The following is a 57,395-nucleotide window of genomic DNA, read 5'->3' as shown; positions in this document are numbered from 1 at the left end:
TGATCACGGCCGCAGAGGCGCCGATCGCGCCGGCCTCACCGCAGCCCTTGATGCCCAGGGGATTGCCCGGGCACAGCGTCGTGGTGTGGGAGAGGTTGAACGAGGGCAGGTCGTCGGCGCGCGGCATGGAGTAGTCCATGAACGAGGCCGTTACGGGCTGACCGTTGGCATCGTAGATGGCGTGCTCGAGCAGCGCCTGCCCGATGCCCTGGGCAAGGCCGCCATGGACCTGTCCCTCGACGATCATCGGGTTGATCAGCCGGCCGAAATCGTCGGCCGCGACGAAGTTGACGAAAGAGGTCTTGCCGGTGCCGGGATCGACCTCAAGCTCGCAGATATAGGCGCCGGCCGGGAAGGTGAAGTTGGTCGGATCGTAGAAGGCGCTTTCCTTCAGGCCCGGCTCCATCCCGTCAGGCAGATTGTGCGCGGTGTAGGCCGCGAGCGCGACCATCGGGAAGGCGATCGCCTTGTCGGTACCGGCCACCTTGAACTCGCCGTTCTCGATGACGATGTCGCCCTCGGACGCTTCGAGCGCATGCGCTGCGATCTTCTTGGCCTTGGACTCCATCTTCTCCATGGCCTTCAGGATCGCGGTGAGACCGACGGCCGCGGAGCGCGAGCCGTAGGTGCCCATGCCGAACTGCACCTTGTCGGTGTCGCCATGGACGATCGAGACCTGGCTGATGGGAACGCCCAGGCGCTCCGCGACGAGCTGGCAGAACGTGGTCTCGTGACCCTGGCCGTGGCTGTGCGAGCCCGTCAGGATCTCGATGGTGCCGACCGGGTTGACCCGCACTTCGGCGGATTCCCATAAGCCGACGCCGGCGCCGAGGCTGCCGACCGCCTTCGAGGGCGCGATGCCGCAGGCCTCGATGTAGCAGGACACGCCGATGCCGCGCAGCTTGCCGTCCGCCTTCGCCTTGGCCTTGCGGGCTGCGAAGCCGGCATAGTCGATCGCCTTCATCGCGGCGTCGAGCGAGGCGTTAAAGTCGCCGGTGTCATAGGCCATGATCACGGGCGTCTGGTGCGGGAACTGGGTGATGAAGTTGCTCCGGCGCAGCTGGGCCGGATCGACCTTCAACTGCCGCGCGGCCGTCTCCATCAGCCGCTCGATCAGGTAGCTCGCCTCGGGGCGGCCCGCGCCGCGATAGGCGTCGACCGGCGTGGTGTTGGTGTAGACCCCGACCACCTCGGCATGGATCGCCGGGATGTTGTACTGGCCCGACAGCAGCGTCGCGTAGAGATAGGTCGGGACCGACGAGGAGAACAGCGACATGTAGGCGCCGAAATTGGCGTAGGTCTTCACCTTCAAGCCGGTGATCTTGTTGTTGGCGTCGAACGCCATTTCGGCATGGGTGACGTGGTCACGGCCATGCGCATCGGTGAGGAAGGCCTCGGTGCGGTCGCCGGTCCATTTTACCGGGCGGCCGACCTTCTTCGAGGCCCRCAGCGCCACCATCTCCTCGGGATAGATGAAGATTTTTGAGCCGAAGCCGCCGCCGACGTCGGGGGCGATCACGCGCAGCTTGTGCTCGGGGGCGATGTTGTAGAACGCCGAGAGCACGAGGCGGGCGACGTGCGGGTTCTGCGACGTCGTATAGAGAGTGAAGTGCTCTTCCGCCGCGTCATAGTCTGCGATCGCCGCGCGCGGCTCCATCGCGTTCGGGGCGAGGCGGTTGTTGGTGACGTCGAGCTTCACGACATTGGCCGCCTTGGCGAAGGCGGCATCTGTCGCGCCCTCATCGCCGATCACCCAGTCATAGACCTGGTTGCCGGGCGCTTCGGGGTGAAGCTGAGGCGCGCCGGCCTTGATCGCGGCGTGGACGTCGGCGACTGCCGGCAGTTCCTCGTACTCCACGACCACAGCTTCGGCCGCGTCGCGCGCGAGGTTCTTGCTGTCGGCGATCACGACTGCGACGGCCTGGCCGACGAAGCGCACCGTTTCCGGCGCCATCGCGGGCCATGCGCCCATCTTCATCGGGCTGCCGTCCTTGGAGGTGATGGCCCAGCCGCAGATGAGATTGCCGACCTTGTCGTCGACGATCTCCTGTCCGGTGAGCACTGCGACCACACCCGGCATCTTCAGCGCGGCGGACGAATCGATCTTCTTCACCTTGGCGTGCGCATGCGGGCTTCTGATGAAATGGGCATGGGTCATGCCCTGCAATTTGATGTCGTCGACGTAACGGCCCTTGCCGGTAATGAAACGCTTGTCTTCCTTGCGCACGACTCGCGCGCCGATGCCTTCAACACCCATGTCTGGTCCTCCCGACCGGAATTGTCTTGACTGCGCTTTCCCTCGAAAGCAGCAGCGGTGGTTCTTTATTCGAGGCGCGCCGCTTTACTCGGCCGCCTGCGAGACCTTCATGCGCCCGGCTGCATCCAGCACGGCCTTGACGATGTTGTGGTAGCCGGTGCAGCGGCAGATATTGCCTTCGAGCTCGTGGCGGACCGTGGGCTCGTCGAGCTCACCACCATGGCGGTGCACGATGTCGATCGCCGACATGATCATGCCCGGCGTGCAATAGCCGCATTGCAGGCCGTGATTGTCGCGGAAGGCGGCCTGCATCGGGTGCAGCTCATCGCCCTTGGCGATGCCTTCGATGGTGGTGACGCTGGCGCCGTCGGCCTGGCCGGCCAGCATGGTGCAGGATTTCACCGCCTTGCCGTCCACGTGTACGACGCAGGCGCCGCACTGGCTGGTATCGCAGCCGACATGGGTCCCGGTGAGGTTGAGGTGATCCCGCAGGAGCTGGACCAGCAGCGTGCGGTCCTCGACGTCGACGGCAACGGCCTTGCCGTTCACCGTCAGTTTGACTGTAGACACGGAACATACCTCCCCGGATTGATTTTGATTGTCTCTAATTAGAGACCGCCGCCCCCGGACATTGCAACTAGGATTTTGGTCACGCCGGTCATGGAAAAGTCATCGATCCCGACGAGCGGGCAATGACTTGGGCGGGCGAAGCGGGTCAATCGCCGCAAAATGGTCGGCCCATGTGGGATGCCAGCCGTCATCCCATCCGGTCGGCCTTTGGCCGATAAAGCCCCGGATTGCACGCGCCTGCCGAATTTACCGCCCTTTATCCATTGTGCCCTAGTTTTGCGCATCCGGGTCCGGGGGCGGGGCGCCTCCGGATCACGGCTGAATAGAAAATGGGGGTTGGAATGTCCGGGCGTATCGCGTCGCCGTCGAAGCGTACAATATTTCCGACCCTCCGGTTCCGCGCCAAGATCATCCTCGGCTTCGCCGCGGTGCTGGTGATCTCCGCCGGCAGCATGGCTTTCTCTTATTTCGGCTTCGAGCGGGTCTCGGCCGGGGTCGGGTCCTACCGCAGCAGCGTCACCGAGGCCGATCTCGCCCGCAACATCGACCGCGAGCTGCTCGCCTACCGCTCGGCAGTCCGTTATTTCGTCGTCACCGGCAAGGAGGACGATGCCAAGGCAGCGCTGGACGCCGAGACCGGCCTGAAGAGCGCCATCGATCAGGCGGTCAGGAGTGCCCAGAAGCCGGCGCGGCAGGAGAGCCTCAACAAGCTCGCCAAGGAATTCTCCAACTTCTCCGCAACCTTCGCAAAGGTCCTCCAGGCCAAGCGCGACAGTGCGCTGCTGGTGCAGAACCAGCTGACGCGCCAAGCCAATCTCCTGAAATACAAGCTTGACGATATCGGCAACAACGCCTCCGATTCCGAGGCGCAGTCGATCGAGTTCGGCACCAAGCAGGTCAACGCCCAGTTCCAGACCGCGAGCGCCGCAGCCACCAATTTCGTGCTGACCTCCGACCAGGCGATCGCGACCAGCGCGCTGGCGCGGCTGAAATTCGTCGAGAATTCGCTCGGCGCGGTCTATTCCATGGACGACAAGATCGTCGCCGGCCTGAAGGACGCCAAGACCATCCTCGTGGCCTATCGCGAAGCGCTGGAGAAGCTGATCGCCAACGCCAAGATGGTGGATGAGCTCGTCACCGAGATGAGCGGTTCTGCCGGTGCGATCCTGCAAGGCGCCACCGCGATGAAGGCGGACCTCGTCGCCGAACAGCAGCGGCTGGATTCGGAGTCGGAAGCGACCATCGGACGGACCGAGCAACTGGTGCTGATGCTGGCCGTCGGCGGCACGCTGCTCGGCGCGATCCTCGCCTTTCTGCTCGGCACCGGCATCTCGCGTCCGATGATCGCGATGTGCAAGGCGATGCGCGAGCTCGCGTCGGGCAATTTCGACGTCGTGCTGCCGGGCCTCGGCCGCAAGGACGAGATCGGCGAGATGGCCGGCGCGGTCGAGGAATTCAAGGTTCAGGCCGTGGCCAAGGCCGAGCGCGACGCCGCCGCCAGCGACGCCCAGAACAAGGAACTGGCCACCGCACGCCGTTCCGAGCTGATTCGCTTCGCCGATGACTTTGAAAGCGCGGTCGGTGCCATCGTGTCGAACGTGTCGGCTTCCGCCGTGCAGCTCGAATCGGCGGCTTCCACGCTGACCCGAACCGCCGAAACCACGCAGACCCTGTCGAGCCAGGTTGCCGGCGTGTCCGAGCAGGCCTCCAGCAACATGCAGTCGGTCGCAACCGCGACCGAAGAGCTTTCGGCCTCCGTCGAGGAGATCGGCCGCCAGGTCCGCGATTCCAGCCGCATCGCGGAAGCTGCGGTGGTCCAGGCCAAGGAAACCGACGGCCGGATCGGCAAGCTGTCGCACGCCGCGCAGCAGATCGGCGAGGTGGTCAAACTGATCACGGCGATCGCCGAGCAGACCAACCTTCTGGCGCTCAACGCCACCATCGAGGCGGCGCGCGCGGGCGAGGCCGGCCGCGGCTTTGCCGTGGTCGCCAGCGAAGTGAAGTCGCTGGCCAGCCAGACCGCGAAGGCCACCGACGAGATTTCCTCGCACATCGCGGGCATGCAGGGTGCGACGGCCGAGTCGGTCGCCGCGATCAAGGAGATCGGCGCCACCATCGGCAAGATTTCGTCGATCTCGACCTCGATCGCGAGCGCAGTGGAGGAGCAGGGCGCAGCGACGCAGGAGATTGCCCGCAGCGTCCAGACCGTCGCGCAGGGCACCCAGACCGCCGCCACCGACATCGGCCAGGTCAACCGTGGCGCCGCCGAAACCGGTTCAGCCTCGGAAGAGGTGCTGAACTCGGCCAAAACCCTGTCCAGCGAAAGCACCCGCCTGCGCGCCGAGCTCGACCGGTTCATGGGGAATATCCGGGCGGCGTAGGTTTGCGACGCCTGAAGCCCTCGTTGTCGCTCCACTCTCGGCTGTCGTCCCCGCGTTCGCGGGGACGACAGGCTCGGCCGCGTCACCTAACCGCAAGTTCCGGCGCCATAAATTTACCGCCGCTTATCCTTTGCACTCTACCGTGCTCACGAGTCAGGAAGCGGGCTGCTTCCGGGCTGCGCCTGGTTTTCCGCGAATGGAATGGGGTGGGGAATGCCCGTCAAGTCGACGCCGAACACATCGAAGCTCTTCACCCTGCGTTTTCGTGCAAAAATCATCCTCGGCTTCGTGGCGGTGCTGGCCATCCTCGCCGTCAGCATGGCTTTCGCCTATTTCGGCTTCGAGCGGATCCAGGCCGCCGTGGCCTCCTACCGGGCCAGCGTGTCGGAAGCGGACCTCGCGCGGACCGTGGACCGCGAGCTGATCGCCTATCAGGGACTGGCGCGGGCCTATACGCTGACGGGCGCGACCGATGACGAGACAGCGGCCAAGGCCGCCGAAGAGAATCTGAAGGGCGCGATCGCCAAGTCGGTGGCGGCCACGACCGGCGCGGCGCGCCGCGAGCAGGTTGGCAAGCTCGAGACCGAATTCCAGCGCTTCACCAAGGTGTTCGGTGAGATCATCACGCTGACGCGCGAGAACAACAAGATCGCCGCCGACGAGCTCAACAGCGTCGGCAACAAGATCCGCTTCAAGTTCGACGATCTCGCCGATACGGCCGCGCTGGCAGGGCTGAACTCGGTTCAGACCACGGCCAAGGACGTCACCTCGCAATATCTCGCGGTCTCGACCTCGGTCAGTGCCTTCGTCGCCAAGCCGGAGCCGAAGACCGCCGACGGCGTGATCGCCCGCATCAAATTCCTGGAGACGCTGCTGGTCTCGATCTATGCCAACGACCAGAAGATCACCGACCGCGTCACCGAAATCGGCAATCTGCTGAAGCAGTACCGCACCTCTTTCTCGAAGCTGACCGAGAACGTGAAGATCATCGTCAAGTTGAACGGCGAGATGACCAAGACGGCGGCAGGCATTCTCAAGCTCTCGGCCGAGTTGCGGTCCGATCTGACCTCGGATCAGCAGCGCATCGAAGCGAGCGCGAATGCCACCATCACCGAGACCGAACGGCTGATGCTGATGATGGCGCTCGGCGGCCTCGCCATTGGCGCCGTGCTGGCCCTGATGCTCGGCAACGGCATCTCGCGTCCGATGATCGCGATGTGCAAGGCGATGCGCGAGCTTGCGTCCGGCAATTTCGACGTCGTGCTGCCGGGCCTGGGCCGCAAGGACGAGATCGGCGAGATGGCCGGTGCAGTCGAGGAATTCAAGGTTCAGGCTGTCGCGAAAGCCGAGCGCGACGCCGCCGCCAGCGAAGCCCAGAACCGGGAGCAGGCCGCAAGCCGCCGCTCCGAGCTGATTCGCTTTGCCGACGATTTCGAGAGCGCCGTCGGCGCCATCGTCTCCAACGTCTCGGCCTCGGCCGTGCAGCTCGAATCGGCGGCCTCCACGCTGACCCGCACCGCCGAGACCACGCAGAGCCTCTCAAGCCAGGTTGCCGGTGTCTCCGAGCAGGCCTCCAGCAACATGCAGTCGGTCGCAACCGCGACGGAAGAGCTCTCTGCCTCGGTCGAGGAGATTGGCCGCCAAGTCCGCGATTCCAGCCGAATCGCAGAAAATGCCGTGGTGCAGGCGAAGGAAACCGACGGCCGCATCGGAAAACTCTCCCATGCCGCGCAGCAGATCGGCGAAGTCGTCAAGCTGATCACGGCGATTGCCGAGCAGACCAATCTTCTTGCGCTCAACGCCACCATCGAGGCGGCGCGCGCGGGTGAGGCCGGCCGCGGCTTCGCAGTGGTCGCCAGCGAAGTGAAGTCGCTGGCCAGCCAGACCGCGAAGGCGACCGACGAAATCTCCTCCCACATTACGGGGATGCAGGGCGCGACCGCCGAGTCGGTCGCCGCGATCAAGGAGATCGGCGCGACCATCGGCCAGATCTCGTCGATCTCGACGTCGATTGCGAGCGCCGTCGAGCAGCAGGGCGCCGCAACGCAGGAAATCGCGCGCAGCGTCCAGACCGTCGCGCAGGGCACCCAGACTGCCGCCACCGACATCGGCCAGGTCAACCGCGGCGCCGCCGAAACCGGTTCGGCCTCGGAGGAGGTGTTGAACTCGGCCAAGACGTTGTCATCCGAAAGCACGCGCCTGCGCGCCGAGCTCGATCGTTTCATGGGCAATATCAGGGCCGCGTAAGGCTCGCCGCGCGTCAGGCGCTTGGCGCTTGAAGACCTCGCTATCGCCTCATACTCCGCTGTCGTCCCGGACAAGCGCGCCCTTAGGCGCGCGCCGATCCGGGATCCATACTCCCAGCGGATAGACGGACGGTGGTAGCTCCAAGTCTTCGACAAACCACTCCCTGTGGTTATGGTCCCGGATCTGCGCTTCGCTTGTCCGGGACGACAGCGGGGTAAAGAGCGCGAGTCTCATTCCCTCCCGCACGTCCGCTTAAGCTCCACCTTCGTGCGCTCCAGGTTTTGCGCGAATGTGTCGTCTTTCTGACGCGAGCCATGCGTCAACTCCCAGCGGCTCCATCGGAAACGAACGATCCCAAGCGCTGTTCCCGCGGGAACCCGCCTTTGCCGCAGGCGTTGTCGCAGGTGGCAGGCGGAATGCCGCACCTCCATGATCGGAACGCCCCCGTCCACACCATGTGAACCGGGGCCGCTTCCATTGGTTAGACCCAGCAACGCGATGGAATTGCAGCAAAGCCCAGCGCTGAATTATGGACCTGCAGTCTCTGGGGCGGTCGCGGCTGACCGCATCATCGAGACCAGCATTCCCGCGCGGCTCGATGCGCTGCCGTGGAGCGGCTTTCATACCCGCGTCGTGCTGGCGCTCGGGATCACCTGGATCCTCGACGGGCTCGAGGTGACGCTGGCCGGCGCGCTCTCCGGCGCGTTGAAGCAGAGTCCGTCGCTGCAATTCTCCAATCTCGATCTCGGTATCGCCAATTCCGCGTATCTTGCCGGTGCGGTGCTCGGCGCGCTCGGCTTCGGCTGGCTCACCGATCGCATCGGCCGCAAGAAGCTGTTCTTCATCACGCTGGCGCTTTATCTCTCCGCGACCGCCGCGACCGCCTTGTCGTGGAATGTCGCGAGCTACGCGCTGTTTCGTTTTCTCACCGGCGCCGGCATCGGCGGCGAATACACTGCGATCAACTCGACGATCCAGGAACTGGTGCCGGCGCGCTACCGCGGCTGGACCGATCTCGTCATCAACGGCAGCTTCTGGATCGGCGCGGCGATGGGCGCGGTGGCAGCCATCGTGCTGCTCGATCCCGCATTGATCGGTCCCGATCTCGGCTGGCGCCTCGCCTATCTCATCGGCGCGGCCCTCGGCCTCGTCGTGCTGTTGATGCGGATGTGGATTCCGGAGAGCCCGCGCTGGCTGATGATCCACGGCCGGCCCGACCAGGCCCACGCCATCGTGGACGAGATCGAGCGCTCGGTGATCGGGCATGACCAGCACGCGAGCGACGGCCGCTTCACGAAAATCCGACTGAAGATGCGCGACCACACGCCGATCAGGGAGGTCGTGCACACGCTGTTCTTCGTCTATCGCCAGCGCTCCCTGGTCGGCCTCGTGCTGATGAGCGCGCAGGCGTTCTTCTACAACGCGATCTTCTTCACCTTCGCGCTGGTGCTGACCGACTTCTACGGCATCAGCGCCGAGCATGTCGGCTGGTATCTCCTGCCGTTCGCCGCCGGCAACTTCCTCGGGCCGCTGCTGCTCGGCCGCCTGTTCGACACGCTCGGCCGCCGCGTCATGATCACGTTTACCTACGGCGTATCGGGCGTGCTGCTGGCGCTCTCGGGCTATCTGTTCTCGATCGGCGCGCTGAGCGCGCAGGGGCAGACCATTGCCTGGATGGTGATCTTCTTCTTTGCCTCGCCCGCCGCGAGCGCGGCTTACCTGACCGTCAGCGAGACGTTCCCTCTGGAAGTGCGCGCGCTGGCGATTGCGGTGTTCTACGCAATCGGCACCGGCATCGGCGGCGTGATCGGGCCCGCGCTGTTCGGCGCGCTGATCGACACGGGATCACGCACCAGCGTGTTCGCGGGCTATTTGCTGGGGGCCTTCCTGATGATCGTGGCTGCGATCGTGGCGTGGCGCTACGCCGTCGCCGCGGAACGCAAATCGCTCGAACAAATCGCGCGGCCGCTTGCCTTTATGGAGTAGACTATGAAATCGGAGCTCGCGGAATTGGATCAGAAGCGCCCCATGGTTGACGAAGAAGCGCCCGACGCGGTGCCGGTGCCGCATGCGCTCGTGCCGCATCTCGGCGAGACCGCGATCCTGCTCGACATCGACGGCACGCTGCTCGACCTGATGCCGACGCCGCGCGAGGTGTGGGTGCCGCCGGGCCTGTCGGAAACGCTGAACCTGTTGACCGAGCGCACGTCCGGCGCGCTGGCGATGGTCAGCGGCCGTTCGCTCAACGACATCGACCTGATCTTCGCACCCGACGTGTTTCGCGCGGTCGCCGGTCACGGCGCGGAAATGCGCCTGTCGGTGGGCAATGAGGCCGACGACGTGCATGCGCCGCCGATGGACAAGGAGCTGAAGCGTCGCCTGGCTGCGATTGCAAAGCTCAGCCCCGGCATTCTACTCGAGGACAAGGGCTATTCGCTGGCGCTGCATTATCGTCTCGCGCCGCATGCGGAGAAGGCGATCTTCGAAGCCGTCTCGCTGATCCGCGCCGATCTGCCCAATGCGCCGATCGAGGTGCTGCCCGGCAAGTTCGTTTGCGAGATCAAGCATTCCGGCTTCACCAAGGCCACCGGCGTGCGCGAATTGATGAAGCATGAGCCCTTCAAAGGGCGCCGTCCGATCTTCATTGGCGACGACGTTACCGATGAGACCGTGTTCGCGATCATGCCCGACATGAACGGGCTGTCCTTCTCGGTCGGTCGCCGCGCCATCGGCGTCAACGGCCATTTCGATGAGCCGAAGGATGTGCGCGCGTTCCTCGCGCGTCTGCTCGACGACACAAGGTTGGAATAAGGCACCGACACCTCGGGGCCACATTGTCGCTCGCGTCGTTCGCTTGCGCGCGCAATTCATGCTGGGCAACACAGTCACGAAAACTGACTTTGTTGAGCGAAACCGCCGGGTTCCCAGCAGAAAAACTGGTTCCAACGCATGTGCCTGATTTTGGTTTCATTTCGTACAAATGATGGACAGGAACCATATTGATGAACAGCAGTTAAACGGGTTGGAATGAAGGAGGGGACGACCTGTGAATTTAGTCGTCGTTTCAAATCGAGTTGCGCGCGGTAAACCCAACGAGCCGATGACGGGCGGCTTGGCTGCGGCATTGCTTCCCGTGGTGGAACATTCGGGTGCTATCTGGGTGGGTTCGTCGGGCCGTGTGCGCGACGGCCATCAGAAGGAACCGTTCGCCGAGATCGAAGCGCTTGGGTCGGGTGCGATAGCGACGCTGGATCTGCCGGCGGCGCATTACGGCGGCTATTACGAAGGTTTTGCCAATTCGGCGCTGTGGCCGGCGCTGCATTCGCGCAGCGATCTGATTCGCGTCTCGCGCGACGACTATGTCAGCTATCGCGAGGTCAACGCCTTCATGGCGCGCGCCTTGATGCGCTTCCGGAAAGCGAAAACGGCGTTCTGGGTGCAGGATTATCATTTCCTCGCACTCGGCGCGGAGCTGCGCGATCTCGGCGTCGATGATCCAATCGGCTTCTTCCTGCACACGCCGTGGCCGGTCGTCGCGGTGATGCAGGGCGTGCCCAATCATCGCGAACTGATCACGGCGATGCTGGCCTACGATCTGCTCGGCTTCCAGACCAACGAGGATTGCCAGAATTTCCTCGGCTATGTCGCGAGCGAACTCGGCCTCGCCGTCGAAGACGGCGTTGCGATCTCGCAGCATGGCCGTACGCGTTGCGAGGTCTTTCCGATCGGCATCGATGCGGAAAAGTTCGCGGCTTACGCGGCGAAGTCGGCCTCGCATCCCGACGTGTCGCGGCTGCGCCGCAGTCTCAACGGCGAGCGGCTCGCGATCGGCGTCGACCGGCTCGACTATTCCAAGGGTCTCGTCAATCGAATCAGCGCGTTCGACCGGCTCTGGACCGAGCATCCGCAGTTTGCGCGCAGCATCTCGCTGCTCCAGATCGCCAACCCCTCGCGCGGTGCGATCGAGGCCTATGGCAATCTCCAGAACGAGGTCGCGCGTCTCGTCAGCGACGTCAACGGCCGCCACGGCGAGGTCGACTGGACGCCGATCCGCTACCTGAACAAGGGTTTCAGCCAGGCCGTGCTTGCGGGTCTCTACCGCACCGCGCAGATCGGCGTGGTGACGCCGCTGCATGACGGCATGAACCTCGTCGCCAAGGAATATGTCGCCGCGCAGAACCCGGCCGATCCCGGCGTGCTGGTGCTGTCGAAGTTCGCCGGCGCCGCCAACGAGCTCGAAACGGCGCTGCTGGTCAATCCGCACGATATCGACGGCATGGCCCGCGCGATCGCGGTCGCGGCCGCGATGTCGCTCACCGAGCGCAAGATGCGCTGGGACGCGATGATGAAGACGCTGCGCGGCCACACCATCCAGCAATGGTCCGCCGACTTCGTTGCCGAGCTGGAGAAGTGCCGGACCGAGAAGGCCGTCGTCACGCCGCTCGAGACCCAGCCGCCGCAGGCCCTGCGCTGGCTGAAGTCGGCGATATCAGGTGTGCGGCTGATTTAAGCTCTCTTGCTCTCCCCGTTCTCGCGGGGAGAGGTGCTCAATAACAATACGACACCCCGTCCAAAATCGCGCATTGCCGCTTGTTCGGTGCGTTGGGATCGTCCAGCGGCACCATGCCCTTGCCCTGACCGACGAACACGCCGGGTCCGACATGCACCGAGCTCTTGTTGCCGATGATCACGCTCGGATGCGGCGCGGCACTCGAGCGCGTCCCGTCCGGCCAGATGATGGCATCGCCCGAAAGCACGCCGCGCCGCCCGTCGTCGCAACTCACGTCGACGCCCTGCCGGGTGCAGACCTGCGCGGCGGCCGGCACGGCGAAGGCGGAGCCAAGGGCCGAAATCAGGCCTAGCGCGGCGATGGTCCTTTGGATGGTCATGGCGTCCCCGGTCGTGTTTGGCGGTCTTGAGTGAATCGTCGCGCCAAACCCGCTTCCGGTTCAGCCATTGGGCGGTTCCGAAGTGCCCGCTGACGCCAGATATTATCTTTCAAATACAATATCTTACGGAAAATTCACCCGATTTCCCCGCGATCTCTTGCAAAATCATCTGCTCCCCTTCAAGAGAGGGCGCTCCGGAGAGATGGCCGAGTGGCTTAAGGCGCACGCTTGGAAAGCGTGTGTGCGGGAAACCGTACCGTGGGTTCGAATCCCACTCTCTCCGCCACTCCTCCGTAAGACATTTTTTATAAGTACAATCAATGGTTTGCGGAGCCTTGTAAACGAGGTGTCCCCCATAGTGTCCCCCATTGTGTCCCCCATGATCTCGTCGTAGTGACCATAGGTGATGGTAGTATCTCGTTCCTCAACCGTGACGCGAGGGTAACGCCGTGGCTGACGAAAATGCCGCAAGAGACGCGGGACTAAGAAGACGTATCGAGCTCCTCAGAAAGCAGTTTGAGGCAGGGAAGGTCCACATTGCCGAGGGCATGCAGATCGCCGAAAGCCTGAAGGCGGTGAGGTACGGTTCAGACGGCGAGATCGATCTTTCGACTGTAGACAGCAGCGTTCGTGCCCTCGCGGCAGCGGTGCAGGGATGGCAGCACCGCGAAGACGTAAAGGGTGAAGTCTCGCTCCGAGACCTTCAGCAGGGCTACTTCGATGTGGTCGAAAGGAACTTCGGCTGGCTCTTCGACCGAATGAAAAAGGAGGGCGCAACACCTTGGCAAGTGGGTGCAGCCATCGCCGCCAACGCCGACGCAGTGAAGGACATCGGCGCCAGCATCCCGCAGTTCTTCGAGTGGATCGACGACTTGTGGAAGAGCGCCTCAGACAATGCGCATTATCATGTTCAGGACATCCGCGGGCTAAAGGCAGTCTTTGGCGGCGAGACATTCCCTGAAGGCAGCAAGAATATCGTGTCTTGTTCGGGGTTGTACGCCGATACGATCATCCTCCCCGATCCGTTTCTTCGCACGAAAAATCTGCTGTTTGAGGAAGGCAGCACACAGAGCGTTCAGTGGTTCGTCAAGGCCGCAATGTCTCTGTTGCTGTATCGGGAGGCTGCACTTGCCGACGTAGGTACCCCCCTGGTCGTGATCGTACCGGATCAGACCTTCGTAGACGAAGGCGAGCGTGAGGGGCTTCGCCAAGCCTCTGAGCCGAGTACCCTTGCTCACTTGGAGGCCATGTTCGGGGTGAAGTTCAGCTCACTGGAGGAGGCGAGCGCCTTCATGACCGGGCTCTCAACCCCCAGCGACGTAATGGCGCGGCTTGTCAACAAGGACAGGCTCCTGTTCGACGTTGAAGATAGCCGACCGCTCGATGCACAGATGCAGAGCTACCGCGAAGTCTACCTCGAGCCACATCACTCCTGCAGTGCAGGCGACGCGGTTATGTTGTCGGCGGTAGGGAGGATGACGCAGGCCACCGACCTTATGCGACGAAGCCAGAGGCTCGGCGGTGCCCCCCTCATTGATGCGCCCACGTCTTGGCGTCACTTCGTTTGGTGGCTGGCCTACGGGGCACGCAGTGAGCCAAGTGATCAGGGGCACCTGCACTTGCACATGACCAAGGCACTGCAGAGCGCGGCTCAAGGCGAGATGGAGTGGCTGGGAAATGTGCCGGTCGCGGCTCTCGTGGAGATGCGTAAGCAAGACGTTCTGCCTGAACTGCGACAGATGCTAACCGTTGGCGTCGAGGAGCTGATGCACCTTAGGCCTGACAACTTCTACCGAACCGGCGATCAGGTCGTGAAGAACATCCAAGATGCCTTTGACGAGCACCGAAAGAAGTTGTCATCGTTGTCTGGAAAGAGGTGGCGCTTTGGGGGTGTAGAACTGGCAAGCTGTGTGGTGAAGGGAGCTATGCAGGTCGCATCAGCATGCGGCGTTCCCGTGGTAAGCCTCATCGGTGCAGCCCTCGACCAAGTGGTGGACGTCCCCAAGATGAAAGACGTTCCAAAGCGGATCAAAGCCCTCAAAGAAGAGGGCGAGAAGCTGCATTCGTCGGCGGTGGGCATGCTGTTCAACGCGAGCAAGAAATGACCCGATCCTAAGCGCGCGGCGGGGGCGCATCACTCTGCGGCTCAAAATCGAAGAGGTCTGGAGCCTTAGTTGGGGGCGCTGGAGGCGTCGGCAGCGCCGACATTCCAACAACCCTGACGTTTGACCCAGCCAGTTTAGCAATGTCCTCATCGTCAGAGTAGATGACCGAGGCACATTCAACGCGAGCAATGGCCACGATCTGGTCATCGAACTTCGCCTTCGTCCGGCTAGAAGTGGGCTTGGTCGTTCGCGACGACTGCATCAACGAGAACTCTACAGCCGCCTTCTCGTCGAACGAGGCCACTTTGAAGTGCTTCGATGTGGTGAGGTGAGAAAGCATCTTAGGTGCGTTCGTGGCCTTCACCAGCACCTCTGCAAGCGCGGGGGTGGGAATGATGATCTTCGCACCCTCCTTCTGCAGCTCGTTGATCAGGTGCTCTACGCGCTCCCTGCATTGCAACAGCGGCTGCCCTGTAGCCTCGTCCAGCGGCGCAGATGCTTGCGCGTCGATGATGTAGATCAGGATAGAGGCGTCGAAGGCTACGATCATTGAAGGTCGCCCTCGTCGCGCCGTTGCTCCATCAGCAGCCGAACCGGGTCGGGTATCTCATTCCAGCTACTGCCGCTGGCTGCTTGGATGTTGCGAATGACATCAGTAAGGGGCTCGTCGCCCAGCAGCTCGAAGTCGGTGATACGAAACGACCGCAGCTCCCAGATGCCCTCAGCCGTCCGAAACCAAGTTCCCGTTCCGTGAACTCGAACAGTAGGCCCGAACAGGTGCTGAGCGACCCGGCGAGCAACGTCAGTTGAAGCAAAGAGGTGCGAGTGGATCGCATCGCCATCGCGTAGATGAACCGGGATAGTGTCGCCCGTTCCGCCCACGCGGATGACTTGACCGTCTACTGTGCCGTCCTGCCTGAAGGGGCCGAACACTACTGGCTCGGGTCGATCTCTTCCTCGAAACGGGATCACGATGCCCATCTCTTCGCTGACGAGGGTCGCCGTTGCGCCATCCTGCCAGAGCAGGGCATCGAGTTGACCATAAGCCTTTAGTGCGTCCGATGGGCCGAACCCCGTGTGCACAGCTCGCACCCGCTCAACCACCGTCTTGACGGCGGCATCATCGACATTGACCGCGAGGATGGAAGAGCCAGCGCGAAGGTCCGTGAAGTGGACGTTGGGGGTCTGCCCGAGCAGCCTGGCAAGGGCCGACAGATACTCGCCTAGCCGTTCCATTGGAAAGGTAGCGGGAGTGAAGTCACTGTCGATGCGAAGGCGATACTCAGTGCCCATGACCTGCTTCCCCGTAAGTCTAGCCTACCCCTACAGCAACACTGTTGACCAAGAGTTATGCAGGAACAGAAGTAGAACCATTCCCGTCCGTCAGCAAGACCCCGTCCGTTATGAAAAACACTGATTGGGAGGGACAGATGATCATGACGCAACCGCCGGCTGGCTTACGCCTGCGCTCGTGCCGTGACGCGAAGCACCTGCAGAGCGGTCCAATTGCTGCCCCCACGCGCCGTAGGGATGCCGCGTTCAGTTAGTGCTCGTGCCACTCCGCTTGCTGACGTGATGCCCTCGGACCTGAGCTGCGACAACAAGGGCGCAAGGTCGGCAGCTCGTTGCTTCGCTCTATCGCTCTGTGCAGCACGTCCTGCGGCCTGCGAGTGCTTGGACAGCTTGATCCCCCTATGCCCGCCTAGCTGTTTGCCTCGGGCCTTTGCAGCCGCAAGAGCGGCTCTCGTGCGAGACGAGATGAGCCCCGCTTCTAGCTCAGCCACGGACGCCATTTGCTGCAGCATAAAGCGCCCAGTCGGTCCTTCAATGGAAGGCAGGTCGGCGAAGCGAACGTCAACGCCCGCCTCAAGCAGCTTCGAGAGGAAGGCCACCGAGCGCGTGAGCCGATCCACCTTGGCCACCACGAGGGGAGCCTGATGGACGCGAGCTGCAGCAAGGGCATCTTCGAGCGCCGGGCGATCACTGCGCCGACCGCTCTCGATCTCGGTGAACTCGGCAACGATCTTCCATGAACCGCCGTTGAGGTAGCCAGCGACTGCGGCCCGCTGCGCGTCCAGTCCAAGACCGGAAGCGCCTTGCTTGCGAGTGGACACCCGATAGTAGGCGACGAACTTCTTGACGGCCATCAATGCCCCTTACATCTTAGTCAACGTGCGTTGAGACCGATGTAACGGTGCGCAGGTGCAGCGTCAAGGGAGAAACACATCCAGTTCGGGCAGATGGAAGGCGTAGTTGCTCATCACCACCGAGGAGATGCCTTGGGGCGGCGAATTGCCTCGACCTCCTCACAGGCCGAAGGTCGTCTTGCTATTTGCTCATTGGATCGGACCCCACCCAGGGGGAAGATGGCGCAGCGCCAGTCCTGGAATAGCCCCTTCACGTTTCGGCACCGACTATCCGGGGAACCTCAAGCGCCGATGGTTGCACCTCGAGGCTCAGCCTTCAGATCCCCCTTCAGTGCCTTGAAGAGCAGCGTCCGCGCCAGCGGATCGCGGGCCGCTTTGGCTGACACGACGATGACGTTGCCTTTCACATAGCCCAGCGCCGGCTCAATCCGAACGAGGGACGGCGAGGCTTCACCCGCAACGCCAACCGAGCGCTCAAGTGGGATGTCGAAGGCCGGGCATCGGGCCGGGATCACGATGTCATCTGTGGTGATGTCAATGGGGACGCTGAAGCGGCGGGCTGCTCGCTGAGCATTCTGCAACATCGCCTTCCGGGGGTTGATCTGAAGTGTCTGCCGGTAGACCGCTCTGGCGTTCCGGCGGTTACGCTCGCGGCGGTTCTCAAGCATCGTAGCCTTGGCGGCGGCGATTGCGGAGACAATGTCCGAGGTGGGGGTGGTGTTCATGATCTTCCTTACGAGGACGAATTGATGATTGATGAATGTGTCGGGCCGCAGGCGGGGGCCATAGGGGGCGAAGCTGCGCGTTGCCATGGCGCGACGCATGGTTCTGATGTTGCTGCGGTGGTAACCGGGAGGCAGTTTCCCGGCTCCCTTCAGCGTAGCGTCAACAACCAGTCGAGACCCTTGGTCAGCCCCTCCGGGAGCTCAGTCTGCTGATGGACCGGAGAGAACCTCTTCGCTGGCTTGCTCATTCGTCGATCAGCCGGTTCCCTCTATAGTCTTCTCTTAAGGCTGCGTCGGAATAACCACATAATTTCAGTGGATTACTGGTGTGGTGGGGAAGTTTTCGAGCGTCGAACTTCCCCATTTGCCCGTTAGGCCGCCCTCTTCAGGGGAGGCGCAGCTCGCTTGGCGATCAAAGCGGCGGTGCTGTCCGACGATAGCCATTCGATCAGCAGCCCCCTCATTCGTGCCGAGGGGACGAACACGTTGATCGGGGTTGGCTCTTCCTTGCGGATGCCCGATCTCCAAATCCACTGGATCATCTCTGACAAGGCGTGGAGGTCTTCATAGACGGGTACGCCACGACGCTCGAAGAAGCCCTTGATGGTCGGCTGATGGAAGACATTGGCGAGGTAAGCCATTGATCTCTTCTCGATGTAGTCGTTCGTCGCCTTGGCGTTGATTGGGATGAACCCACGACCGTAGCCCTTGCCCTTCAGTGGCGTCTTCGCCTTCTTGAAGGTCGTCCATCCGTTGACTGCGGAGGGTGTCTTGGCGATGCGCTCGAAGAACTTCTCTGTCGATGACTTGAGGTTCTTCAATGCCCCTTCAGTTGCACGGTCGAACCATGACGATGACAGCGGATTGCACCCATCGCGGGACGCCCCAATGCCATTCATCTTCCCATCGTAGACCGTGACGAGTGATCGGAGCTTGGCCTTGATCGCGGCCTCGTCGGTGTTGTCCCACGATACGAGCCTACCACCCTTGATGCCCCGCATCTCGAACGATAGCCCTTCAGCCTCGAAGTAGGAGAGCATCGGTGAGCCGTGGAACATGTACGTCAGGATGAACACATTGTTGAAGCAGCGGAGGAAGTCGGCGGGGAACTCCCAGATCAGAACGGCCGGCAGGCTTGTCTTGGCATCGCGGCCGTAGACAACGAGATTGCCGTTGTCGCAGAGGTTCTTGATGTCGTTGTATCGGCCGTTGTAGTTCGGGTGCTTGACGTGGTTCCAGTGAAGTCGATCGGCTCCGTCAACGAGGACGTACTCGCCATCGAACAATGCCTTCCGATCAGACACCGTGAGCGTCTTGAGCAGATCGACGCACGTGATCACCTCGTCGATGATCAGCGTATAATTCTGCTCCCTCAATCGCTCGTAGATGCGCTTGTTCAACATCGAGAAGAGCGCATGCGTCGTGCAGACGTTGTGCCCATCCTCGATCAGCTTCTCCAAATGGAAGAGCTTGCGCCCGTGGATCGGCTGGGGGTCCCTGAACATCRGGTCCGGGCATGCGTCACGGATGCGGTCTACCTCGGTCAGGAATGGTGCGACGTAGAGGAAGCGCCGGTCACCGGGCAGGCCGTCGAAGACTTCGGATTGGTTCTTGGCGTGAGTGGCGTTGATGTGGCTGATTGCCCAAGTGGTCTTGCCGCTGCCCATGATGGCGTCGAGCACGGTGATCGTGCTGCCGGTGAGGCTCGCGGCCACGGCAGTAGTGTTGTCGTTCATGATTGCTTTCATGCTGGAGGTAGGTTGTGCGGCCCACGGAGGGGCCAAGGGATCGGTGAGCGCCAGTGGGCGCTGGTAGAAAGGTCCCATCGGGCCAAGCCGCTCACCGTGGGTGATGTGTCTCGGGCAAAAATGTCGTTGCCTGCACCGTGTCACTCCCGATGCAGCGAAAGTTCTGTTCGCCGTGCCGCTCGGGCGCGTCGTGAATGGCTTGGCGGGATTGGAGGAGGGAGGGGCGGGACGTCGTGAGCCGGGCTGGGCCGAGAGCTGTCACCTGTGGGAGAGGACGTTCTGTAGGGCTAACGTGCAACCCAATCGACCAGTCCTGCGGGAGGGCGTTCTGCAGGGCGATACTGCAACCTATTTGGACCTCTTCAGAGAGGGCGTTCTGTAGGGCTGTAGTGCAACCCATTTGGTCGCCCCCGAAGGCGCATTCTGTATGGCTAGACTGCAACCCAATTGATGTGCGTCGCTGAGGCCATTCCTTCTTGAGGGCTTCCCCCTAAACAGAGCCGACTGCGTACGCTCCAGATGGCTAGTGGGCTCGCCGTCCCAGTAGTTCTACCGAGAACGGCCGTCACGCCCTGGGAAAAATCCCAGTGACCGGATAGTGAACGGGTGGCGACCCAACCAGGCGGAAGGGACATTGGGGGAACCTGGTGATGGACGGAACAGCGGCTGCATTTGCGCCGACAAGCAAGCACAAAATCGACGGCGGCTTCCGCATCGACATTAACGCGCTACGGGCGGTTTCTGTCATCGCTGTGGTTGGGTACCACTTCCACTTACTTGGGTTCGCTGGGGGATTTGTCGGCGTCGATATTTTCTTGGTGATCACCGGCTACCTGATGACCGGGAAGGTGCTGACCGACTTGGCCTTGGGTCGGTTCTCGTTGATTGCGTTTGGCGCGATGCGGATGCGCCGGATTTTTCCTGCCCTGGCCGTCGTCGTGGTCGCGTCTGTTGTCGCTGGCTGGTTCCTCACCCTCCCGCGCGAGTACCTGAAGCATCTCCTGCAAGCGTTGTCGGCGCTGACATTCGTGTCAAATTTCGCCTTCGACAGCGACCACGGCTACTTCGCTATGGCCGCACAGACGAAGCCACTGCTGCATACGTGGTCGCTCTCGGTGGAGTGGCAGTTCTACATCTGGATGCCCCTGATCGTGTCGCTGATCTGGCGATCGGCTTACAGCTCGAAATCGAAGATCGGGGCGGTGCTGATTGCAGTTCAGATTGCTGCCGCCGTGTCCCTCGTCTGGTGCTTATGGACGAGCCGGAACGATGCCATGGGGTCGTCCTATTTCTCCCTGCGTGCAAGAGCTTGGGAGCCGCTGGCAGGCGGATTGATCGCTGCCTTCGAGATGTGGTGGCGCTCCAAATGCGATACGAACCATCCTTGGATCGAGAACCTCGTCGTCGCTGTTGCAGGCTGGGCATTGGTGGCATTTTCTATCGCCTATCCCGCACCGGAAGCGCACTGGCCAGGCGTGCTCACAATTCCTCCAATCCTGGGCGCGGCAATGATCGTGGCAGCGCGCCAGGGGAGGGGTGCCATGAGCTGGCTCGGTTTCTCTCCTATCCAGCGGTTGGGCGACTGGTCCTACTCAATCTACCTGTGGCACTGGCCAATCTGGGTCTTCGTACTTGGCTGGCTGTCGCTGCATGGCGAAAGCGTCAGCGCCGCGCACAAGATGCTGATGGTCGCCCTGACCATCGTGCTCAGCTCCGCGTCCTATCGCTACGTGGAGCAACCAGTCAGGATGCGTCGGGAGTTCTGGACGTTCCGCCGGATGCTCGCTGGTTCCGGTGCTCTATTCGCCATGCTCACGGCGTTTGTCGCGGTCGCATTCCTCGATAATGGGGTACCGAGCAGGCTACCAGAGTATGTTTTGCCGGCTGAGCTGGCGAGGAGGACCAACACGCCACGCGATGAGTGCTTCAGGAACGCGAACTCCACCAAGAGTGCGGCAGAGACCTACTGCGGTTTCGGCGCAGGAGAGAGTGCGGTGCGACCCTCGGCGATCTTATGGGGTGACAGCTTTGCGAACCAGTACCTTGAGCCGATTTCCTCAGCAGCCGCTGCCAACGACATACACGGATTGATCGCGACCCAGAGCGCATGCAGGCCGTTTGTTGACGATGCCGCTCGGAACTCGGGCGATACTCCGGCCTGTAGGAGCTTCAACCGGAGTATCCTCGATCTCTTGAGCGGTGCTGCTCAACCGAGCATCATTGTGCTCGGGGGCAATTGGGGAAGTGCGTCGGACGTTTCCTCGGTGGTCGATCGCCTGCTCTCCTTAGACAAGACCGTTGTGTTGATCATGCCCTTGCTCAACATCGGCTTCGATCTGCCCCAGCGATGGATCGAGAAGCAGGCACGTGCGGGGCGAGCCATCCGAGAATGGAAGATCGACGCCGATCCCAACGTAACGATGCGCGACTTCCGAGCGGAAATCGCTCGCGGGCTCGCCAAGCACAGAGACAATCCGCGCCTCATTGTTGTGGACCCTCAAGCGGTGATCTGTGAGCACGACAATTGCTATCTGGTCAAGGATGGCCAAGCGAACTTCCGGGATACTGCCCACATCTCGAATGTCAACGCGATGCAGTTTAGGGGCTTGTTCGATGCGGCCTTCAAGTCAGCTCTCCTTGCTGGAACGGAAGCCCCGGACACGATGCACTGAAAGGGCCGCTCTCGTCATTCCGCCGCAGCAGGCAGTTCTCTGCGCCTCACCGTAGGGCGGCGATCCCCAGGCATCTCCGTGGCCAAGTCATCCCGTCGCGCCGGTGTGTTCTTCGGTAGCGTCACGGCCTTCACGCAGGCTGTCATCGCCTCCCATGATGCCGCACCAGCGTACACGCCCATGGTCATGCCGAGTGGCAAGGCAACACCCTCAATCGTGCCGTCTTCGACCTTGTGCCCGACCACGCTCGCTATCGTCCACGCTGTGTACCCCACGCCGCCCTTCTCCAGCCCGGCTACGGCACGGCGGATGAACCAACGCCGCCAACTGTGGAAGTCGACGTTGGATTGGCGTTGCCTGTCGTTCGCCTTCTCCTCAACGCCAAGCCGTCGCCTCTCACGAGTGAACGCCTGAGTTACGGGGGTGGACCTATCGCGCTTCGAGCCGGGGCGTTGCTCGGGCAACTCCTCGAAGAGGAAGTCATCCGGCCTTTTCCCGACACTGCGTGTCTCGATCAATGTCGCGAGTAGCGGGTGGGCTGGGATCGTCCGCACACCACTCGGGGTCTTGGATTTGGTCACCGCGATCTTGCCCTCACGGCAGTGCTTGACGCGCAGCCCCGCGATCTCGTGTATTCGCAGGCCACTGAGTGCAGAGAACAGCGAGAACCCCCATTCGCGACGCAACCTGATGCCAGCGAGCAGCGCATGGACCTCATCATCCGTGAACGGTCGCTTGTCGTCGCTGCATTCTTCCGCCTCCCGCGTCTTGCTTTCTTGCAGCCGCTGTTCGCTCCAAGGGTTCTCCTTGATGCCGTGTCGCCTCCCCATCCAGCGCCAGTAGGAGTGCAGGCAAGAGATGTCCTTGTTGGCCGTCGTCACGTCCACCTTCGATGCGATGTAGCGGTCGTGAATGAAGCGGCCCGCATCTGCTGTGTGGATTGCCTCGACCACGGGACGGGCCGCAGTCTCTCCGCACCATTGCTCCAGCCGTGCAACGGCCCGGCGGATGTCCTCTCGGTAGCCCACTGAGAATGCCTTCTCGGTGAACCAGCGGTCCAGCAGCGAGGTCAGCGGTGTCGCGAGCCCCAACGCAATGGAGCCGAACGCCTGCGCGAGTTCCGGCCCGTGCTGACGCTCGATCATGTCAGTCCGGTCGTTCAGCGCGATTTGCACTTCGGTGGGGCCGGAGCCGCCCTGTCCCATCGCTGCCTGTCGCGCTGCCTCACGCCACCGCAGGGCTTCCTGTGTCAGCGGCGATTGCACCACGACCACCTTCTCCCCGCGCAACTTAGCCTTCAATCGGCGGACCACATCCACCTTCTCCCGTTCGGCCTCCAGCGGATCGCGTGTCGCGAGCACCTCGCGCAGCTTGGTGACGCCGACCTTCTTGATCAGCGCGGGTGGCACTCGCACGACGACACGAATGCGGTTGCCGTGCCATTCGAGGTGGCGTCCCAATCTCGGTCTCAGCATGAATTGATCACCCCCGGCGAGGCGAGGTGTCCCCCAAAGCGGCCCCCAATGTGTCCCCCAAATAGCCCGCCTAAGTGCTTGTGATCAAGGGGTTTCAGTCACTTAGTGTAGGCTTGGGGTTGGGTCCCACTCTCTCCGCCAGCTCCTATCGAATGTTAGGTAGATCTCTGTTTTCGACGGTCGACCCCCGGATTGCTTCTGGGCGCGACAGGGGTTGGAAAGCGAGATCCTTTCTGAATTCGGTCGAGAGCCGAGCTTAACTGCGCTTGCCTCTGTTTCTGCAGCCTTCACACCCGTGCGCTGTCGTTACCGGTGGCGCCTGCTCCGACGGCGCCCGGCGCGGTGCCGAAACGCCGGCGGAAGCCGCGCGCAAAATGCGTGTAGTCGCGAAAGCCGCAGGCGTAGGCAATATCGCTGAGAGGCTGACCTGTCTTCATCAACGCGCGGCGTTCGATCAGACGCGCCGCATGATCCAGACGGGCCGAACATATGTGGTGACCGCATGTCGACCCACGGACCGTGAACAGCTTCTGCAAATAGCGCAGTGAAATTCCCGCCTCGACAGCCACCTCGCGCGGAGAGATGTCCGGATCGGCAAAGCGGTCCTTTATGATGCCGCAGACGCGCATGAACAGCTTGTCGTTGTGGCGCGAGCCAAGCGGGGCGGGAGGTGCAAACAGTGCGCCGAGGAGGTCGTAGACCACCAGATGCATAAATTGATCAGTCGACGCGAACGCCGGTTCTGCATCGTTGATCGGGTCAAGAGCGAGTTGACAGAGCAGACGTGACGCTTGCGCCTGCCGAGGACCGCACACGCCACCTTGCGGTTCGAAGCCGAGATGCGACGCCAGCTTCTGGCGCGGCACTTGCACACCAAGCCATCGCGCGCTGTCTTGGGCCCGCGAGATGAATGTCACGGGCTTTGTGGAATCGAGCAGGACGACATCGCCAGCAGTGATATTTACGACTCGGTCGTTGTGAATGATGATCGATTCGCCGGTATCCTGAACTGTGACGAAATAGTACTCCATGTTGTCACGGCGAATGTCCTGTTCCGTCCGCTCAAGGCGGGTAGCGCTGCAGGTGAGATCTACTGCGGCGAATCCGAAGACGCGCCGCGTGCGCACCTTGCTGGCGAAGATGTTGGTTTCGCGAGCAGGAGTAAACCATCCCCAATCCTCGCGCATTGCAGCTCGGAAACCGTCATAATCCAATTCTGGAGCGCTGAGAAAATCGTCGTTCGGGCGCATCATCACCTCCACGGGTCTTGGTAAAACGAGTCTTGGCAAGCCTAATCGCACGGTTTGCAATGGCCTGCGCCGAAACCACGGGCAGACGTTGATCAAGCTAGCGTGGCCCGCGACGGGTCCCACTCAACTCTGCGTCACGCCAAATCACGCCGCCGAGATCGTGTCAGCATCGCCGCGAGGCGCGCCAGGCGGTGCGCGTTAGTACGGATGATTGGGCGCGATCGCCTCACGACACCTGCGGTCCAGCCGCCTAGATTCCGATCCTCGTAGTCACGCTTTGACGAGAATCGGAGACAGCAATGATTGCAGAAGTTCAGAATACAATGACGCTAACGGGAAACCGGGCTTTTGTGACCGAGCAGGCAACGCAAAACGAGTCCGATCCTGCCTTGGGAGTTGGGCGGTCTGGAATTCCGGTTCCGCTTCATTGTTTGCCAGTGACGGATGCCACCGTTCTTGAGCTGTACGAATATGTTTTCGCGCCTTGGGTGAAAATGCTCGGCCTTCGTGAGTTCAAGGTCTGCCCGGGCATCGTGTCCGCGATGCTTCCACAAAATGAAGCGCTCAAATTGTCAAGCTGTGCGGTATGTGGCCAGGCAATTATGGCGGCCATTGACTCGGTTGCATCACTGTCTGTGGGCACGACGGGGCGCATCACTAAAGGCACGGTGTATCAGCACACTCACTTCCTGCGTCCAGCCGTCAACGATGACTATCATGTAAGAGCAGAGTATTGCGCTTTGGCAAAGCGTCGGCCTTCACGGAAACCCGCGTTTCGTTTGCGTCTACGGGAACGTTGGTTGCACACGCCAGCCTGGAATTCGCCTTCTGACTCGCATCCAAGGCTTCATCACCCGAACCCTCCGCTCCCGACGTCTGTTCAAGCTCGTTCTCGGACATCCCGGTCGCGGTACTCCGCCGGTTCCTGACCAGCCATACCGGCTGATCGTCTCGCATTGACCCGCAACCCTCATCACCGGAGGCAAACCATGACCAGGACTATTCTCATCACCGGCACATCGAGCGGCTTCGGCCGCGAAACCGCGGAAAGGCTGGCGCGCGACGGCTATCGCGTGTTCGCCGCGATGCGCGACATCGCCGGCCGCAATCGCAGCCACGCCGACGCGCTGCGAAGCCAGAAAATAGGCGTCGTGGAACTCGACGTTACCGATGACGGCTCGGTCGATCGCGCCGTTGCTTCTATCCTCGCCGAGGCCGGCAAGATCAACGTGCTGGTCAACAACGCTGGCATTGCGTCGGTCGGCGTGACCGAAGCCTTCACGGCGAATCAGGCGAAGGCGATCTTCGACACCAACGTCATCGGGCTCCTCCGCGTTACGCGGGCAGTGCTGCCTTCGATGCGTCGGGAGCGCGAAGGCCTCATTATCAACATGGGCTCGGTCCTCGGCCGGGTGACGTTCCCCTTCGTCGGCATCTACGGCGCGAGCAAGATGGCGATCGAAGCGTTGACCGACAGCATTCGGCTGGAGGTCTCCCAACTCGGCGTAGACGTGGTGGAAGTTCAGCCTGGCGCTTACCCGACAAGCCTGTACTCGAGCATCCAGAGGCCTGCCGACGGCGACATCACGAAGTCCTACGGCGAGGTCGGCCAGATTCCCGACGCCATCTACAAGACCTTCACGTCAATGCTGCAGGGAAAGGACGCTCCGAAGCCTCACGACATTGCCGAGGCCGTCGCCAAGCTCGTCGGCCAGGCGAAGGGCAGTCGCGCCGCTCGGACGGTGGTGGGCACGTCGTTCGGTGCTGACAAGATCAATGCCGACATCGCGCCCGTCCAGAAGGCCGTCGTCGACGGTCTGGGCCTCGGGCATCTCGAAGAACTCGCGTGATGGAGCGTTCCGGGTCGGCGCCTGCCGTCGACCCGTCCTCATGCGGCAGCATGCTGGCGGGCGCGCCCTGCCAAGAATACGCCCTCGAAGGAATGAAGAAGCCAGGACGAATATTGCGAAAGCTTACTAAGGAGAACTCAAATGCCTCTGTGGCATATTTACTGTCCGGAAAATGCGTACTCAGCCGAGGACAAGCGCGCGCTTGCGATGCGTATCACGGACCTCTACGCGGACGTCGGCTTGCCTCGGTTCTATGCAAGCGTTGTCTTTCACGAATTGCCAAGGAACTCGTTCTTTGTCGGCGGAAAGGCAACGAACGATTTTGTCAGGATTTGGATTGATCAGATTGCTCGCGCAACTGCTCCCGAGCGGCGAGCGTGGTGGCTGGAGCGCGTCAACACTGCACTCAATGCTTTCGCACGCGAGCGGGGTTATCGCTGGGAGGTCCACATTGACGAAACGCCAATCGATTTCTGGACCATCCAAGGAATGAAGCCGCCTGACCCCGATTCCGAGGCTGAAAAGCACTGGGTCAAAGAGGACCGCCCGTCAGCATATAGCTGAGTGTGGGCGCAGCCTTCAGCGAGCCGATCGCGGCGATGGGTATCAATCCGCCAAGCTTCGGCGGCGCGAACGCCTAAATGCCGAAAGGCGCGGCGCGGACGTAATACCGCCCGGCCGGCTCGTCGCAGTGTTCTTCAGCCTCGACGCTTTACAGTTTTATGTCGCAACCCAAAGGAGATCGCTATGCCGATCCGTAGCATGTTTGTAGCCGCAGCATTCGCCTTGGCCTCTCTGGAGGCCGCCCACGCCGCTAGCCTGCGTCCGATCGATGGTATGAGCATCGAACTCGGCGAAGTGTCCGGTGTCGCCTACTACACCGTCGGGCGCGACGGATTCCATGTTGTCACGACCCTCGCACAGGGCATGGCGGGAACGCCGATCCGTGTTGAGTGTGTTCTTGCACCAGGTCAGCGTGTAGCGTTCTCAACACCGTACCAGGCAGATGCGCTCGAAATCAGCCGGAACGGCGACAGCGTGCTCGTCCGCAAGGTGAAATCGGTCTCGAACTAATTTCCGGCGAATTGGCGCCTTCTCACGATGATTCCAATGCGGAAAGGGGCCGGGTGGACGCAATACCGCCCGGCGGGCCCGCCGCAGTGCTCTTCAGCCTCGACGCTTTACAGGTTTTGCGTCGCAACCCAAAGGAGATCGCTATGTCGACAATCGGACGAGACGATCATATGAAGATTCTCGTCGTCTCGACCCCCGGGACCGGCCATCTCAATCCGCTACTGGCGATCGGCCGTATCTTGATCGCGGAGGGCCACGAACTTGCCTTTCTGACGGGGACCTCCCTGCGTAGCCGTGTCGAACGGTTCGAAGCAAAATTCTATCCGCTCCCCGAAGAGGCGGATCTGACTGCGCAGGATGTCATCACGTCCGACGAGATGAAGGGCGTACCGCCCGGGCCACAATGGTTGCGCACATTAGTGGAGCGCTTCTTCGTCGATACCATTCCCGCTCAGTATAGCGGCGTGCACAAGGTCCTGCGGGAATTCCCTGCCGACATCATCATTGGCGACGATATGTTTTTTGGTGTCCTACCCATGCTGGTAGGACCGCGATCGAAACGCTTGCCTATTGTTCTTTGCGGCACATCCGTCTTGCACTGGCAACGCGAGGACAGAGCGCCGGCTTTTGCAGGTTTGCCGCCCGCGGCCACCCGAGCACACCTCGACGAATATGCTGCCTTCGCGCGAGAACACGACAAGATCGTCGACGGGCCTCTCGGCCTTTGCGTCAATCGGTACCTGAAGGGCCTGGGCGTTGGATCTGTGTCCAAGCCTCTCTTCGAATCGGTCGTAGAGCTTGCAGATGCCTATATGCAGTTGACGGTACCGCGTTTTGAATTTCCACGCGATATCCCTTCCTCCGTGACTTTTGTCGGCACCCCTCCGATCATACCCAATCAGGTCCCGCTTCCGGCGTGGGCGCACGAACTGGACGGCTCGCGCAAGGTCGTGCTTGTGACGCAGGGTACGGTGGCAAACCACGATTTCGACCTTTTGATCGCGCCGGCGCTTGCGGGACTCGCGAACGAACCTGACTTGCTTGTGGTCGCCACAGCGGGCGGTCGCGCGGTCGGCGACATTCCTGGCCCAATTCCCGGCAACGCGCGTCTCGCCAGCTATCTGCCGTTCGAGTGGCTTCTGCCCAAGGTCGACGTGCTCGTCACCAACGGTGGATATGGGAGTGTCAACCAGGCGATGAGCTTTGGAATTCCGCTTGTGACCGCAGGGTTGACGGAAGACAAGGCGGACGTGAACGTGCATGTCGCATGGTCCGGTGTCGGAATCAATCTTGCGACCAACAATCCGACACCACAAGCGTTGCGCGAGGCCGTGCGCGTCGTGCTCGACAAACCGGACTATCGTTCAGGTGCCTCAGCTATGGCCGACGAGTTCAAGGCGATTGACACTCGTTCCGAGGTCCTGCGGATCATCAACCAAGTCGCGCAAGGGTCCAATGAGATAAGCGACCCGGGCGGCACCGCGGTCGCTAAGCAAGGTCGACGTGTCGCCGCCAATCGGTGACTTGCTTCCGCTCCCGGGAAGGATGGAAGGCTGATTCTTCCGTCCTTCGTCTGGGAGGCGATCGATATCTCCGCGGACACGCGCCGCATCTGACGATGCGCGGGACCAGGAACGTATCGGATATTCAACCCATGCGTATTCAACCCGCATCGTTTGCCTTCACGCTGTTGCTGGGCCTTCTTGCCTCAGTTCCGTATTCGGGCATTGACATGAGCTTACCGGCACTGGCGGCCACTGGCGCCGCTCTCGGCGCGCCGCCCGCGGATGTCGGCTTTACGATGAGTGTTTTCATGCTCAGTCTGGCGGCGGCGCCGCTTGTCTATGGGCCGGTATCCGATCGGTACGGTCGCAGGCCCGTCGTGGTATTCGGCGTCACGCTCTTTGTCGTCGGCAGTCTCGCTTGCGCGCTCGCCCAATCATTGCCGGTGCTGCTGGTGTGCCGCTTCAGCCAAGGATGCGGCGCGGCCAGTACAACGTTGACGTTTGCAATCATCCGCGACCTGTTCGAGGGGGATAATGCGCGTGCGAAGATGGCCAACGTCGTCATTGCCATAAATGTAGTCACATTGATCGCACCGACCGCTGGCGCGGCTCTACTGGCGCTGGGTAGCTGGCGCCTGATTTACACGATTCAGTTCGTGATGGGTCTGGCTTTGTTGATCGCATTGGTCACCGGCTTTGCCGAAAGTGCAAAGATCGATCAGACCAATCGCCTTGCACCATCAATCATTGGCCGCAGCTATCTTCAAGTCCTGACGCATCCGATCTCCTTCGCATACATTCTGGTCGGTGCAGCCGCCGGCGGGACGGTTATGGCTTATGTCACCGGGTCCTCCCTGTTCTTCATCAACAGCATGGGGCTACGGCCTAATCAGTATGGCCTGATTTTCAGTGCATGTTCCGGATCGGTCATGGCCGGGGCTTTCCTCGATCGGCGGCTCGCCGCTTGGAATTTCTCACCAGCTCATGTGCTGATGATGGGCTTGACGGTCTCTGTGGCGGCATCAGGGCTATTCCTCGCCACGACACTTGTCGGCTGGGTATCGCTACCCCTTGTTGTTTCAGTTCTGGTCGCTGTTGCCGTTGCCTTCGGATTGAGCATACCGAACGCCATGAGCGCGACGATGCATCCGTTGCCGCAGATCGCCGGCGCGGTAGGCGCTGTGTCCGGAAGCATTCAGATGATGGTAGGCGCCGTCTCAAGTGGGCTCGTTGCGTGTCTTTACGACGGACGATCAGCGCTATCGATGGCCGCGGTCATGACGCCGTGTTCGCTTCTGGCGCTGGCCTCTTATCTGCTGATTGCCCGTCCCGCCGAGCGTCGCGTTTTCGCAAGTTAGCGTCATGCCCGCGCTGGATGGCCTCGATCACCTTAGGCGACGATGACTGCCATGCGCGGAGGCTTCGCTCGTTCCAAGCCGATCGGAACTAAACCCTAGCGAAAGGACGAGATCCATGAGTAACGACGAGACTGCGGTGCCAACAGGAATTGCCCTGACCCACTTGGATCCCGTCTTTCGGGAGCGGCCAGACGAATATCTCGATATGCTGAGGTCGCGCGAGCCGGTGCACCAGGACCGGATGTTCGATCGGGTGGTGCTGACCCGTGCGGTCGATGTCGATGCCGTTATGAATAATCGCAATCTGGCCTCCGATCCACGGAAATCCCGCCCGGGTTCGTTCTCTCGGGTGCAGCTGAAGGTTGATGAGACATTTCGGCCGCTCATACTGCATATGGATGACCCGGACCATAAGCGGCTGCGCTCCCTGGTCGTCAAGGCGTTCAACCAGGTCGCGGTCGATGCGATGCGCCCGCGTATCGCTGAGGTCGCATGCGGCTTGCTGGACGACATCGACGATCCATCCTGTTTCGATATTATGGAGGCTTATGCCCGACCGTTGCCGACGATCGCCATCGCCCTGATGTTGGGCGTCGATATCGCCCGCTGCGACGACTTCAAGCAGTGGTCTGACGGCAAACTACAGATGTTCAACCCGCAACGCACGCCGGAGCAGGAGGCCATCCTGGCATCCTGCAATGCTGCTCTCACCAGCTACTTCGCTGAGGTAATCCAAAAGCGTCGTAAGGAACGACGGGCCGATCTGATAAGCAGCCTGATCGACGCCGAAGAGGACGGCGAGCAGCTCGACGAAGCGGAGATCACAAACGTTTGCCATAGTTTGCTCTTTGCGGGCAACGTGACGACGACTGATCTTATCGGTAACGCCGTACTAGCCCTGCTACAGCATCCCGGTGAACTCAGCAAACTGCTCGCTAATCCGAGCCTGGTTCGTAGCGCCGTCGAGGAAGTGTTGCGCTATGACGCGCCAGTCGTGCAAGGCACTCGGATCGCAACCGAAGCGATGCAGATCGACGGGTGCCCGGTCGCGGCGGGGCAGACGATCAATGCCGTGCTCTACGCAGCGAACCACGACTCAGAGGCGCATCCCGACCCAAAGCGGTTTGACATCGAACGGCCGGATAAGCGTCACATCTCATTTGGCGGCGGCGCCCATTTCTGTCTTGGCGCGCCATTGGCCCGGGCCGAGGCACAGATCGCTCTTTCGGTGCTTTTCGAGCGGTTCCCGAAGCTCCGCCTGAGTGCCGAGCACCCCTTGGAGCGCCGGACGATGCTCAACTTCAATGGATTAGAAGCGCTTTGGGTGCGCGCGGACTAGCACTGCGTTCCAGTCACCATGACCCTTTGTCCCCCACGGCCGACCTGATGGCGCTTTCAAGCCCCATCATCAGCAGTGCGGACCGTCGCATTTCGCCGAACATGCTCACACCCGATCTATTTGAACTAGGAATAGCCGACCATGAAAGAAACTATTCTGCGCTCCGGCATCGACCGTCGCACCCTGCTCACGACGTTGGCGTTGCTTCCAGCCCTATCCGCGCCGCCCTTATCCGTCTCCGCGTTGGCCCAGACCGCTTCGAGCGGCCCATTGCCATCGTGGAATAACGGATCCGCCAAACAAGCGATCCTCGACTTCGTCCGAGACACGACAGACCGGGCAAGTCCGAAGTTCGTGCCTCCCGAGGAACGCATTGCCACTTTTGATCAGGATGGCACGCTTTGGGTGGAGCAGCCGATTTATAGCCAAATGGTGTATTGCCTCGACCGGGTCCCGGTGTTGGTCGCGCAAGAGCCGGCGCTAAAGGACGTTGAGCCATTCAAGACGGTGCTCTCGGGAAACCGGGAAGCGATAGCCGGGCTTTCGATGCGAGACCTCGAAAAGATCGTCCTTGCCACGCTCGCCGGCATAACAACTGACGAGTTCGAGGCCGAAGGAAAGAAATGGCTTTCCTCCGCGAAGGACCCACGCTGGAAGCGGCCCTATACCGAACTCGTCTACCAACCGATGCTGGAGGTGATGACCTACCTGCGGGCGAATGGCTTTAAGACCTACATTGTCACGGGCTTCGGTCAGGATTTTGTGCGCCTGTATTCACAGCAGGTCTACGGCATCCCACCGGAGCAGGTGGTCGGGTCGGCGCTTGCCGTCAAATATGATTATGACAAGGACGGCAAGCCGGTCCTCATTAGTGAACCCAGGCTCATGCTGTATGACAGCGCTGCCGGGAAACCGGAGGGCATTCACTTGATGATTGGTCGGCGTCCGAATGCTTCATTTGGCAACTCGACTGGAGACCAGCAGATGCTGGAATATACGGGTGCCGGGGAGGGCGCGCGACTATCGATGCTTGTACTGCACGACGATGGAATACGTGAGTACGCTTATGGTCCGGCGCAGGGGCTGCCCTATACCAAGATCGGTTCCTTCACCCCCGCGCTCTACGCTGAGGCCAGGAAGAAAAACTGGACCATCATCAGCATGAAGAACGACTGGAAGAATATCTTTTCGTTCCAATAGCTGATGGCTGAGTTGGTGGCGCGATGTGGCAGTGAGCGGTGCGTGCCAGCACCGGTGAAAGGGCGCCGGCGGCTCACGACATCCAGCTTCCAGAGTCTTAGCTTCATTCACAGCATCGAATCTAAATCGTGTTTGGAAGACAAATGCCCCTGTCAGTCATATGGCTCGTCACGTCCTTTGCGATCAGGCTGCTAGTCGTTCACTTCAAGCTCGCCATCCTTCTCAGGTCTCGCGCGAAGGCGCGTGTTCGGGGACCGGGCACCCAAGGGCGAGAGGGCGGGCGAGTCGTCCTGGCTGATGAAGACCTCTCGCCAAATGGATACCCGTGCGGACCATCTCCTGCCCGCACGAACAGTCGCTTGCGGCTGAAGTGAAAGCGTTGAAACCGAGGGAACATTCGCCATGCTTGGCTTAATGATGCAAACTCCGTTGCTCCTGTCGTCCATTCTCATGCACGCGGCGCGCTCCTTTCCCGATGTCGAGATCGTCTCCCGAACTCCCGACAGGCCCGATCACATCACGAGCTACAGCGGCCTTCTCGAGCGCAGCTCTCGGCTCGCAAATGCATTGGATTCGATCGGCATTAAGCCAGGCGATCGCGTGGCGACCTTAGCCTGGAATAGCTATCGGCATCTGGAGCTATACTTCGGCATTTCCGGAATGGGAGCCGTTTGCCACACGATCAATCCAAGGCTGTTCGCGGACCAGATCATATACATCATCAACCATGCCGAAGATGTGGTTGTATTCTTCGATCTGGCTTTTATCGATCTCGTACACTCTTTAATGCCGCAATGTCCGACTGTTGAAGCGTGGATATATCTGGGCGAGGCTGGCGACGCAAAGATCGTGGGAGCCAAAGGCTTCCCATCCTATGAAGGATTTCTCTCCGGGTGCTCGGAAGCCTATGCATGGCCGGAGTTCGACGAGAACACGGCATGCGGACTGTGCTACACGTCGGGAACGACAGGAAACCCAAAGGGTGTGCTGTATAGCCATCGCAGCGCCGTGCTGCATTCCTGCGCCGCAGCGCTCCCAGACGCTTGTCGCATTTCTCTGGATGACACGGTCGCGCTTGTCTCGCCGATGTTCCACGCAATGTCTTGGGGAATGCCGTATTGTGCAACGGCGACGGGTTCGAAGCTGGTGATGGCCGGCCAAAACGTCGACGGTGAGAGCCTGCACAGGTTGTTCGAGGACCACGGGGTGACTTTCGCCGGCGGCGTGCCGACGGTCTGGCTGGGCTATGTTCGATACCTGCAAACCGCCGGCGTGAAGCCGACGACGCTCAATCGCGCGCTGATCGGTGGCACGGCATGTCCGGCCTCCCTGATGGAAACGCTGCAGGACGAATACGGAGTAGAAGTTCTGCATGGCTGGGGCATGACGGAAACCAGCCCGCTCGCGACGATCTCGAAGCCACTGCGCAAGCACATGACCTCGTCGAGAGCTGAACGGCGGTCTCGCCAGGTCAAACAAGGACGTGCGCTTTTCGGGGTCGAAATCGGCATTCGCGATGGCAACAACAGAAAACTCCCCCACGATGGCAAGGCAGTTGGCGACCTCGTGGTTCGGGGGCCCTGGATTGCCCGCGCTTATTACAAGATGCCGGAAAGCGAGTGTGCCGATGGCTGGTTTTTCACGGGTGATGTCGTCACGATCGACAGCGACGGTTATATGCAGGTTACGGATCGCTCGAAGGACGTCATCAAGTCCGGAGGCGAATGGATATCGTCTATCGAGCTCGAAAACCTGGCGATGGCCCACCCCGAAATCGTCGAAGCGGCGGTGATTGGTATTGCGCATCCAAAATGGGACGAACGCCCGCTCGTGCTTGCGGTCCGGCGCCAGGGGTCGAGGCTCGAGGCGCAAGATCTCCTGACCTTTTACGAGGGCAAGATCGCGAAGTGGTGGATGCCGGACGATGTTCTGTTCGTCGACGAGCTTCCGCACGGGGCGACCGGAAAAGTCCTGAAGACCAAATTGCGCGAGCTTTACGGAAACCGCGATTCCGCCGCGATCAGCCAGACGCGCAACCCGCCCGCCGCCGAAGCCAACGGAGGTTCCTATGTCAGTCCGCAGCTCGCTTCTCGCAGCCGCCGTCACCTTCGCCTCACTCGGGGCCGCACACGCTAACGGCCTGCGGCCGATCGAGGGCCTGAGCATCAATCTCGGCGATGTATCCGGCGTCGCCTACTACACGGTCGAGCCCGATGGATTCCGCGTCGTCACGACTCTTGCACAGGGTGAAGCGGGAACGCCGATCCGCTTTGTGACAGTACTGGCGCCCGGTCAGCGCGTCGTTGTCTCAACGCCATACCAGGCCCCCGCGCTCGAAGTTGGCCGAAAGGGCGATGAACTGCTCGTCCGCAGGGCGAGCACGTTCTCCAATTGACTGTCAATTGGCACGCAAGCGCCGACGTGAAGAAGCCAAAGATGTCCACGGTTCATCTCCGCCAGCTATTTGGACGGCGCAGGCAGGATCGGCTTTCAGGTCGGGATCAAGCCTGATCCCCGAAAGCTTTCGATCAGCGCATCGAACAATTTCRGGTCGGCGCGGCTCCGCGCCATCAGTTGCGCGCCGGCAACGGCCGCGTAGATCGCGCGCGCCCTTGCTTCACGCTTGCTGGCGGGAACTGAAGCCGCAGCGAGCATCCTGGTCAGCCACGCCACGTTGACATCGGCGAACGCCTGCACCTCGGTTTTCACGGCGTCCGGCAGATCATCATATTCGGCCGCCATGAAGCTGCAGAGGCACATGCGATTGTCCTGCTCGAGCGATCGACGAAAGAGTCCCGGATAGGCGCGGAGCGCCTTTCTTGGATCGCTGTTCGCCGTTGAAAGAGCTTCGAGATTCGCCACCGTGTCCTCCCAATAGCGTCTCGCCACCGCTGCTCCCAGCTCCGCCTTACCTGGGAAGTGATGATAGATGCTCGCAGCCTTGATGCCGACTTCAGCCCCGATGTCGCGGAAGTTCAACCCGCCATACCCGTGGGCCTGCGCTGTCCTGCGCGCTGCAGCCAGGATCGCTTCCTTCGCATTTTCGCTCATCGTGATCACCTCAACGTGTCCCTACCAAATGGCAGGTAGGGATTGAAGTCCATAAATGCGAGGGACATGTCCAGCCTACCAAATGGCAGGTAGGACAGATATGATGGATAACATCGTTAGAACGGACGCCACCCGCATCGCCCAGCTGATCGCTCAACGGGAGCTTTCGCCCGTCGAGGTCATGCAGGCGCATCTCGACCGCATCGCGGCGGTCAATCCCAAGCTGAATGCGATCGTGACGCTGGCCGACGGCGCGATGGAAGGCGCCAGGACGGCCGAAGCGGCGGTGATATCGGGCGCCCAGCTCGGCCCTCTCCATGGCGTTCCGTTCACGGTCAAGGATGGGATCGACACGGCGGGTGTGCTGACACAGCGCGGCTCGCCGATTTTCAGGGGGCGCATGCCTGACGCTGATGCCACCGTCGTGGCCAGGCTGAAGGCCGCCGGCGCCATTCTTATCGCAAAGACGAACCCGCCCGAATTTTCCTATTCGATCGAAACCGACAATCTCCTGACGGGCCAAACCAACAACCCCTGGAACCTCGACTACACGCCGGGCGGATCGAGCGGCGGTGAATCCGCTGCCATCGCAGCGGGCATGTCGCCACTCGGTGTGGGCAGCGATCTCTCGATCTCTTTGCGCGGCCCGGCAGCGCATACCGGTGTCGTCGGATTCAAGGCCACTCACGGTCGAATGCCGATGACAGGCCACTGGCCTCGGGTGCCACGTCGCTTCTGGCATATCGGTCCGATGGCGCGCTCGGTGCGCGATGTGGCGCTCGCTTATTCCTTGATGGCAGGACCCGACGGCGCCGACGGCTTCTCGGTCAGCTCGCCCGATCTCGATACAGGGGTGGGCACGAAATCGACCCGTCAGGTTCGTGTAGGCTGGCTTGCCTCTCCGGGCATCTTCGGACCAGTCGATCGAGAGGTGGTCGCGACGGTGAGGGCGGCCGCTCATGCGCTGAGTGGTGCTGGCTGTCTCGTCGAAGAGGTCCGGTTGCCCGTGCTGGAGCAGACCGATGCCAACAGCGTGCTCTGGCAGCTCCAGCAGATGGAAGCCCGGCCCGAGTTTGCGAAGGTCACCGCGGGCCACGAGGCCCAGATCTTCCGGCATGCCAAACTGGTCCTCGATACAAAGGACACGCCGATAGCCGACTTCGTCGCCGCCGAGCAGGCGATAGAGCGCCTGCGCGACTGCTTCGTCGACTATTTCCAGCGCTACGATGTGCTGCTCTGCCCGGTGACCCCGTTCCCCGCGACCAGGCATGGCCTCGCTGACGTCGTGGTCGATGGCAAAACGGTTTCACCGTTCCACGTGATGAGTGCCACGTCTCCGTTCAGCCTGACCGGCATGCCGGCGTTGTCGATGCGGTTTGGAACAAGCCACGACGGTCTTCCGATCGGCGTGCAAATCGTCTCCTCCTGGTTGGCGGAATCGACGACGCTCAAGGTCGCCTCGCTCCTCGAGGAGGTGAGCCCCGTTCGCGACCTTCATCCGACTATCTGACGATGAAAGGGCGCGATTCATCCCGCCCTCTCCCCTGAGAGCATCCACCATGAACGATGAGCTGACGATATCGCGGCTTGCTCAATCAATCGACGGTCACGTTCAATTGCGTCGCAAATCCTGATGCGCTCCGGTCATTGTTGCCGTCCATAGGTTCGCTATCGGTTGCCGCTCCCTTCCCTTATGAAGTTCCCGCGCGCGCCGGACCATCACCGGAAGCAGGACGTCATGAAGGCACACAGCAGCGCCCTCGAAGAGGCCGAGAAGGATGATCAGAATGAACATTCAAGTCTCGCTCACACCGACGCGCAGCCGATCGACCTGAATTCCCTGCAGACATTCGTCGCTGTCGTGCGCGCCGGCGGATTTGCGGCGGCAGCCCGCGAAACCAACACGCCGAGGTCGTCCGTCAGCTTGCGCATCCGCAGCCTGGAGGCGGCGCTCGGTGCGCGGCTCTTCAAGAGGTCCACGCGCGCTTTTGCCCTCACGGCCGCAGGACGAGAACTCTACCAGCGTTCGGCTGGCGCGCTTGCCCTGCTTGTCAACGCGCTCCGGGGGGTAAGCCGTGCTGACGACCCATATGCCGGCGAAATCCGCATCACGCTGCCGGCCGACTTTCCGGTCAGGATCGTGGCAGCCGCGATCGGGGATTTCAGAAACGATCACCCCAATGTGCGCTTTGAGGTGGCGCTCACTAACGACGTGCTCGATCTCATCTCCCGGGATATTGATATTGCGCTCCGCATCGGAGCGGCCAATCCTCAGGAAGCCCTGATCAAGGGCGCAATCGACATGAAGTTTGGTCTTTATGCGAGCTCAGACTATGTGAGCCGTCACGGGATCCCCGTCGATATTCGCGACGCGTCGACCTTGATCGGGCCATCGAGGCCGGAATTGCTGCGCCTTCTATCCCGCTCCTTGCCGGGCGGGGCGACGTGGCCCGCCTTTCATGTCGCGGTCGACTCCTTCGCTCTTGCTCGTGAGCTTGTGCTGAATCACCAGGGGATTGGTCTGCTTCCGGAAGCCCTCTGCAGAGTGGAATACGCATCGAGGCTCGTCGTGCCGGTTTTGCCAGAGGAGTTCTCCGGGACGATCCGCCTGCATCTCACATATCCGTCGCGGGCCGATCTGAGCGCCAAGGTCGCGGATTTTACCCGTGTGTTCGAGCGACACCTTGCAGCTGCCGGGCGGTGATTTTCGTTGTTGTCGTTGTTCATGCCGACAGTTTGAGGTGGACCGTTCGGGCAGCAGAACTGGTCTTCGGGAAACTCCGATGCCAATTGGCCAGAACTACAGCCGCTGTGGCTTGCGGAAGGGGACTAATCTGCGGCCCTCCCGCATGCAATCTATCGAGCTCCGAAGTCAATGGAGCCTTGGCCAATGCAGAGCGTCATCACAACGAAGTTCGAAACGACCGAATTTGCCGGTCTCACGACGAAAATTATCAATCCGCAGGAAAGCCCGTTCACGGTGCTGGACATGACCATCAAGCCGGGCTTCGGCGCACCCGCCCACATCTCCGAGGAGGAGGACAAGCTGTTTGTCCTCCTGGAGGGCCGGGTGAAATACCTCGTGGGAGACCAGACCGAGGTCGCTGGACCCGGTTCGCGGATTCTCGTGCCGAGAGGAGTTGTTCACGGCTTCACCAATGAGGGGCCGGCCGACGCGAGACACATCCTCGTCTCCACGCCGCGTCGTCACGAGGAATTCTTCCGCGATCTGCACAGGATCCCCGAGCCGCGCGAGCAGCACATGGACATGCTGCCGACGATCGCAGCGCGCAACGGCCAACGGATAGTTGGTCCGCTCCCATGACACGATGGGCAGCACCGAACGCGCGTATCGCGGCGATTTCGACGTCCCTAGGCCACCCTCCACCTCCCGTCCCCCGCCCGCTTCAGCGCGGGGTCGCTCATCCGCACATGCTCGGCGAGAAAATCGATGAACGCGCGCACGCGCGCGGGCAGGGGCGCGGTGTGGCCGACATAGACGGCGTGGATGTCTTCGCGGTCGCCGGGATTGTAGCTTTGCAGCACCGGGACGAGGCGGCCCGATTCGATGTCGGGGCCGATGTGGAAGAGGGCGAGGCGGGCGAGGCCCACGCCGCCGAGGGCGAGGCGGCGGGCGATTTCGCCGTCGCTGGCGCGGGCGGCCGGTGGCGGCATGGCTTCCTCGGTGTGGTCGCCGCGCCGGAATGGCCAGCCGCCGCGGATGCGCGGAAAGGTCCAGCCGATGCCGCGGTGCTGGGTGAGATCCGCCGGCGTCTTCGGCGTGCCGAAGCGCGCCAGATAGTTCGGGGTGCCGACGACGACCATGCGGCTGGTGCCGAGCTTTCGCGCGACCAGACGTGACGCTTTCAGGGGCCCGACGCGGATGGCAATATCGGCCCGTTCCTGCATCAGGTCGATCAGCGTGTCGGTCAGCACGAGGTCGAGTGTGACCTCGGGATGCCGTTCCAGGAAGCGGGGAATCAGCGGTAGGACGTGCAGCATGCCGAAGGGAATGTTGCAGTTGACCGTGAGGCGGCCGCGCGGCGCCGCACCTGAAGCCGCCTCGCGCTCGGCCTCTTCCATCTCTCCGAGGATGCGCACGGCGCGCTGGTAGAAGGCCTGGCCCTCCTCCGTCAGCGTCAGCTTGCGCGTGGTGCGGTTGATCAGCCGCGAGCCGAGGCGCGTCTCCAGCCGCGAGATCAGCTTGCTGACGCCCGACGGGGTCAGGCGCAGTTTTCGCGCGGCCTGGGTGAATCCGCCGAGATCGACGACGCGGACGAAAACCTCCATCTCGGCGGAGCGATTGGTATCGAAACGAGCCATGTTGAATTCACGTCACAAATGATTGGATTGCGGACATCCTAATGGTTTTGCCGCGCTGCGGCTATCTGCGTGGCTCGTCCCTCGCATTGGAGCCACGCATGCCTCCCGCCGTTCTCGCCCTCACCGCCGGTGCCTTCGGCATCGGCACCACCGAGTTCATCATCATGGGCCTGTTGCTCCAGGTCGCCGCCGACATGCACGTCTCCGTGCCGGTCGCGGGGCTGCTGATCTCCGGCTATGCGCTCGGCGTCTTCGTCGGCGCGCCTGTGCTCACGCTGGCGACGCGGCGGATGCCGCGGAAAACCGTCCTTCTCGCCCTGATGGCGATCTTCACGCTCGGCAATGCCGCTTGCGCGCTGGCGCCGAACTACGAATGGCTGATGGCGGCGCGGGTGCTGACCTCGCTCGCCCACGGCACCTTCTTCGGCGTCGGGTCGGTCGTTGCGACCAGCCTCGTCGCGGAGGACAAGCGCGCGTCGGCGATTGCGACCATGTTCATCGGCCTGACGGTCGCGACGCTCCTGGGCGTGCCCTTCGGCGCCTGGTTCGGCCTGATGCTCGGCTGGCGCGCGGCATTCTGGGCGGTGACGGTGATCGGCGTGATCGCCTTCGCAGTGGTGGCCACATTCGTGCCCGGCTATGTCGGCAATGGCGACAAGCCGATCTCGCTCTCCGAGGAGGTCGCGGTGCTCGGCCGTCCGCAGGTGCTGCTCGGCCTCGCCATGACCGTGTTCGGCTTTGCCGGCCTGTTCGTCGTCTTTACCTATATCCAGCCGATCCTGACGCGCTTCACCGGTTTTCCGGAAGCCGCGGTGTCGCCGATCCTGCTGGTGTTCGGTGCAGGTCTCGCGATCGGCAATGTCGCCGGCGGCAAGCTCGCCGATCGCGGCCTTGCGCGTGCCCTGATCGGCACGCTCGCTGCGCTCGCCATCGTGCTGCTTGGCCTTGCTGCCGTGCTGTCAGTCAAGATCGCAGCCATCGCGCTGATCCTGCTGCTTGGCATTGCGGCCTTTGCGACCGTCGCGCCGCTCCAGCTTCGCGTGCTGGAAGCCGCTGGCCCCAGCGGCCGCACGCTCGCGTCCAGCCTCAACATCGCCGCCTTCAATCTCGGCAACGCGCTCGGCGCCTGGGCGGGCGGCGTCACCATCGATCGCGGGCTCGGTCTCTCCGCGCTGCCGCTGGTCGCGGCCGGCATCACGGCCGTCGGTCTCGTGCTCGCGCTATGGAGCCTTCAGCTCGATCGAACGCAGTCCGCAGTCGCGGCGTGCCCGGCGGAATAGGAGAATGATCATGGAATATCGCAATCTCGGCGCTTCCGGTCTCAGGGTACCCGTCCTCAGCTTCGGCACCGGCACGTTTGGCGGCCAAGGCCCGCTGTTCTCGGCCTGGGGCCGCAGCGGCGCCGAAGAAGCGCGCAGGCTGGTCGACATCTGTCTCGAAGCCGGCGTCAATCTGTTCGACAGCGCCGATGTCTATTCGAACGGCGCGTCAGAGGAAATCCTCGGCGCCGCGATCAGGGGACGCCGCGACAAGGTGCTGATCTCCACCAAGATGAGCCTGCCGATGGGCGACGGTCCGCTCGATGCCGGCTCTTCGCGGTATCGTCTGGTCGCCTCGGTCGAAGCTGCGCTGCGCCGGCTCGGTACCGATTACCTTGATCTGCTCCAGCTTCACGCCTTCGATGCGTTCACGCCGATCGAGGAGGTCCTGTCCACCCTCGATACGCTCGTACGTGCCGGCAAGCTGCGCTATGTCGGTGTCTCCAATTTCGCCGGCTGGCAGCTGATGAAGTCGCTCTCAATTGCCGAACGGCACGGCTGGCCGCCCCATGTCGCGCATCAGGTTTATTATTCGCTGCTCGGCCGCGACTACGAATGGGAGCTGATGCCGCTCGCACGCGACCAGGGCGTCGGCGCGCTGGTCTGGAGCCCGCTCGGCTGGGGCCGGCTCACCGGCAAGATCCGGCGCGGAAAGCCGCTCCCTGCGAGCAGCCGTCTGCACGCCACCGCGCAGTTCGGCCCGCCCGTGGACGACGAGCGGCTCTATGCCATCGTCGACGTGCTTGATACGATCGCCGCGGAGACCGGCCGCACGGTGCCGCAAATCGCTATCGCCTGGCTGCTGTCGCGTCCCACCGTATCCTCCGTGATCATCGGCGCCCGCGATGAGGCGCAATTGCGCGACAATCTCGGCGCGGTTGGCTGGTCGCTGAGCGCTGCGCAGATCGCGCGTCTCGACGAGGTCAGCGCCGTGATGCCGCCTTATCCCTACTACCCCTATCGCATCCAGGAAGGCTTTGCGCGCCTCAATCCGCCGCTGGTGTGACGAACGACTAGTAAAAAGCCGCGATCGCCGTCGCGATTCCCGCTGGAAGATTCGGTTCGTTCTTCAGCGTGTCCAGAAACGCGGGATCGCCTGATACCGTGAGGCCATCCAGCTTGATCGGGTGCAGCGGCTCGGCCGCTGCCGCGACCGCCGCCAAATCCGGACCGGTCCTGACGCCGTTATATTCCAGCCGCGGGCGGAGCTGGACATTGTTGCCGAACTGCTCGTCGAGCGCGAGACGCCATCCGGTGCGTGACACCGCTCCGCGGGCGATCGCATCGCTCATGGCGAGGCTGTGCGGTTGCAGCGTGCCGAGATTGCCGAGCGCGGCGCGAAGGCGGCTCGTCGCCTCCGCCAGCGTTATCCTCTCGATCCCGGGGTCCTGGTCGGGCGAGGTGAAGTCGATCACCCGCGCGCTGCTGCCGATCTTGAGCGCCTCGCCGATTCCGCCCGCCTTCTGCATGACCGTCTTCGTCCCATAACGGGCTCGTCCGCCGATGGTAACCAGAACGATGTCCTGCTCGCGCGATTTGATCAGATGAGCGTAGGGATCGCCGGTGACTCCCTTCACGACCAGAAGGTCAGCGAACTTGCCATTGGCGATCGTTCCCAGCTTCGTATCCCACTTGAGGATCGCGGCCGGATTGCGCGTCGCCATCGAGACGATGTCGTAGTCGCTGAAGCCGAGATTGAAATGCGCGGACACGACCTTGGCCGCCTTCAGCTCGCCGAGCAGGTTCTTGCTGCCGGACGGCGACCAGTCAGAACCGAGCGCAATGGTGAGGCCGGCCGTGCGCGCGGCAACGACATTGGTCGTCTTTCCGTAGAGCAGCAGATTGCTCAAGGGGGACCAGACCACCTTGGCATGGTTTTCCGCCATCGTTCCGAAGTCGGTCGCATCGAGTGCCGTGCAATGAATGCCGGCGAGTGACGGCTCGATCGCCCAATCTCCCTCAGAATTGCGCAAGGCGAGGAAGTGGCTATGCGCCTTGGTGTCGATGCCTTCGCTGAGATGCAGCAGGAAGCACGATGACGATTTCAACTCGTTGTCGAACTTCGCCCAATCCTCGGCATCGATGTCGGGAATCTTCGAGTGTGCCTTCGGCAGGTCGGGCGGGCTGCCGATCTCGGCGGCGCGCAACGCGCCCTTGTAATATTTGTGGATCGTGCCGCTCCAGTTCGACAGCGTGATCCCCTGGCTCGTCGTGGTGCCCGCGACCATGCACTTGGCTTCGACATAGCGGACCAGGGCCGGCAGCAGCGAGCCGTCGTCGGCCAGCGCAATCGCGCTCATGGGGCCGGTGACCGACGTCTTGTACGATCTGGCGTTCTGCCATTGGTCGCGATTGCCGTAGGGCTGCGGCACGCGCCAGAGCGGCAGGATGTTGTAGCTCAGGTGATTATGCAGCTCGATCAGGCCAGGATAGATGGTGCCGCCGGTCGCCACTGCAACGACGGCCTCGAAGCCTGCCGGGGCCGGCTGTCCCTTGGGTACGATCGCCGCGATGCGATTGTCCTCGATGAAGATCGTCCCGCTCTTGATGACGTCGCCCTCGGCGGTCATCGTCACGATCCGCCCGCTCAGGGCCCATCGTTTCGGGTTGGCAGCCGGGCTCATGGGATCACTCCGTCGGGGATGGTGATCGTGATCGTGCGCCGCTTGGTGGCCGCATCGGCGCCCTGGCGCACGGCCCATGGCGTGTCTCCGCGCATCCACGCCGGCAGGCCTGCCGGCAGATCCTTTGCGATGATGTCGAAGAGCTCGGTCGGCTTGAAGGCGTCCCCATACGGCACGAGCGTCGTCGGCACGTCGGGATGCTGGAGCCCAGGCGCGAGAGCCGCGAGCGCGGCATTCCACTTGGTCAGCATGATCTTGGTGTTCGCGGCCCGCGTCGCGTTATCGTGGGCCGAGCTTTCCGGCCAGGTCGGGTGGGTGATGTGCTGATAGGCGAGGGTCTTGTAGGCCGCGCCGTCGGACGTCTTGAGCCAGGCTTTCCAGGCCTCGTCGGCGAGGCCGCCGAGCGAAACAACGGCTTCGATATTGCCCGGCGCAAGGACGGCCTTGAACCATTTGTTGCGATACTCGACGATGCCCGGCTCGTTCTTGTGCTTGTTGCCGCCGCTCTGCCCGTAGACGCTGTACAGGAAGGTGTTCACCATCACGTAGCTCCGCGTGATGCCGAGCTTGGCGAGAAAGCCCTGAGTGCGGCGTCCCGCGGTGCCGACCAGAATTCTGCGCACGATTGTCTCGTGCTGGGCGGGATCCTGACCGACGACGAGCACACGCGCCGATCCGTCGAGCCGGCCGCGGTGAAAGTTCGGCCCCCATTCAATCCGGAAATCGTCGGGATCGTAGGTTTCAGCGCCCGGATAGTCGGCGCACAGATCTCGAAATGGTTGCTGGTCGTATCCGCTGTCGAATTCCACGAGCATGGCAAATGCTCCGATGCGTCGCTGTCAGAATAGCTACGTCAAAAACCTAATCGCCATGGCACAATCTTGATGGCACAATCTTGGCGGTGGTTTGTTCCACCATTCAACCAGTATATGGGTCAGGACAGTGGGGCCAAAGGTTCATGCGCGTCTCTCGCGCCGGCCCGTGGCAGAGCGTCGCGGCGACGCGCCATGCAGAAACGCGCCTGTACACGCTCGCGTGATCTCCATAACCTCCGCCGCGCAATTTTTTGGAGATGCGGCGTGGCGAAGAAGACGGCGACGAAGAAGAAAAGTGTTGCAAGGAAAGTAACGAAGACCTCGGTCAAGGCGAGCACCGCCCGCAAGGGGGCCGTTGCGAAGGCGGTCAAGAAGACGGTCAAGAAGCCGGGATCGCGCAAGTCGGCCACGGCACGCCGTCCGAAAGGTCCGGTCTGGCAATGGTCCGCGGTCGACACCGCAGCCGCGATCGGCAACGGCGCGATCTCCGCGGTCGAGACCGTCGAAGCGCATCTGGACCGGATGCGCGCCGTCAATCCGCGGCTGAACGCGGTTGTCGTCGATCTCAGCGAGGAAGCGCTGAAGGCTGCGCATGCGGCCGACAAGCAGCGCGCCAAGGGCGGCGCGCTCGGCCTGCTGCACGGTGTGCCCATCACGATCAAGGAGAATGTCGACTACGAAGGCCGGCCGAATTTCAACGGCGTGCCCGCCAACAAGGATTTAGTCGCGCCGTCGGACTCGCCCGTGGTGCGCAATCTCAAGAAAGCCGGCGCGATCGTCATCGGCCTCACCAACACGCCGGAATTCTCCTTCCGCGGCTTCACCGACAATCCGCTGCACGGGCTGACGCTGAACCCCTGGGACCCGAACATCACCTGCGGCGGTTCTTCGGGGGGCGCCGGCTCGGCGGTTGCGGCCGGCATCGGCACCATCGCCCATGGCAACGACATCGGCGGCTCGCTGCGCTGGCCGGCGCATTGCAACGGCGTTGCCACCATCAAGCCGACGCAGGGCCGGATCCCTGCCTTCAACGGAAGCGCAACCGCGGAGCGGCCGATGCTGGCGCATCTGATGTCGGCGCAGGGCCCGCTCGCCCGTCACGTCGGCGACGTCCGCCTCGCGCTCGATGTGATGAGCCAGCGCGATCCGCGCGATCCCTGGTGGGTGCCGGCGCCGCTGGCCGGGCCGAAGCCGAAGGGACCGATCAAGGTCGCACTGGCCAGGATCCCGGAGGACATGGACGTCGATCCGTCCGTCCGCGCGGCGCTGCGGCAGGCCGCCGATCACCTGGAGCGTTCCGGCTACCGCGTGACCGAGGTCGATGTCCCCGACATCGACGGCGTCTGGCAGACCTGGTGCGACATCATCACCAACGAGACCGTGGTGATGCAGGAGGCCGGCATGCTGAAGGTGACGTCCGAGGACTTCCACAAGGCCTGGGGCGGCATGAAGACCAAGGCCAATGTGCTCGATCTCAAGGCCTGGATGCAGGCGACGGCCGCACGCAACGGTCATATCCGCGCCTGGCAATTGTTCTTCGAGGAGTATCCGGTCGTGCTGGCGCCGACCACGGTGAAGCCGACGCCGGGACCGCGCGACGACACCGTCAGCGCCGATCGCGTGAAGGAAATTTTCTGGGGCGAGATCCGCTTCATCTCCGCCATCAACGTGCTGGGCCTGCCCGGCGCGGTGGTGCCRGTGGCCCTGCATGACGGCAAGCCGATCGGCGTGCAGCTGATCGCCGGCCGCTATCGCGAGGACCTCGCGCTCGATGCGGCGGCCGCGATCGAGAAGCGTGCCGGAGTGCTCGCTCACCGGCTCTGGGAGACGATGGAGTAAGGTGAAAATCCCACCCTCTCCCACGACGAGGGGAGAGGGTGGCATAGGCGGCCTTCGGCCGCCGTCCTTGGAACGCCGATGCTTTGCATCGGCTATGGCGCAGCGGCGAGGCTAAGGCGTACGAATTCATTAATCCAATTCGATTCAAGTTTTAGCCAATTCACCAACAATCGTTAGGGTTACTTCCTCGATCTCTAGGCGAATTATTGTCCGCTTTACCACCCGCCTCTAACAGAGGAACGGCGGACAACGCACATGCCTCATACAGGCCAATAAGTGCGGCCCGCTCCACGCGGAGGTGGCACGATGCGCAACGAGACGATCGCTATTCACGCCGGCTACGAGCCCGAAGCCACCACGCACGCGGTTGCGGTGCCGATCTACCAGACCGCGGCCTATGCCTTCGACAGCGCCGATCACGGCGCCGCGCTCTTCAATCTCGAGGCTGAGGGTTTTCGCTACAGCCGCATCGCCAATCCGACCAGCGCGGTGCTGGAGAAGCGTATCGCGCAGCTCGAAGGCGGCGTCGGCGCGCTCGCGGTTGCGACCGGCCAGGCTGCGCTGCATTTCGCCTTCGTCAACGTCGCCGATCACGGCGGCAACATCGTTTCCGTGCCGCAGCTCTACGGTACCACGCACACGCTGCTCTCGCACATCCTGCCGCGGCAGGGCATCACCGGCCGTTTCGCCGAGAGCGACAAGCCGGATGCGATTGCAAAACTGATCGACGAGAACACGCGCGCCGTGTTCGCCGAGACCATCGGCAATCCCGCCGGCAATGTCTGCGACATCGAGGCTCTCGCCAAGATCGCGCATGCGCATGGCGTGCCGCTGATCGTGGACAACACCGTCGCGACCCCGATCCTGCTCAAGCCGTTCGATTACGGCGCCGACATCGCCGTGCATTCGCTGACCAAGTTTCTGGGCGGCCACGGCACCACGCTCGGTGGTGCGATCGTCGATTCCGGAAATTTCCCCTGGGCGAAGCACGCCGACCGCTTCCCCGGCTACAACAAGCCGGACGCCTCCTATCACGGCCTCGTCTATGCCGAGCGCTTCGGCAAGACCGCCTATATCGAGCGCGCGCGGAGTATCTATCAGCGCACCATGGGCTCGGTGCTGTCGCCGTTCAACGCCTTCCTGCTGCTCCAGGGCATCGAGACCGTCGCGCTGCGCATGGAGCGTCATGTCGAGAACGCCCGCAAGGTCGCCGAATTTCTGCGCAAGGACTCGCGCGTTGCCTGGGTCAACTACACCGGCTTTCCGGACAGCCCCTATTACCCGCTCGTTCAGAAATACCTCGACGGTAACGCTTCCTCGCTGTTCACCTTCGGCATCAAGGGCGGCATGGAAGCAGGCAAGACCTTCTACGATGCGCTGAAGCTGATCACGCGCCTGGTCAATATCGGCGATGCCAAGTCGCTGGCGTGCCATCCGGCCTCGACCACGCACCGGCAGATGTCGGCGGAGCAGCAGCGCGTCGCCGGCGTGCTGCCGGAGACGATCCGCCTCTCGATCGGCATCGAGCATTCCGCAGATATCATCGAGGACATCGACCAGGCGCTCGAGAAGGCCTGCCCGTCGGCACGCCTCCAGGCCGCGGAGTAGGCGACGGCGCCGATGACGATCTTGATCGACAGGGATCAAGGTATATCGAGCCCGGCGCTGGTACCGGCCGAGGGCGATCTCGCGCGCGACAACGGTTTCGCCGATCTCACGATCGGTCTGATCAACAACATGCCGGATCCGGCGCTGAAGGCGACCGAGCGGCAGTTCATGCGGCTGCTCCAGGCGGCCGCAGGTCCACGCCGCATCCGTTTCCATTGTTTCTCGCTGCCCTCGGTGAAGCGGTCGCCCGAGGCGAAGTGGCATGTCGAAAGCGAATATTCGGAGCTCAGCGAGCTCGGGCACCACAAGTTCGACGGGCTGATCGTGACCGGCGCCGAGCCGGTCGCGCCCGAGCTCGACCAGGAGCCGTATTGGCGCGACCTCACCGAGCTGATCGACTGGGCCAAGGTCAACACGCGCTCGACGATCTGGTCGTGCCTCGCCGCGCATGCGGCGGTGCTGCATCTCGACGGCATCGCGCGGCGGCGGCTCCCGGCCAAATGTCACGGCATTTTCGACTGCGAAACTGCGACGAACGATGCGCTGACGCGCGCTGCGCCTGCGCCCCTCAAGGTCTCGCATTCGCGCCTGAACGAGATCGCCGAGAGCGACCTCACGCAGGCCGGCTACCAGGTGCTGACGCGTTCGGCCAAGGCCGGCGTCGATATCTTCGTCCGGCAATATGCCAGCCGCTTCGTGTTCTTCCAGGGCCACCCGGAGTACGACGCGCTCTCGCTCCAGCGCGAATATCTGCGCGACATCGGCCGCTATCTCGCGCGCGAGCGCGAGGCTTATCCGCACCTGCCAGTGAGCTATTTTGACGCAGCGACCGAAGAGAAGCTCGCCCGCTTCGAGAAGAAGGCGGCCCACCAGCGCCACCCGGCGCTCACCAACGAACTGCCTGCGCTGAACTTGCGCGCCGATATCGCCGCCGGCACCGCCGCGGCGGCGCTTTTCCGCAACTGGCTCCAATATCTCGGTGCGGAAGCCGATACGTGGGCCCTGGCGCGCGAGCCGAAGGGCGTTGGTTCCACGTTAGGATTACCCGGGCGTTAAGCTTGCCTCAACCAGCTCTCGAATGTTTCAGTACAGAAATACGGAATCGCAGGAACGCAGTCGTGTGGTCGGCACTCCAGGGACGCGTGAGCAATCGGCTGGCCCGGCATTTCCGTGCCGCGCCGCACCGCTTGCCTGCGCATGCGCCGATGGTGAGCTTTACGTTTGACGACGCGCCCGATAGCGCTGCAGGCGAGGGCGCCGAGCTTCTCGAGGGGCATGGCGGCCGCGGCACCTATTACCTTGCCGGCAGCCTGATCGACCGTCCCTCGGATCACTGGCACGGCCTGTCGAACGACGCGATCGTGCGGCTTTACCGGGGCGGTCATGAGATTGCCTGTCATACATTTTCGCACCAGAGCTCGGCCAATCTCGACGAGGCCGCCATGGCAAGCGAGATCGAGCGTAACCGCAGCCATTTCCACGCTATCGATTCCTCGATCGTGCTGGAGAACTTCGCCTACCCCTATGGGATCGCCTCGGTCTGGCGCAAGCCGCAACTCGCAAAGGCCTTTCGCTCGGCGCGCGGCATCCTTCCCGGCGTCAATCGCGACGTCATCGACCTCCAGTTCCTGCGCGCCTCGCCTCTGGTCGATTGCGAGATCGATATTGCGGGCGTCGATCGCTATTTCGACGAGGCGGTCGCAAGCGGCGGATGGCTGATCTTCTACAGCCACGACGTCGCCAACGCGCCGAGCCCCTATGGCTGCACGCCGCACCTGATGCGCCATGCGCTGGAGGCGGCCCGGAAGCGCGACATGCCGATCGTGACGGTCGCGGAAGCGCTACGACGGATCGGGGCGTAGCTCTCTTCACCTCGCCCCGCTTGCGGGGAGAGGTCGAATTCGATCGCAGATCGAATTCGGGTGAGGGGGTACAGGTCCATCGGCAATCTCATGTGTGGAGAGAGGCCCCTCACCCCAACCCTCTCCCCGTAAGAACGGGGAGAGGGAGAGGAAGCAGCGGTGCAAGCCCCGCAAACAGTCTTGCCATGCCCGCGCGGTCATGCGACTGGCCTTGTGACGAATCCTACGGCCTTGCACCGACACACCCATGTCCGCTCCCTCCACCGCCCCGCTGCCTGCGCCGGCCAACGGCCGCGACGCGCTGTCGGTGCTGCATTCGGTGTTCGGCTTGCCGGGGTTCCGCGGCGCGCAGGGCGAGATCATCCGGCACGTCACGGATGGCGGCAATTGCCTGGTCTTGATGCCGACCGGCGGCGGCAAGTCGCTGTGCTATCAACTGCCGTCACTGCTGCGCGAAGGCTGCGGTATCGTGGTGTCGCCGCTGATCGCGCTGATGCGCGACCAGGTTGCCGGCCTGCTCGAGGCCGGGGTCAACGCCGCCGCGCTGAACTCGTCGTTGACGCTGCAGGAAGCTTCTGACATCGAGCGCCGCCTGATCGCGGGCGATCTCGACCTGCTCTATGTCGCGCCGGAACGCCTGGTGACGCCGCGCTGCCTGTCGCTGCTGGCGCAGGCGAAGGTCGCGCTGTTCGCGATCGACGAGGCGCATTGCGTCTCGCAATGGGGCCATGACTTCCGCCCCGAATATGTCGGCCTCTCCATCATCGCCGAACGTTTTCCGAACGTTCCGCGCATCGCGCTGACCGCGACCGCTGACGAGCTGACCCGCAAGGAGATCGTCGAGCGCCTCCGGCTCGCCGACAGCCCGCAATTCGTCTCCAGCTTCGACCGCCCGAATATCCGCTACGAGATCGTCGACAAGCGCAACGCAGTGTCGCAGCTGAAAGAATTCATCCGGGAGCGACATGCCGGCGACGCCGGCGTGGTCTATTGCTTGTCGCGCAATCGCGTCGAGGAGGTTGCCGCCGCGCTCGACGACGCCGGCATTGCCGCGCTGCCTTATCACGCCGGGCTCGACAGCAGCATACGCTCGCGCAACCAGGACCGGTTCCTCAACGAGGACGGCATCGTCATCGTCGCGACCATCGCCTTCGGCATGGGCATCGACAAGCCCGACGTCCGCTTCGTCGCCCATCTCGATCTGCCGAAGAGCATCGAGGCCTATTATCAGGAGACGGGGCGCGCCGGCCGCGACGGCAAGCCGTCGGCGGCCTGGATGGCCTATGGTCTCTCCGACATCGTGCAGCAGCGCCGCATGATCGACGAGTCCAGCGGTTCTGACGATTTCAAGCGGGTGTCGATCGGCAAGCTCGACGCACTGGTCGGCCTCGCCGAGACCGCGCAGTGCCGGCGCAAGCGGCTGCTCGCCTATTTCGGCGAGGCGGAGACGGCGAACAATTGCGGCAACTGCGACAACTGCCTGACGCCGCCCAAGATGCGCGACGGCAAGGTGCTGGCGCAGAAGCTGCTGTCCTGCGCCTATCGCACCGGGCAGCGTTTCGGTGCGATGCAGCTGATCGACGTCCTGATTGGCCGCCTCACCGAAAAGGTGACGCAGTTCGGCCACGACAAATTGTCCGTGTTCGGCATCGGGCGCGAGCTGAACGAGAAGCAGTGGCGCACGGTGCTGCGGCAGCTGGTGGCGATGGGGCATTTGTACAGCGACAGCGAGGCGTTCGGCGCGCTGAAGCTGACGGAGAGCGCGCGCGGCGTGCTACGTGGCGAGACCGAGGTGTGGCTACGCGAGGAGGCGCCGGGCACGCGCGTTCGCGCGAGCCGGACAAAATCCCGCCGTGGTGACCTCGCGCCTGCGGCCAACGCGCCGCAGGGCGATGTCGATCCCGAATTGCGGGCGCGGCTGAGGTCCTGGCGTTCGGACATCGCGCGCGAACGCGGCGTGCCGGCCTATGTCGTGCTGCACGATGCGACCATCGACGGCATCGTCCGGGCGTGGCCGACGACGCTCGACGAGCTCCGCAACGTGCCCGGCATCGGCGACAAGAAGCTCGAGCATTACGGCGACGAGCTGCTCCAGATCGTCAAGACGCGGTAGGGCTTTTCGTCATCCCGGACAAGCGCAGCGAAGCGGAGCGCAGATCCGGGATCCATACCGCGTGATTTATCTTGAGGCACGTGGGGAGGCGTTCTTCGCCAAACATCTCCCTGGGGTTATGGGTCCCGGGTCTGCGCTTACGCTTGCCCGGGACGACAGCGAGTGGAGGCGCGAGGTACGGCGCTGCTTCAGCCGTTCCGGAATGCGTAACCGTAGCCGTTGAGCGCCGGCGCGCCGCCGAGATGGGCATAGAGAATCTTTGCTCCCTTCTCGAAATGGCCCTTCTGGGTCAGGTCGATCAGGCCTTGCATCGATTTGCCTTCATAGACGGGGTCGGTGATCATCGCCTCTAACCGTGCGGTGAGGCGGATCGCTTCCTTGGTCTCTTCCGACGGCACGCCATAGGCGGGATAGGCGTAGTCCTCGATCAGCACGACGTCGTCTTCGACGATGTCCTTGCCGAGCTCGACGAGCTTTGCGGTGTTCTGCGCGATCGAGAGCACCTGCGCTTTCGTTTGCGCCGGCGTGAACGAGGCGTCGATGCCGATCACCTTTCGCGCGCGGCCGTCGGCGGCGAAGCCGACCAGCATGCCGGCATGGGTGGAGCCGGTGACGGTGCAGACCACGATGTAGTCGAACTTGAAGCCGAGCTCGGCTTCCTGCTTGCGCACTTCCTCGGCGAAGCCGACATAGCCGAGGCCGCCGAATTTGTGCACGGAGGCACCGGCGGGGATCGCGTAAGGCTTGCCGCCCGCCGCCTTCACCTCCTCGATCGCCTGCTCCCAGCTCTTGCGGATGCCGATGTCGAAGCCGTCGTCCACCAGGCGCACGTCGGCGCCCATGATGCGCGACAGCATGATGTTGCCGACGCGGTCGTAGACGGCGTCCTCGTGCGGGACCCAGGCTTCCTGCACCAGGCGGCACTTCATGCCGATCTTGGCTGCGACCGCCGCGATCATGCGGGTGTGGTTGGACTGCACGCCACCGATCGAGACCAGCGTGTCCGCGTTCGAGGCGATCGCATCGGGGATGATGTATTCGAGCTTGCGCAGCTTGTTGCCGCCATAGGCGAGGCCGGAATTGCAGTCCTCGCGCTTGGCATAGATCTCGACATTGCCCCCGAGATGCTTCGACAGCCGCTCCAGCTTCTCGATGGGCGTCGGGCCGAAGGTCAGCGGATAGCGCGCGAATTTGTCCAGCATCATTGGGTCATCCCGATTGGCGTTGAATTGGCTCAAGCGCCTAGCACTGCCGTGGGCAAATGTGCTTTCAAATATTGCGCAGCAACTGTCGCAAAGCTTGCAGTATAGCGTACAACAGATCTAGTTTCTTCCGAATCAAAGCCAAATGCCGAAAGCTTCTTCCATGGCTGCCCGACTCGATCGCACTGACCTTAAAATGTTGAGATTGCTGCAAAATAACGGCCGGCTGAGTAACGCCGAGCTGGCCGAAACCGTCGCCATCAGCCCCGCCACCTGCCATCGCCGCACCCAGCGCCTGTTCGAGGACGGCTTCATCGCCGCGGTCCGCGCCATGGTCGCGCCGAAAAAGGTGGCGAAGGGCACGCTGGTAATGGTCGGCGTCGTGCTCGACCGCTCGACCCCGGAGAGTTTTGCCACCTTCGAGCAGGCGATCACCAGGCTGAAATGCGTGCTCGACTGCCACCTCGTCGCCGGCGACTTCGACTATTTCCTCAAGATCCGCGTCGGCGACATGGAGGATTTCAACCGCATCCACGGCGAACAGCTGATCGCACTGCCCGGCGTGCGCCAGACCCGCACCTTCTTCGTGATGAAGGAGGTCGTCGACAACGCGCCGCTGGAGTTTTGAGCCATAGCGTTTTCCAGCGAAGTGGGTACCGGTTCGCGTCATAAAACGCGTCAAAACAAAATCCAGTGCACTTGATGCGCGATCCGCATCATGGGAGATTCGTTCGATGCAGACATTCCCCTTCCGCCATCTCAATCCGGCCGGGCCGGCCTATCGGCGCGGTTGGGTGGACGAGGCCGTCGCCGCGATCGAGGCCGACCAGTGCCGCACGGCCGACACGCATCTGATCCGGCTGATCGTGCCGGCGCTATCAGGCATCGACATCTATCTCAAGGATGAGTCCACGCATCCGACCGGCAGCCTGAAGCACCGCCTTGCGCGCTCGCTGTTCCTCTACGCGCTCTGCAACGGGCACATCCGCGAAGGCACGCCTGTGGTCGAGGCCTCGTCGGGATCGACGGCGGTGTCGGAAGCCTATTTCGCGCAGATGATCGGCGTGCCCTTCTACGCCGTGATGCCGCGCACGACCTCGGCGGAGAAGATCGCCGCGATCGAGCATTATGGCGGCAACTGCCATCTGATCGACGACGGCCGCGCGCTGTACGCGGAAGCCGCCGCGCTCGCCGCCCGGCTGAACGGCCACTACATGGACCAGTTCACCTTTGCCGAGCGCGCCACCGACTGGCGCGGCAACAACAACATCGCCGAATCGATCTTCACGCAATTGGCGGGCGAACCCCGGCCGACCCCCGACTGGATCGTCATGGGTGCGGGCACCGGCGGCACCTCGGCCACCATCGGACGGTACTTGCGCTATCGCCAGTATCCGACACGGCTGTGCGTCGCCGACGTCGAGCATTCCGCCTTCTTCGACTGCTTCCGCACGCAGGACCGCTCCCACGTTTGCGAACGCCCATCGCTGATCGAGGGCGTCGGCCGGCCGCGCTGCGAACCCTCCTTCGTCCCCGGCGTGGTCGACCGCATGATGAAGATCCCGGATGCGGCAACGATCGCGGCGATGAACGTGCTGTCGCGCCGTCTGCGCCGCGCGGTCGGAGGTTCCACCGGCACCAACTTCCTGGCACTGTGCCGCCTCGCCTCGGAGATGCGACAGGCGAACGTATCAGGGTCGCTGGTGACGCTGATCTGTGATTCCGGCGAGCGCTACCGGCAGACCTATTACGAGCCCGAATGGCTGAAGGGGCGCGGCCTCGATCCTGCGCCGATCGAGGCGGCCCTGTCGTCGTTCCTCACGACGGGCGAGCCACTGACGCTCGATGTCGACGACGTCGCAAATCCGCAGATCGTACCAAGCCCCGAGGCATCCTAGCCGACGTTTTCCTGCCACTTCCAAAATGGCACGATCGTCACGGCAACTTCACTTGCCTTGCACGCACACGCGGGTGAGCTTCGCCTCTTCTCAACGAGGAGATCATGCCGTGCGCCTTCCCATTCTCGATCCGAAAGATCTGACCGACGAACAGAAGCCGCTCTATGACGACATGCGAGCTGGCATCAAGGACCACTTCAAGGGCTTCGTGAACATGCGCGACGACGGCGCGCTGCTGGGGCCGTGGAATCCCTGGATCCGCGAGCCGCGCTTCGGCAAGCCGGTGTGGGAGCTGGTCAAGGCAATCGCGTCGAACCCGCTGCTGCCGGCGCCGGTGCGCGAGGTCGCGATCCTCGTCACCGGCTCGCATTTCCGCTCCGGCTACGAGCTCTATGCTCATGTGCTCGTTGCCGAGCAGCGCGGCCTCTCCGACGAGAAGCTCGCGACCATCGTCGCGGGCCAGCGGCCGGTCGATCTCACCAAGCAGGAGGCCGTCGCCTACGACGTTGCGTCCGCGTTGGTCAGCGGCGGCGTGCTGCCGGAATTGACCTGGCGCGCCGCGGTGAAGGAGTTCGGCGAGCACGGCGCGGCCGAGCTGTCCTATCTCGTCGGCGTCTACTGCATGGTCTCGGTCACGCTCAACACGTTTGACGTGCCGGTGCCAGAGTAGACGCTGCTTCGACGATCACTCCGCCGCCTTGCTTACAGGCGGCGGAGGCGCCCAGGCGATGCAGCGATTGCGGCCTTCGGCCTTGGCCTGGTAGAGCGCATGATCGGCCGCGCCCATCAGCACGTCGATGCAGGACATGCTGACGGTGGCTGCCGCCATGCCGATGCTCATGGTGAGGCCGAACTGAACCTTGTCGGCAAAGACCTGCGCGCTCATCACGCGCTTGCGGACGCCGCCGGCAAGCCGCTCGGCAGCGTCGTGCCTCTGCGTACCGCCAGCGCTTCGAATGCGGCCGACAATGATGTGTTGCCGAAGCCGAGCCCGAGCGTGACGGCGGGGATGGTCGCATAGATCGTGCGAAGATCGAGGTAGATGTTGGGGACATCGGGCTTTGCCGGCGCGTCGTCCTCATCGTCGGCAGCGAAGGCAGTGCCTGCCGAGATCGTCAGACAAAGCAGTCCCATCGCGACAGCACGCGAAGCCTGGCGATGCGACGGGTTGTGATGGGACACGTGACAATCCGACGCGTGGCGATTTGATGACGGAACCGTTGTTGGATGGAACGTGATCGCTCGGGTGGTCAAGCGGTATCCGTAAGCGATGGACGGCACGGATGTGCGCGGCTACCCTGCCGTGATCGCACTGACATACGCGCCGGCCGGAGTGCGGGCCGGACATTGGAAGGACACAGCCATGAACACGTCACGCCGCATCCTGCTCACTGGTCTGGCGGGCCTCGCTGTCGCTCCGACCGCGGTGGCGGCTAGCGTACCGTCGGCCGAGCCTGGTGACGTGACGGTCGCCGAAGAGCGATTCGCGCGCACGATTGCCGCCGCCCATGCCCCTGACGTCACCTGCGCACGGCAGGCCGAACGCTATGCGGATGCGCATTGGCTGGAATATGTCGTGGCGGCGCGGGCCGTGCTCGGCGCGCGCGCGTGATGCTTTCTTCCCTTCTCCCCTTGTGGGCCTGTTGCGTTATCGGCTCTTGAGGCTGAAGACGTCAGGTGCGAATGCCCTGGTCGCGGCAATTGCCTGCCAAGATCTGTAGTTGTCGCCCTCGGAGGGCGGCTCACGCGGCGATCGTGGCCCACCGCCTCATGTTGAAGGCGATCGAGGCGAGCACGACTTGCCCGGTCGCCTTGATCAGACCGACGTAGCGGATGCAGGTCAGCCGCATGCGGCGTTTGAGAGTAGCGAAGGTGGTCTCGACCTGGGCTCGGCTCAGCCGCATGCGGCGTTTGAGAGTAGCGAAGGTGGTCTCGACCTGGGCTCGGCG

Annotated in this window: 48 protein-coding genes and 1 tRNA gene (1 of these 49 running past the window's edge); 31 read left to right on the top strand and 18 right to left on the bottom strand. The window is 62.6% G+C overall.

Features of this window, described 5'->3' with window-relative positions; translation table 11 throughout:
- Positions 1-2,257, bottom strand: the 5' portion of a protein-coding gene (locus AC1DW2_RS35780; RefSeq protein ID WP_477008330.1) for a xanthine dehydrogenase family protein molybdopterin-binding subunit. Its footprint begins 86 nt before the window's first position; 2,257 of the gene's 2,343 nt are visible here — the first part of the coding sequence; the start codon lies at positions 2,255-2,257; the stop codon falls past the left edge of the window.
- Between the two features lie 84 nt (positions 2,258-2,341).
- On the bottom strand, positions 2,342-2,827 hold the full coding sequence (locus AC1DW2_RS35775; protein ID WP_085403642.1) for a (2Fe-2S)-binding protein: 486 nt from the start codon (positions 2,825-2,827) through the stop codon (positions 2,342-2,344).
- Between the two features lie 341 nt (positions 2,828-3,168).
- On the opposite strand from AC1DW2_RS35775, the gene AC1DW2_RS35770 reads away from it, so the two are divergent.
- From AC1DW2_RS35770 to AC1DW2_RS35750, 5 genes are all read left to right on the top strand, one after another.
- Positions 3,169-5,208 carry a methyl-accepting chemotaxis protein gene (locus tag AC1DW2_RS35770; protein ID WP_477008329.1) on the top strand — a complete coding sequence of 680 codons (2,040 nt, stop codon included), beginning with the start codon at positions 3,169-3,171 and terminating at the stop codon, positions 5,206-5,208.
- Between the two features lie 213 nt (positions 5,209-5,421).
- Positions 5,422-7,455 carry a methyl-accepting chemotaxis protein gene (locus AC1DW2_RS35765; protein ID WP_477008328.1) on the top strand — a complete coding sequence of 678 codons (2,034 nt, stop codon included), beginning with the start codon at positions 5,422-5,424 and terminating at the stop codon, positions 7,453-7,455.
- A 498-nt stretch (positions 7,456-7,953) separates the two neighbouring features.
- Entirely contained in the window at positions 7,954-9,441 is a 1,488-nt protein-coding gene (locus AC1DW2_RS35760; RefSeq protein WP_477008338.1) for an MFS transporter, read from the top strand.
- 3 nt (positions 9,442-9,444) lie between these two features.
- Positions 9,445-10,266, top strand: coding sequence for a trehalose-phosphatase (gene otsB, locus AC1DW2_RS35755; RefSeq protein WP_063980508.1), 822 nt, complete (start codon positions 9,445-9,447; stop codon positions 10,264-10,266).
- Between the two features lie 235 nt (positions 10,267-10,501).
- On the top strand, positions 10,502-11,965 hold the full coding sequence (locus AC1DW2_RS35750; RefSeq protein WP_477008327.1) for a trehalose-6-phosphate synthase: 1,464 nt from the start codon (positions 10,502-10,504) through the stop codon (positions 11,963-11,965).
- 37 nt (positions 11,966-12,002) lie between these two features.
- On the opposite strand, the gene AC1DW2_RS35745 is transcribed toward AC1DW2_RS35750, so the two are convergent.
- The gene (locus tag AC1DW2_RS35745) at positions 12,003-12,344 is read right to left on the bottom strand and encodes a hypothetical protein (protein ID WP_477008326.1); all 342 of its coding nucleotides are present in this window, start codon (positions 12,342-12,344) and stop codon (positions 12,003-12,005) included.
- A 196-nt stretch (positions 12,345-12,540) separates the two neighbouring features.
- Here AC1DW2_RS35745 and AC1DW2_RS35740 point away from each other — a divergent pair.
- Positions 12,541-12,630, top strand: a tRNA-Ser gene (locus AC1DW2_RS35740).
- Between the two features lie 163 nt (positions 12,631-12,793).
- Complete coding sequence (locus AC1DW2_RS35735; protein WP_477008325.1) at positions 12,794-14,449, top strand: hypothetical protein; 1,656 nt, start codon at positions 12,794-12,796, stop codon at positions 14,447-14,449.
- A gap of 7 nt (positions 14,450-14,456) precedes the next feature.
- Here the strand turns inward: AC1DW2_RS35735 and AC1DW2_RS35730 are convergent, their stop codons facing one another.
- The 5 genes from AC1DW2_RS35730 to AC1DW2_RS35710 form a co-directional block, all read right to left on the bottom strand.
- Positions 14,457-14,999, bottom strand: a complete 543-nt coding sequence (locus AC1DW2_RS35730; RefSeq protein WP_477008324.1) for a hypothetical protein — start codon at positions 14,997-14,999, stop codon at positions 14,457-14,459.
- Positions 14,996-15,742 (bottom strand): hypothetical protein, encoded by a 747-nt coding sequence (locus tag AC1DW2_RS35725; RefSeq protein WP_477008323.1) that lies wholly within the window; start codon positions 15,740-15,742, stop codon positions 14,996-14,998. Before AC1DW2_RS35725 ends, AC1DW2_RS35730 begins: the two co-directional genes overlap by 4 nt.
- A 164-nt stretch (positions 15,743-15,906) precedes the next feature.
- On the bottom strand, positions 15,907-16,596 hold the full coding sequence (locus AC1DW2_RS35720) for a recombinase family protein (protein WP_477008322.1): 690 nt from the start codon (positions 16,594-16,596) through the stop codon (positions 15,907-15,909).
- A 281-nt stretch (positions 16,597-16,877) separates the two neighbouring features.
- The gene (locus AC1DW2_RS35715; protein ID WP_477008321.1) at positions 16,878-17,408 is read right to left on the bottom strand and encodes a hypothetical protein; all 531 of its coding nucleotides are present in this window, start codon (positions 17,406-17,408) and stop codon (positions 16,878-16,880) included.
- A 284-nt stretch (positions 17,409-17,692) separates the two neighbouring features.
- A complete protein-coding gene (locus tag AC1DW2_RS35710) occupies positions 17,693-18,988 on the bottom strand; it encodes a DEAD/DEAH box helicase family protein (RefSeq protein ID WP_477008320.1) in 1,296 nt (431 codons plus the stop codon).
- 731 nt (positions 18,989-19,719) lie between these two features.
- Here AC1DW2_RS35710 and AC1DW2_RS35705 point away from each other — a divergent pair.
- Entirely contained in the window at positions 19,720-21,741 is a 2,022-nt protein-coding gene (locus tag AC1DW2_RS35705; protein WP_477008319.1) for an acyltransferase family protein, read from the top strand.
- A 14-nt stretch (positions 21,742-21,755) separates the two neighbouring features.
- Here the strand turns inward: AC1DW2_RS35705 and AC1DW2_RS35700 are convergent, their stop codons facing one another.
- Both AC1DW2_RS35700 and AC1DW2_RS35695 read right to left on the bottom strand, forming a co-directional pair.
- Entirely contained in the window at positions 21,756-23,201 is a 1,446-nt protein-coding gene (locus tag AC1DW2_RS35700) for a tyrosine-type recombinase/integrase (protein ID WP_477008318.1), read from the bottom strand.
- Between the two features lie 302 nt (positions 23,202-23,503).
- Positions 23,504-24,466 carry a helix-turn-helix domain-containing protein gene (locus tag AC1DW2_RS35695; RefSeq protein WP_477008317.1) on the bottom strand — a complete coding sequence of 321 codons (963 nt, stop codon included), beginning with the start codon at positions 24,464-24,466 and terminating at the stop codon, positions 23,504-23,506.
- 989 nt (positions 24,467-25,455) lie between these two features.
- Here AC1DW2_RS35695 and AC1DW2_RS35690 point away from each other — a divergent pair.
- The 9 genes from AC1DW2_RS35690 (at position 25,456) to AC1DW2_RS35650 (ending at position 35,187) form a co-directional block, all read left to right on the top strand.
- Complete coding sequence (locus AC1DW2_RS35690) at positions 25,456-26,316, top strand: SDR family oxidoreductase (protein WP_477008316.1); 861 nt, start codon at positions 25,456-25,458, stop codon at positions 26,314-26,316.
- A gap of 141 nt (positions 26,317-26,457) precedes the next feature.
- Positions 26,458-26,880, top strand: a complete 423-nt coding sequence (locus AC1DW2_RS35685; protein WP_477008315.1) for a tautomerase family protein — start codon at positions 26,458-26,460, stop codon at positions 26,878-26,880.
- A 183-nt stretch (positions 26,881-27,063) separates the two neighbouring features.
- A complete protein-coding gene (locus tag AC1DW2_RS35680; protein WP_477008314.1) occupies positions 27,064-27,390 on the top strand; it encodes a hypothetical protein in 327 nt (108 codons plus the stop codon).
- Between the two features lie 170 nt (positions 27,391-27,560).
- Positions 27,561-28,913 carry a glycosyltransferase gene (locus AC1DW2_RS35675; RefSeq protein ID WP_477008313.1) on the top strand — a complete coding sequence of 451 codons (1,353 nt, stop codon included), beginning with the start codon at positions 27,561-27,563 and terminating at the stop codon, positions 28,911-28,913.
- Between the two features lie 131 nt (positions 28,914-29,044).
- Positions 29,045-30,253, top strand: coding sequence for a multidrug effflux MFS transporter (locus AC1DW2_RS35670; RefSeq protein WP_477008312.1), 1,209 nt, complete (start codon positions 29,045-29,047; stop codon positions 30,251-30,253).
- 115 nt (positions 30,254-30,368) lie between these two features.
- On the top strand, positions 30,369-31,592 hold the full coding sequence (locus AC1DW2_RS35665) for a cytochrome P450 (protein WP_477008311.1): 1,224 nt from the start codon (positions 30,369-30,371) through the stop codon (positions 31,590-31,592).
- Between the two features lie 141 nt (positions 31,593-31,733).
- On the top strand, positions 31,734-32,792 hold the full coding sequence (locus AC1DW2_RS35660; RefSeq protein ID WP_063980537.1) for an HAD family hydrolase: 1,059 nt from the start codon (positions 31,734-31,736) through the stop codon (positions 32,790-32,792).
- Positions 32,793-33,194: 402 nt separating this feature from the next.
- Positions 33,195-34,928, top strand: a complete 1,734-nt coding sequence (locus AC1DW2_RS35655) for a long-chain-fatty-acid--CoA ligase (protein WP_477008310.1) — start codon at positions 33,195-33,197, stop codon at positions 34,926-34,928.
- Complete coding sequence (locus tag AC1DW2_RS35650) at positions 34,861-35,187, top strand: hypothetical protein (RefSeq protein ID WP_477008309.1); 327 nt, start codon at positions 34,861-34,863, stop codon at positions 35,185-35,187. The genes AC1DW2_RS35655 and AC1DW2_RS35650 overlap by 68 nt, the downstream gene beginning before the upstream one ends.
- A gap of 95 nt (positions 35,188-35,282) precedes the next feature.
- Here AC1DW2_RS35650 and AC1DW2_RS35645 read toward each other — a convergent pair whose 3' ends face one another.
- A complete protein-coding gene (locus AC1DW2_RS35645; protein ID WP_477008308.1) occupies positions 35,283-35,843 on the bottom strand; it encodes a TetR/AcrR family transcriptional regulator in 561 nt (186 codons plus the stop codon).
- 100 nt (positions 35,844-35,943) lie between these two features.
- Between AC1DW2_RS35645 and AC1DW2_RS35640 the strand changes: the two genes are divergently transcribed.
- From AC1DW2_RS35640 to AC1DW2_RS35630, 3 genes are all read left to right on the top strand, one after another.
- Positions 35,944-37,353 (top strand): amidase, encoded by a 1,410-nt coding sequence (locus AC1DW2_RS35640; RefSeq protein ID WP_477008307.1) that lies wholly within the window; start codon positions 35,944-35,946, stop codon positions 37,351-37,353.
- 228 nt (positions 37,354-37,581) lie between these two features.
- Complete coding sequence (locus AC1DW2_RS35635; RefSeq protein ID WP_477008306.1) at positions 37,582-38,547, top strand: LysR family transcriptional regulator; 966 nt, start codon at positions 37,582-37,584, stop codon at positions 38,545-38,547.
- A 186-nt stretch (positions 38,548-38,733) separates the two neighbouring features.
- A complete protein-coding gene (locus AC1DW2_RS35630) occupies positions 38,734-39,168 on the top strand; it encodes a cupin domain-containing protein (protein WP_208083520.1) in 435 nt (144 codons plus the stop codon).
- A gap of 47 nt (positions 39,169-39,215) precedes the next feature.
- Here AC1DW2_RS35630 and AC1DW2_RS35625 read toward each other — a convergent pair whose 3' ends face one another.
- Positions 39,216-40,166: a LysR family transcriptional regulator gene (locus tag AC1DW2_RS35625; RefSeq protein WP_477008305.1), complete on the bottom strand. Its 951-nt coding sequence runs from the start codon at positions 40,164-40,166 to the stop codon at positions 39,216-39,218.
- Positions 40,167-40,264: 98 nt separating this feature from the next.
- On the opposite strand from AC1DW2_RS35625, the gene AC1DW2_RS35620 reads away from it, so the two are divergent.
- Together AC1DW2_RS35620 and AC1DW2_RS35615 are read left to right on the top strand one after the other, a co-directional pair.
- On the top strand, positions 40,265-41,446 hold the full coding sequence (locus AC1DW2_RS35620; RefSeq protein WP_477008304.1) for an MFS transporter: 1,182 nt from the start codon (positions 40,265-40,267) through the stop codon (positions 41,444-41,446).
- Between the two features lie 10 nt (positions 41,447-41,456).
- A complete protein-coding gene (locus AC1DW2_RS35615) occupies positions 41,457-42,491 on the top strand; it encodes an aldo/keto reductase (RefSeq protein WP_208083519.1) in 1,035 nt (344 codons plus the stop codon).
- Positions 42,492-42,498: 7 nt separating this feature from the next.
- On the opposite strand, the gene AC1DW2_RS35610 is transcribed toward AC1DW2_RS35615, so the two are convergent.
- Both AC1DW2_RS35610 and AC1DW2_RS35605 read right to left on the bottom strand, forming a co-directional pair.
- Entirely contained in the window at positions 42,499-44,109 is a 1,611-nt protein-coding gene (locus AC1DW2_RS35610) for an amidohydrolase family protein (protein WP_477008303.1), read from the bottom strand.
- Entirely contained in the window at positions 44,106-44,924 is an 819-nt protein-coding gene (locus tag AC1DW2_RS35605) for a uracil-DNA glycosylase family protein (RefSeq protein WP_477008302.1), read from the bottom strand. The genes AC1DW2_RS35610 and AC1DW2_RS35605 overlap by 4 nt, the downstream gene beginning before the upstream one ends.
- 264 nt (positions 44,925-45,188) lie before the next feature.
- On the opposite strand from AC1DW2_RS35605, the gene AC1DW2_RS35600 reads away from it, so the two are divergent.
- The 5 genes from AC1DW2_RS35600 to recQ all read left to right on the top strand — a co-directional run bounded on the left by AC1DW2_RS35600 (position 45,189) and on the right by recQ (position 52,346).
- Complete coding sequence (locus AC1DW2_RS35600) at positions 45,189-46,763, top strand: amidase family protein (RefSeq protein WP_477008301.1); 1,575 nt, start codon at positions 45,189-45,191, stop codon at positions 46,761-46,763.
- 306 nt (positions 46,764-47,069) lie between these two features.
- Positions 47,070-48,371, top strand: a complete 1,302-nt coding sequence (locus AC1DW2_RS35595) for an O-acetylhomoserine aminocarboxypropyltransferase/cysteine synthase family protein (RefSeq protein WP_085403623.1) — start codon at positions 47,070-47,072, stop codon at positions 48,369-48,371.
- A gap of 12 nt (positions 48,372-48,383) precedes the next feature.
- Positions 48,384-49,427, top strand: a complete 1,044-nt coding sequence (gene metA / locus AC1DW2_RS35590; protein WP_477008300.1) for a homoserine O-succinyltransferase MetA — start codon at positions 48,384-48,386, stop codon at positions 49,425-49,427.
- A 62-nt stretch (positions 49,428-49,489) separates the two neighbouring features.
- Positions 49,490-50,233 carry a polysaccharide deacetylase family protein gene (locus AC1DW2_RS35585; RefSeq protein WP_208083513.1) on the top strand — a complete coding sequence of 248 codons (744 nt, stop codon included), beginning with the start codon at positions 49,490-49,492 and terminating at the stop codon, positions 50,231-50,233.
- Between the two features lie 247 nt (positions 50,234-50,480).
- The gene (recQ, locus tag AC1DW2_RS35580) at positions 50,481-52,346 is read left to right on the top strand and encodes a DNA helicase RecQ (protein ID WP_166346308.1); all 1,866 of its coding nucleotides are present in this window, start codon (positions 50,481-50,483) and stop codon (positions 52,344-52,346) included.
- A 188-nt stretch (positions 52,347-52,534) separates the two neighbouring features.
- Here the strand turns inward: recQ and AC1DW2_RS35575 are convergent, their stop codons facing one another.
- Positions 52,535-53,548 (bottom strand): 1-aminocyclopropane-1-carboxylate deaminase, encoded by a 1,014-nt coding sequence (locus AC1DW2_RS35575; RefSeq protein ID WP_028153143.1) that lies wholly within the window; start codon positions 53,546-53,548, stop codon positions 52,535-52,537.
- A 163-nt stretch (positions 53,549-53,711) separates the two neighbouring features.
- Between AC1DW2_RS35575 and AC1DW2_RS35570 the strand changes: the two genes are divergently transcribed.
- The 3 genes from AC1DW2_RS35570 to AC1DW2_RS35560 all read left to right on the top strand — a co-directional run bounded on the left by AC1DW2_RS35570 (position 53,712) and on the right by AC1DW2_RS35560 (position 56,116).
- Positions 53,712-54,176, top strand: a complete 465-nt coding sequence (locus tag AC1DW2_RS35570) for an Lrp/AsnC family transcriptional regulator (protein ID WP_038943290.1) — start codon at positions 53,712-53,714, stop codon at positions 54,174-54,176.
- A gap of 106 nt (positions 54,177-54,282) precedes the next feature.
- Positions 54,283-55,446: a PLP-dependent cysteine synthase family protein gene (locus AC1DW2_RS35565; protein WP_477008299.1), complete on the top strand. Its 1,164-nt coding sequence runs from the start codon at positions 54,283-54,285 to the stop codon at positions 55,444-55,446.
- A 109-nt stretch (positions 55,447-55,555) separates the two neighbouring features.
- The gene (locus AC1DW2_RS35560; protein WP_028149518.1) at positions 55,556-56,116 is read left to right on the top strand and encodes a carboxymuconolactone decarboxylase family protein; all 561 of its coding nucleotides are present in this window, start codon (positions 55,556-55,558) and stop codon (positions 56,114-56,116) included.
- Positions 56,117-56,131: 15 nt separating this feature from the next.
- Here the strand turns inward: AC1DW2_RS35560 and AC1DW2_RS35555 are convergent, their stop codons facing one another.
- Positions 56,132-56,332 carry a diguanylate cyclase domain-containing protein gene (locus AC1DW2_RS35555; protein ID WP_477008298.1) on the bottom strand — a complete coding sequence of 67 codons (201 nt, stop codon included), beginning with the start codon at positions 56,330-56,332 and terminating at the stop codon, positions 56,132-56,134.
- Positions 56,332-56,628 (bottom strand): hypothetical protein, encoded by a 297-nt coding sequence (locus AC1DW2_RS35550; protein WP_247314694.1) that lies wholly within the window; start codon positions 56,626-56,628, stop codon positions 56,332-56,334. The genes AC1DW2_RS35555 and AC1DW2_RS35550 overlap by 1 nt, the downstream gene beginning before the upstream one ends.
- A gap of 181 nt (positions 56,629-56,809) precedes the next feature.
- Between AC1DW2_RS35550 and AC1DW2_RS35545 the strand changes: the two genes are divergently transcribed.
- A complete protein-coding gene (locus AC1DW2_RS35545; protein WP_028149515.1) occupies positions 56,810-57,058 on the top strand; it encodes a hypothetical protein in 249 nt (82 codons plus the stop codon).
- A 130-nt stretch (positions 57,059-57,188) separates the two neighbouring features.
- Here the strand turns inward: AC1DW2_RS35545 and AC1DW2_RS35540 are convergent.
- Positions 57,189-57,395: transposase (locus AC1DW2_RS35540; RefSeq protein ID WP_477008297.1), on the bottom strand; the 207-nt coding region annotated here is incomplete at its 5' end.

It is taken from the genome of Bradyrhizobium sp. P3_C3 (genome assembly GCF_056402655.1).
The sequence above is the reverse complement of the archived record's forward strand: the minus strand, read 5'-3'. Positions and strand labels throughout refer to the sequence as shown.

What these genes read in the sequence shown, in the direction of transcription:
- AC1DW2_RS35720 (WP_477008322.1), bottom strand. Translation starts at nt 16,596, where the DNA reads ATGGCCGTCAAGAAGTTCGTCGCCTACTATCGGGTGTCCACTCGCAAG.
- AC1DW2_RS35660 (WP_063980537.1), top strand. Translation starts at nt 31,734, where the DNA reads ATGAAAGAAACTATTCTGCGCTCCGGCATCGACCGTCGCACCCTGCTC.
- AC1DW2_RS35685 (WP_477008315.1), top strand. Translation starts at nt 26,458, where the DNA reads ATGCCTCTGTGGCATATTTACTGTCCGGAAAATGCGTACTCAGCCGAG.
- AC1DW2_RS35705 (WP_477008319.1), top strand. Translation starts at nt 19,720, where the DNA reads ATGGACGGAACAGCGGCTGCATTTGCGCCGACAAGCAAGCACAAAATC.
- AC1DW2_RS35615 (WP_208083519.1), top strand. Translation starts at nt 41,457, where the DNA reads ATGGAATATCGCAATCTCGGCGCTTCCGGTCTCAGGGTACCCGTCCTC.
- AC1DW2_RS35680 (WP_477008314.1), top strand. Translation starts at nt 27,064, where the DNA reads ATGCCGATCCGTAGCATGTTTGTAGCCGCAGCATTCGCCTTGGCCTCT.
- AC1DW2_RS35620 (WP_477008304.1), top strand. Translation starts at nt 40,265, where the DNA reads ATGCCTCCCGCCGTTCTCGCCCTCACCGCCGGTGCCTTCGGCATCGGC.
- AC1DW2_RS35545 (WP_028149515.1), top strand. Translation starts at nt 56,810, where the DNA reads ATGAACACGTCACGCCGCATCCTGCTCACTGGTCTGGCGGGCCTCGCT.
- AC1DW2_RS35675 (WP_477008313.1), top strand. Translation starts at nt 27,561, where the DNA reads ATGAAGATTCTCGTCGTCTCGACCCCCGGGACCGGCCATCTCAATCCG.
- metA (WP_477008300.1), top strand. Translation starts at nt 48,384, where the DNA reads ATGACGATCTTGATCGACAGGGATCAAGGTATATCGAGCCCGGCGCTG.
- AC1DW2_RS35655 (WP_477008310.1), top strand. Translation starts at nt 33,195, where the DNA reads ATGCTTGGCTTAATGATGCAAACTCCGTTGCTCCTGTCGTCCATTCTC.
- AC1DW2_RS35575 (WP_028153143.1), bottom strand. Translation starts at nt 53,548, where the DNA reads ATGCTGGACAAATTCGCGCGCTATCCGCTGACCTTCGGCCCGACGCCC.
- AC1DW2_RS35650 (WP_477008309.1), top strand. Translation starts at nt 34,861, where the DNA reads ATGTCAGTCCGCAGCTCGCTTCTCGCAGCCGCCGTCACCTTCGCCTCA.
- AC1DW2_RS35625 (WP_477008305.1), bottom strand. Translation starts at nt 40,166, where the DNA reads ATGGCTCGTTTCGATACCAATCGCTCCGCCGAGATGGAGGTTTTCGTC.
- otsB (WP_063980508.1), top strand. Translation starts at nt 9,445, where the DNA reads ATGAAATCGGAGCTCGCGGAATTGGATCAGAAGCGCCCCATGGTTGAC.
- AC1DW2_RS35760 (WP_477008338.1), top strand. Translation starts at nt 7,954, where the DNA reads ATGGAATTGCAGCAAAGCCCAGCGCTGAATTATGGACCTGCAGTCTCT.
- AC1DW2_RS35595 (WP_085403623.1), top strand. Translation starts at nt 47,070, where the DNA reads ATGCGCAACGAGACGATCGCTATTCACGCCGGCTACGAGCCCGAAGCC.
- AC1DW2_RS35745 (WP_477008326.1), bottom strand. Translation starts at nt 12,344, where the DNA reads ATGACCATCCAAAGGACCATCGCCGCGCTAGGCCTGATTTCGGCCCTT.
- AC1DW2_RS35605 (WP_477008302.1), bottom strand. Translation starts at nt 44,924, where the DNA reads ATGCTCGTGGAATTCGACAGCGGATACGACCAGCAACCATTTCGAGAT.
- recQ (WP_166346308.1), top strand. Translation starts at nt 50,481, where the DNA reads ATGTCCGCTCCCTCCACCGCCCCGCTGCCTGCGCCGGCCAACGGCCGC.
- AC1DW2_RS35690 (WP_477008316.1), top strand. Translation starts at nt 25,456, where the DNA reads ATGACCAGGACTATTCTCATCACCGGCACATCGAGCGGCTTCGGCCGC.
- AC1DW2_RS35555 (WP_477008298.1), bottom strand. Translation starts at nt 56,332, where the DNA reads ATGAGCGCGCAGGTCTTTGCCGACAAGGTTCAGTTCGGCCTCACCATG.
- AC1DW2_RS35630 (WP_208083520.1), top strand. Translation starts at nt 38,734, where the DNA reads ATGCAGAGCGTCATCACAACGAAGTTCGAAACGACCGAATTTGCCGGT.
- AC1DW2_RS35670 (WP_477008312.1), top strand. Translation starts at nt 29,045, where the DNA reads ATGCGTATTCAACCCGCATCGTTTGCCTTCACGCTGTTGCTGGGCCTT.
- AC1DW2_RS35730 (WP_477008324.1), bottom strand. Translation starts at nt 14,999, where the DNA reads ATGATCGTAGCCTTCGACGCCTCTATCCTGATCTACATCATCGACGCG.
- AC1DW2_RS35665 (WP_477008311.1), top strand. Translation starts at nt 30,369, where the DNA reads ATGAGTAACGACGAGACTGCGGTGCCAACAGGAATTGCCCTGACCCAC.
- AC1DW2_RS35565 (WP_477008299.1), top strand. Translation starts at nt 54,283, where the DNA reads ATGCAGACATTCCCCTTCCGCCATCTCAATCCGGCCGGGCCGGCCTAT.
- AC1DW2_RS35765 (WP_477008328.1), top strand. Translation starts at nt 5,422, where the DNA reads ATGCCCGTCAAGTCGACGCCGAACACATCGAAGCTCTTCACCCTGCGT.
- AC1DW2_RS35725 (WP_477008323.1), bottom strand. Translation starts at nt 15,742, where the DNA reads ATGGGCACTGAGTATCGCCTTCGCATCGACAGTGACTTCACTCCCGCT.
- AC1DW2_RS35640 (WP_477008307.1), top strand. Translation starts at nt 35,944, where the DNA reads ATGATGGATAACATCGTTAGAACGGACGCCACCCGCATCGCCCAGCTG.
- AC1DW2_RS35570 (WP_038943290.1), top strand. Translation starts at nt 53,712, where the DNA reads ATGGCTGCCCGACTCGATCGCACTGACCTTAAAATGTTGAGATTGCTG.
- AC1DW2_RS35695 (WP_477008317.1), bottom strand. Translation starts at nt 24,466, where the DNA reads ATGCGCCCGAACGACGATTTTCTCAGCGCTCCAGAATTGGATTATGAC.
- AC1DW2_RS35610 (WP_477008303.1), bottom strand. Translation starts at nt 44,109, where the DNA reads ATGAGCCCGGCTGCCAACCCGAAACGATGGGCCCTGAGCGGGCGGATC.
- AC1DW2_RS35770 (WP_477008329.1), top strand. Translation starts at nt 3,169, where the DNA reads ATGTCCGGGCGTATCGCGTCGCCGTCGAAGCGTACAATATTTCCGACC.
- AC1DW2_RS35715 (WP_477008321.1), bottom strand. Translation starts at nt 17,408, where the DNA reads ATGGCAACGCGCAGCTTCGCCCCCTATGGCCCCCGCCTGCGGCCCGAC.
- AC1DW2_RS35635 (WP_477008306.1), top strand. Translation starts at nt 37,582, where the DNA reads ATGAAGGCACACAGCAGCGCCCTCGAAGAGGCCGAGAAGGATGATCAG.